This is a genomic window from Mesorhizobium sp. M0051, assembly GCF_040323235.1.
Classification (GTDB): Bacteria; Pseudomonadota; Alphaproteobacteria; order Rhizobiales; family Rhizobiaceae; genus Mesorhizobium.
The window spans coordinates 111,116-166,621 of record NZ_JAMYUT010000012.1 but is presented as its reverse complement, the minus strand read 5'-3'; the positions used below and the strand labels follow the sequence as shown (position 1 = coordinate 166,621).

General features: G+C 61.9%; 58 protein-coding genes and 1 pseudogene (1 of these 59 running past the window's edge). 33 read left to right on the top strand and 26 right to left on the bottom strand.

All coding sequences use genetic code 11. From position 1 onward, the window contains the following. Nucleotides 1-150: 150 nt before the first annotated feature. Genes NKJ90_RS15265 through NKJ90_RS15245 form a run of 5 tightly spaced genes read left to right on the top strand, consistent with a single transcriptional unit; the run spans nt 151 to nt 4,859 of the window. Nucleotides 151-489, top strand: coding sequence for a hypothetical protein (locus NKJ90_RS15265; protein WP_352486288.1), 339 nt, complete (start codon nt 151-153; stop codon nt 487-489). A 21-nt stretch (nt 490-510) separates the two neighbouring features. Next, entirely contained in the window at nt 511-2,559 is a 2,049-nt protein-coding gene (locus tag NKJ90_RS15260; protein WP_352486287.1) for a type IV secretory system conjugative DNA transfer family protein, read from the top strand. A 7-nt stretch (nt 2,560-2,566) separates the two neighbouring features. After that, on the top strand, nt 2,567-3,649 hold the full coding sequence (locus NKJ90_RS15255; protein ID WP_352486286.1) for an AAA family ATPase: 1,083 nt from the start codon (nt 2,567-2,569) through the stop codon (nt 3,647-3,649). Beyond that, nucleotides 3,646-4,065: a hypothetical protein gene (locus tag NKJ90_RS15250; RefSeq protein ID WP_352486285.1), complete on the top strand. Its 420-nt coding sequence runs from the start codon at nt 3,646-3,648 to the stop codon at nt 4,063-4,065. The genes NKJ90_RS15255 and NKJ90_RS15250 overlap by 4 nt, the downstream gene beginning before the upstream one ends. Next, nucleotides 4,062-4,859 carry a hypothetical protein gene (locus tag NKJ90_RS15245; RefSeq protein ID WP_352486284.1) on the top strand — a complete coding sequence of 266 codons (798 nt, stop codon included), beginning with the start codon at nt 4,062-4,064 and terminating at the stop codon, nt 4,857-4,859. Before NKJ90_RS15250 ends, NKJ90_RS15245 begins: the two co-directional genes overlap by 4 nt. A gap of 399 nt (nt 4,860-5,258) precedes the next feature. On the opposite strand, the gene NKJ90_RS15240 is transcribed toward NKJ90_RS15245, so the two are convergent. From NKJ90_RS15240 to NKJ90_RS15230, 3 genes are all read right to left on the bottom strand, one after another. Further along, nucleotides 5,259-5,555, bottom strand: a complete 297-nt coding sequence (locus tag NKJ90_RS15240; protein ID WP_352486283.1) for a hypothetical protein — start codon at nt 5,553-5,555, stop codon at nt 5,259-5,261. Between the two features lie 57 nt (nt 5,556-5,612). Beyond that, nucleotides 5,613-5,936, bottom strand: a complete 324-nt coding sequence (locus tag NKJ90_RS15235) for a DUF736 domain-containing protein (RefSeq protein WP_023803002.1) — start codon at nt 5,934-5,936, stop codon at nt 5,613-5,615. Between the two features lie 713 nt (nt 5,937-6,649). Then, nucleotides 6,650-7,015: a hypothetical protein gene (locus NKJ90_RS15230; protein WP_352486282.1), complete on the bottom strand. Its 366-nt coding sequence runs from the start codon at nt 7,013-7,015 to the stop codon at nt 6,650-6,652. On the opposite strand from NKJ90_RS15230, the gene NKJ90_RS15225 reads away from it, so the two are divergent. Beyond that, entirely contained in the window at nt 7,014-7,157 is a 144-nt protein-coding gene (locus tag NKJ90_RS15225; protein ID WP_352486280.1) for a hypothetical protein, read from the top strand. The genes NKJ90_RS15230 and NKJ90_RS15225 overlap by 2 nt on opposite strands. A 219-nt stretch (nt 7,158-7,376) precedes the next feature. Here the strand turns inward: NKJ90_RS15225 and NKJ90_RS15220 are convergent, their stop codons facing one another. The 7 genes and pseudogenes from NKJ90_RS15220 to NKJ90_RS15190 form a co-directional block, all read right to left on the bottom strand. Further along, the gene (locus NKJ90_RS15220) at nt 7,377-7,886 is read right to left on the bottom strand and encodes a GNAT family N-acetyltransferase (RefSeq protein WP_352486279.1); all 510 of its coding nucleotides are present in this window, start codon (nt 7,884-7,886) and stop codon (nt 7,377-7,379) included. Then, nucleotides 7,887-8,132, bottom strand: a complete 246-nt coding sequence (locus NKJ90_RS15215) for a type II toxin-antitoxin system TacA family antitoxin (RefSeq protein WP_352486277.1) — start codon at nt 8,130-8,132, stop codon at nt 7,887-7,889. A gap of 193 nt (nt 8,133-8,325) precedes the next feature. Further along, nucleotides 8,326-8,717: pseudogene (locus NKJ90_RS15210) on the bottom strand (hypothetical protein). Beyond that, a complete protein-coding gene (locus NKJ90_RS15205; protein ID WP_352486276.1) occupies nt 8,707-8,967 on the bottom strand; it encodes a type II toxin-antitoxin system prevent-host-death family antitoxin in 261 nt (86 codons plus the stop codon). The pseudogene NKJ90_RS15210 and the gene NKJ90_RS15205 overlap by 11 nt, the downstream one beginning before the upstream one ends. A 62-nt stretch (nt 8,968-9,029) precedes the next feature. Then, the gene (locus tag NKJ90_RS15200; protein WP_031259995.1) at nt 9,030-9,971 is read right to left on the bottom strand and encodes a DUF2493 domain-containing protein; all 942 of its coding nucleotides are present in this window, start codon (nt 9,969-9,971) and stop codon (nt 9,030-9,032) included. A 248-nt stretch (nt 9,972-10,219) separates the two neighbouring features. Beyond that, nucleotides 10,220-11,263 carry a DUF7146 domain-containing protein gene (locus NKJ90_RS15195; RefSeq protein WP_023761798.1) on the bottom strand — a complete coding sequence of 348 codons (1,044 nt, stop codon included), beginning with the start codon at nt 11,261-11,263 and terminating at the stop codon, nt 10,220-10,222. A 12-nt stretch (nt 11,264-11,275) separates the two neighbouring features. Next, nucleotides 11,276-11,698, bottom strand: coding sequence for a hypothetical protein (locus tag NKJ90_RS15190; RefSeq protein WP_352486275.1), 423 nt, complete (start codon nt 11,696-11,698; stop codon nt 11,276-11,278). A 185-nt stretch (nt 11,699-11,883) separates the two neighbouring features. Here NKJ90_RS15190 and NKJ90_RS15185 point away from each other — a divergent pair, with 185 nt between their 5' ends. The 3 genes from NKJ90_RS15185 (at nt 11,884) to NKJ90_RS15175 (ending at nt 13,996) form a co-directional block, all read left to right on the top strand. Continuing rightward, nucleotides 11,884-13,077, top strand: coding sequence for a DUF1173 domain-containing protein (locus tag NKJ90_RS15185; protein ID WP_352486274.1), 1,194 nt, complete (start codon nt 11,884-11,886; stop codon nt 13,075-13,077). Nucleotides 13,078-13,413: 336 nt separating this feature from the next. Further along, nucleotides 13,414-13,536: a hypothetical protein gene (locus tag NKJ90_RS15180; protein ID WP_280948961.1), complete on the top strand. Its 123-nt coding sequence runs from the start codon at nt 13,414-13,416 to the stop codon at nt 13,534-13,536. 244 nt (nt 13,537-13,780) lie between these two features. Continuing rightward, nucleotides 13,781-13,996 carry a KTSC domain-containing protein gene (locus NKJ90_RS15175; protein WP_023761794.1) on the top strand — a complete coding sequence of 72 codons (216 nt, stop codon included), beginning with the start codon at nt 13,781-13,783 and terminating at the stop codon, nt 13,994-13,996. 3 nt (nt 13,997-13,999) lie between these two features. Here the strand turns inward: NKJ90_RS15175 and NKJ90_RS15170 are convergent, their stop codons facing one another. The 5 genes from NKJ90_RS15170 to NKJ90_RS15150 form a co-directional block, all read right to left on the bottom strand. Beyond that, nucleotides 14,000-14,182, bottom strand: coding sequence for a hypothetical protein (locus NKJ90_RS15170; RefSeq protein ID WP_023761793.1), 183 nt, complete (start codon nt 14,180-14,182; stop codon nt 14,000-14,002). Further along, the gene (locus tag NKJ90_RS15165; protein WP_023761792.1) at nt 14,179-14,364 is read right to left on the bottom strand and encodes a DUF3606 domain-containing protein; all 186 of its coding nucleotides are present in this window, start codon (nt 14,362-14,364) and stop codon (nt 14,179-14,181) included. Before NKJ90_RS15165 ends, NKJ90_RS15170 begins: the two co-directional genes overlap by 4 nt. A gap of 324 nt (nt 14,365-14,688) precedes the next feature. Further along, entirely contained in the window at nt 14,689-15,198 is a 510-nt protein-coding gene (locus NKJ90_RS15160) for a helix-turn-helix domain-containing protein (RefSeq protein WP_352486299.1), read from the bottom strand. Between the two features lie 72 nt (nt 15,199-15,270). Further along, nucleotides 15,271-15,642, bottom strand: a complete 372-nt coding sequence (locus tag NKJ90_RS15155; protein ID WP_156938610.1) for a hypothetical protein — start codon at nt 15,640-15,642, stop codon at nt 15,271-15,273. A gap of 46 nt (nt 15,643-15,688) precedes the next feature. Continuing rightward, on the bottom strand, nt 15,689-15,901 hold the full coding sequence (locus NKJ90_RS15150) for a hypothetical protein (RefSeq protein WP_352486273.1): 213 nt from the start codon (nt 15,899-15,901) through the stop codon (nt 15,689-15,691). 125 nt (nt 15,902-16,026) lie between these two features. Between NKJ90_RS15150 and NKJ90_RS15145 the strand changes: the two genes are divergently transcribed. Continuing rightward, entirely contained in the window at nt 16,027-16,317 is a 291-nt protein-coding gene (locus NKJ90_RS15145; RefSeq protein ID WP_352486272.1) for a DUF1173 family protein, read from the top strand. 460 nt (nt 16,318-16,777) lie between these two features. Here NKJ90_RS15145 and NKJ90_RS15140 read toward each other — a convergent pair whose 3' ends face one another. After that, the gene (locus NKJ90_RS15140; RefSeq protein WP_352486271.1) at nt 16,778-18,928 is read right to left on the bottom strand and encodes a ParB/RepB/Spo0J family partition protein; all 2,151 of its coding nucleotides are present in this window, start codon (nt 18,926-18,928) and stop codon (nt 16,778-16,780) included. A 664-nt stretch (nt 18,929-19,592) separates the two neighbouring features. On the opposite strand from NKJ90_RS15140, the gene NKJ90_RS15135 reads away from it, so the two are divergent. The 8 genes from NKJ90_RS15135 to NKJ90_RS15100 all read left to right on the top strand — a co-directional run bounded on the left by NKJ90_RS15135 (nt 19,593) and on the right by NKJ90_RS15100 (nt 28,136). After that, nucleotides 19,593-20,675 (top strand): ABC transporter ATP-binding protein, encoded by a 1,083-nt coding sequence (locus NKJ90_RS15135; RefSeq protein WP_352486270.1) that lies wholly within the window; start codon nt 19,593-19,595, stop codon nt 20,673-20,675. A 36-nt stretch (nt 20,676-20,711) separates the two neighbouring features. Beyond that, nucleotides 20,712-22,037: an ABC transporter substrate-binding protein gene (locus tag NKJ90_RS15130; RefSeq protein WP_352486269.1), complete on the top strand. Its 1,326-nt coding sequence runs from the start codon at nt 20,712-20,714 to the stop codon at nt 22,035-22,037. A gap of 93 nt (nt 22,038-22,130) precedes the next feature. After that, complete coding sequence (locus NKJ90_RS15125; RefSeq protein ID WP_023761783.1) at nt 22,131-23,069, top strand: carbohydrate ABC transporter permease; 939 nt, start codon at nt 22,131-22,133, stop codon at nt 23,067-23,069. Nucleotide 23,070: 1 nt separating this feature from the next. Beyond that, entirely contained in the window at nt 23,071-23,964 is an 894-nt protein-coding gene (locus NKJ90_RS15120; protein WP_352486268.1) for a carbohydrate ABC transporter permease, read from the top strand. Between the two features lie 377 nt (nt 23,965-24,341). Continuing rightward, on the top strand, nt 24,342-25,514 hold the full coding sequence (locus NKJ90_RS15115) for an MFS transporter (protein ID WP_352486267.1): 1,173 nt from the start codon (nt 24,342-24,344) through the stop codon (nt 25,512-25,514). A 1,071-nt stretch (nt 25,515-26,585) separates the two neighbouring features. Beyond that, complete coding sequence (locus tag NKJ90_RS15110) at nt 26,586-26,945, top strand: hypothetical protein (protein WP_352486266.1); 360 nt, start codon at nt 26,586-26,588, stop codon at nt 26,943-26,945. Nucleotides 26,946-27,447: 502 nt separating this feature from the next. Then, the gene (locus tag NKJ90_RS15105) at nt 27,448-27,690 is read left to right on the top strand and encodes a DUF982 domain-containing protein (RefSeq protein WP_352486265.1); all 243 of its coding nucleotides are present in this window, start codon (nt 27,448-27,450) and stop codon (nt 27,688-27,690) included. Nucleotides 27,691-27,917: 227 nt separating this feature from the next. After that, nucleotides 27,918-28,136, top strand: a complete 219-nt coding sequence (locus NKJ90_RS15100; protein ID WP_352486264.1) for a hypothetical protein — start codon at nt 27,918-27,920, stop codon at nt 28,134-28,136. A gap of 931 nt (nt 28,137-29,067) precedes the next feature. On the opposite strand, the gene NKJ90_RS15095 is transcribed toward NKJ90_RS15100, so the two are convergent. Next, nucleotides 29,068-29,367 (bottom strand): DUF1236 domain-containing protein, encoded by a 300-nt coding sequence (locus NKJ90_RS15095; RefSeq protein ID WP_352486263.1) that lies wholly within the window; start codon nt 29,365-29,367, stop codon nt 29,068-29,070. A gap of 602 nt (nt 29,368-29,969) precedes the next feature. Here NKJ90_RS15095 and NKJ90_RS15090 point away from each other — a divergent pair. Together NKJ90_RS15090 and NKJ90_RS15085 are read left to right on the top strand one after the other, a co-directional pair. Next, entirely contained in the window at nt 29,970-30,173 is a 204-nt protein-coding gene (locus NKJ90_RS15090; protein ID WP_352486262.1) for a hypothetical protein, read from the top strand. A 174-nt stretch (nt 30,174-30,347) separates the two neighbouring features. Beyond that, nucleotides 30,348-30,548 (top strand): hypothetical protein, encoded by a 201-nt coding sequence (locus NKJ90_RS15085; protein WP_023761775.1) that lies wholly within the window; start codon nt 30,348-30,350, stop codon nt 30,546-30,548. A 578-nt stretch (nt 30,549-31,126) separates the two neighbouring features. On the opposite strand, the gene NKJ90_RS15080 is transcribed toward NKJ90_RS15085, so the two are convergent. Beyond that, complete coding sequence (locus NKJ90_RS15080; RefSeq protein ID WP_352486298.1) at nt 31,127-31,387, bottom strand: helix-turn-helix domain-containing protein; 261 nt, start codon at nt 31,385-31,387, stop codon at nt 31,127-31,129. On the opposite strand from NKJ90_RS15080, the gene NKJ90_RS15075 reads away from it, so the two are divergent. Together NKJ90_RS15075 and NKJ90_RS15070 are read left to right on the top strand one after the other, a co-directional pair. Next, nucleotides 31,347-31,814 (top strand): hypothetical protein, encoded by a 468-nt coding sequence (locus tag NKJ90_RS15075; protein WP_352486301.1) that lies wholly within the window; start codon nt 31,347-31,349, stop codon nt 31,812-31,814. The two genes, NKJ90_RS15080 and NKJ90_RS15075, sit on opposite strands and share 41 nt — an antisense overlap. Nucleotides 31,815-32,285: 471 nt before the next feature. Beyond that, nucleotides 32,286-33,047 carry a DUF899 domain-containing protein gene (locus NKJ90_RS15070; RefSeq protein ID WP_352486261.1) on the top strand — a complete coding sequence of 254 codons (762 nt, stop codon included), beginning with the start codon at nt 32,286-32,288 and terminating at the stop codon, nt 33,045-33,047. 532 nt (nt 33,048-33,579) lie between these two features. On the opposite strand, the gene NKJ90_RS15065 is transcribed toward NKJ90_RS15070, so the two are convergent. From NKJ90_RS15065 to NKJ90_RS15045, 5 genes are all read right to left on the bottom strand, one after another. Continuing rightward, entirely contained in the window at nt 33,580-33,768 is a 189-nt protein-coding gene (locus tag NKJ90_RS15065) for a hypothetical protein (RefSeq protein WP_023761770.1), read from the bottom strand. A 403-nt stretch (nt 33,769-34,171) separates the two neighbouring features. After that, nucleotides 34,172-35,155 carry a substrate-binding domain-containing protein gene (locus NKJ90_RS15060; protein ID WP_352486260.1) on the bottom strand — a complete coding sequence of 328 codons (984 nt, stop codon included), beginning with the start codon at nt 35,153-35,155 and terminating at the stop codon, nt 34,172-34,174. A gap of 72 nt (nt 35,156-35,227) precedes the next feature. After that, nucleotides 35,228-36,283 carry an ABC transporter permease gene (locus tag NKJ90_RS15055; protein WP_352486259.1) on the bottom strand — a complete coding sequence of 352 codons (1,056 nt, stop codon included), beginning with the start codon at nt 36,281-36,283 and terminating at the stop codon, nt 35,228-35,230. After that, nucleotides 36,283-37,800, bottom strand: coding sequence for a sugar ABC transporter ATP-binding protein (locus tag NKJ90_RS15050; RefSeq protein ID WP_023761766.1), 1,518 nt, complete (start codon nt 37,798-37,800; stop codon nt 36,283-36,285). The genes NKJ90_RS15055 and NKJ90_RS15050 overlap by 1 nt, the downstream gene beginning before the upstream one ends. Then, on the bottom strand, nt 37,797-38,795 hold the full coding sequence (locus tag NKJ90_RS15045) for a LacI family DNA-binding transcriptional regulator (protein ID WP_352486258.1): 999 nt from the start codon (nt 38,793-38,795) through the stop codon (nt 37,797-37,799). The genes NKJ90_RS15050 and NKJ90_RS15045 overlap by 4 nt, the downstream gene beginning before the upstream one ends. 585 nt (nt 38,796-39,380) lie before the next feature. On the opposite strand from NKJ90_RS15045, the gene NKJ90_RS15040 reads away from it, so the two are divergent. Continuing rightward, entirely contained in the window at nt 39,381-40,358 is a 978-nt protein-coding gene (locus NKJ90_RS15040) for a DUF1236 domain-containing protein (protein WP_352486257.1), read from the top strand. 553 nt (nt 40,359-40,911) lie between these two features. Here the strand turns inward: NKJ90_RS15040 and NKJ90_RS15035 are convergent. Beyond that, entirely contained in the window at nt 40,912-41,505 is a 594-nt protein-coding gene (locus NKJ90_RS15035; RefSeq protein ID WP_352486256.1) for a TetR/AcrR family transcriptional regulator, read from the bottom strand. Between the two features lie 187 nt (nt 41,506-41,692). Between NKJ90_RS15035 and NKJ90_RS15030 the strand changes: the two genes are divergently transcribed. The 10 genes from NKJ90_RS15030 (at nt 41,693) to NKJ90_RS14985 (ending at nt 54,422) form a co-directional block, all read left to right on the top strand. Further along, on the top strand, nt 41,693-42,187 hold the full coding sequence (locus tag NKJ90_RS15030) for a (2Fe-2S)-binding protein (protein ID WP_352486255.1): 495 nt from the start codon (nt 41,693-41,695) through the stop codon (nt 42,185-42,187). Beyond that, entirely contained in the window at nt 42,184-43,242 is a 1,059-nt protein-coding gene (locus NKJ90_RS15025; protein ID WP_352486253.1) for an FAD binding domain-containing protein, read from the top strand. Before NKJ90_RS15030 ends, NKJ90_RS15025 begins: the two co-directional genes overlap by 4 nt. Continuing rightward, complete coding sequence (locus NKJ90_RS15020) at nt 43,235-45,487, top strand: xanthine dehydrogenase family protein molybdopterin-binding subunit (RefSeq protein ID WP_352486252.1); 2,253 nt, start codon at nt 43,235-43,237, stop codon at nt 45,485-45,487. The genes NKJ90_RS15025 and NKJ90_RS15020 overlap by 8 nt, the downstream gene beginning before the upstream one ends. Before the next feature lie 746 nt (nt 45,488-46,233). Next, the gene (locus NKJ90_RS15015; RefSeq protein ID WP_352486250.1) at nt 46,234-46,521 is read left to right on the top strand and encodes a hypothetical protein; all 288 of its coding nucleotides are present in this window, start codon (nt 46,234-46,236) and stop codon (nt 46,519-46,521) included. A 117-nt stretch (nt 46,522-46,638) separates the two neighbouring features. Next, a complete protein-coding gene (locus NKJ90_RS15010; protein ID WP_352486248.1) occupies nt 46,639-48,108 on the top strand; it encodes an efflux RND transporter periplasmic adaptor subunit in 1,470 nt (489 codons plus the stop codon). A gap of 10 nt (nt 48,109-48,118) precedes the next feature. Further along, the gene (locus NKJ90_RS15005) at nt 48,119-48,862 is read left to right on the top strand and encodes an ABC transporter ATP-binding protein (RefSeq protein ID WP_352486247.1); all 744 of its coding nucleotides are present in this window, start codon (nt 48,119-48,121) and stop codon (nt 48,860-48,862) included. 55 nt (nt 48,863-48,917) lie between these two features. After that, entirely contained in the window at nt 48,918-50,078 is a 1,161-nt protein-coding gene (locus tag NKJ90_RS15000) for an ABC transporter permease (RefSeq protein WP_352486246.1), read from the top strand. A gap of 1,303 nt (nt 50,079-51,381) precedes the next feature. Next, complete coding sequence (locus NKJ90_RS14995; protein ID WP_352486245.1) at nt 51,382-51,957, top strand: dienelactone hydrolase family protein; 576 nt, start codon at nt 51,382-51,384, stop codon at nt 51,955-51,957. 32 nt (nt 51,958-51,989) lie between these two features. Continuing rightward, a complete protein-coding gene (locus tag NKJ90_RS14990; protein WP_352486244.1) occupies nt 51,990-52,901 on the top strand; it encodes an FAD-binding oxidoreductase in 912 nt (303 codons plus the stop codon). 1,170 nt (nt 52,902-54,071) lie between these two features. Continuing rightward, entirely contained in the window at nt 54,072-54,422 is a 351-nt protein-coding gene (locus NKJ90_RS14985) for a hypothetical protein (RefSeq protein WP_352486243.1), read from the top strand. A gap of 30 nt (nt 54,423-54,452) precedes the next feature. On the opposite strand, the gene NKJ90_RS14980 is transcribed toward NKJ90_RS14985, so the two are convergent. Both NKJ90_RS14980 and NKJ90_RS14975 read right to left on the bottom strand, forming a co-directional pair. After that, on the bottom strand, nt 54,453-54,722 hold the full coding sequence (locus tag NKJ90_RS14980; RefSeq protein ID WP_352486242.1) for a hypothetical protein: 270 nt from the start codon (nt 54,720-54,722) through the stop codon (nt 54,453-54,455). A gap of 244 nt (nt 54,723-54,966) precedes the next feature. Continuing rightward, nucleotides 54,967-55,506 carry the 3' portion of a plasmid partitioning protein RepB C-terminal domain-containing protein gene (locus NKJ90_RS14975; protein ID WP_352486241.1) on the bottom strand. It continues 363 nt past the right edge of the window, so only the last 540 of its 903 coding nucleotides appear in the window; its start codon lies off the right edge, out of view — the gene reads right to left on this strand; it ends in the stop codon at nt 54,967-54,969.

Genomic DNA, 55,506 nt, shown 5'->3' with positions numbered 1-55,506 from the left:
CATGAGCCGCCTGGAGCAGCAGCGGGCCAAGCTCGCCGAGCAGGAAGCCAGGCTCAAGGCGGACGAGCGCAAGCAGCGCACTCGCCGCCTCGTCGAGGCCGGAACCCTCATCGAACGGGCAGGGTTGATCGATCTCGAGGAAGCCGCCCTTTGCTGCTGTCGCTGGCCGAGAGCGTGCGCGACAGGACCAAACTCGCCGAGTGGACGAAGGCCGGCAAAACGGCGCTCGATCAGGAGACGGTTGGCAAAGACGCAACAAACGAACCGTTGACCGTCACCTTCCCCGCTCCGCTGCCGACCCCGTTCGTCACCCGCCTGCGCGGCGCCGGCCTGCGCTGGAACAAGGTCCTGCGGCACTGGGAAGGGCTGGCCGATCACGACGTCATCGCAGCACTGGCCGCCGAGCAGAACGGTACCGTGCGTCGCGTTCATCCCACGGCAGAGTTCGATGGGGAGCGGGATCGCGGCCGAATATCTGAACGCTCATAGCGCTGACGCCGGGGGACAAAAATGTTCGGTCGGCTATCCTACGATCTCGCCAAGACGCTGTTCAAGGCAGCCGTCGCCATCCTGCCGCTCGTCATCTGGTACCCAGCTTGGCGCTATGCCCATACCCTGTGGGGCGATTTGCTGATCGGTTGGTATCTGGACGGCTTGTCAGCCTCCTCGCTCCTCTACCGCTTCGCCTATTCCGCATGGCCGTCGATCGCGCTCATCGGTCCGGCCGCCACCATGAGCGCAGCGCTTCTTCTACGCCAATCCGGATTGGCGCTACCGACGACGTCGGCCGCTGGTATCCTCGGCATGGTGGCCGCAACCATTCTCACCGTCTGGCCCGAAGCGACACGGCTGCTCGAACTGCGGCCGGCCTATCCTTGGTCCGCCATTTTGAACGCGGCGGACATGAGCGTCTTCTATGCCGGTGCCGTCGGGTTTCTCGCCAGCGTTGCCGGAACAAAAATCCTGATGGGCGGGTCGTTGCGCCCACACTCCGTTGCGCCGATCGAACGCGCCGCTTCCGACATTTTTGGCCACGCCGACTGGATGGACATTCGCGAAGCGCAAAATCTGTTTGGTGGTGCCAACAGGTCGCCGGGCACAAAAGATCTAGGCGGCATCGTCATCGGCGAAGCCTACCGCGTTGACCAGGACGCGCCAGCGCGGCGCAGACAAAACTTCGATCCGCGCGATCAAAAAACCTGGGGCAAGGGTGGCAAGTCACCTCTGCTCACCTTCGACCTCTCCTGGGGCGGCACGCATGGCCTCGTCTTCGCCGGATCGGGCGCCTACAAAACTGTGTCCGTCTGCGTGCCGACGCTGCTCACCTGGCGCGGCTCGATCGTCACCCTCGATCCCTCCTCCGAGCTTGCCCCGATGCTGACCGGCGCGCGCACGGCCATGGCCCGGCGCGTCATATCGATTGACCCGATGAAGGGCACCGGAGCCTTCAATGCGCTCGACTGGCTGACAAAAAATTCGCCGCTCATCGACGGCGACATCCGCTCGGTCGTCGACTGGATATGCGGCGAGAAACACACCGCCACCCGTGATGCGCCGCACGGCGCCTCCGGCAAGGTCTTTTTCGAGGGCCGTGGCAAGGCCATCGTCGAGACCCTGCTTTCCGACATCGTTTTCGATAAAAATCTGCCCGACGACAAACGCAATCTCATCACGCTGGCGCAACGGCTCGCCTTGCCGGAGCAAAAAATGCGGGACGAGCTGGCGCGCATTTTTGAACACTCCTCCTCGCATCGCGCCCGCCATCTCGCCGGCCAGTTGATGGGACTGGTCGCCGAGACGTTCTCCGGCGTCTACGGCAACATGAGCGAGCAGACCGAATGGCTCGCCAATCCCGCCTATGCAAAACTGCTGTCGGGCAACAGCTTTCGCACTGCTGATCTGGTTGCCGGCAATCTCGACCTCTTTATCAACATCCCGATGAAGGTGCTAGAATCGACGCCGGCGCTCGCCCGTGTCGTTGTCGGATCGTTGCTGAATGCCGTCTATGAGGCCGACGCTGTGTTGCCCGGCGGACGCGTCGTCTTCCTGCTCGATGAGGTCGCACGTCTTGGCTACATGACATCCCTGGCCCGCGCCCGCGATGCCGGCCGCAAATACGGCATCACCCTGGTCATGCTCTATCAGTCCGAAGGGCAGCTCAGGGAGCAGTGGAGCGACGGCGGCAAGAGCGCCTGGTTCGAAAGCGCATCCTGGCGATCCTACGCCGCGATCGGTTCGCTCGAACAGGCTCGCGCTGTGTCCGAAGCGCTCGGCGAACATGGCGTCGTGCTGAACTCCGAGACAAGGAATCGCGGCAAAAGCGCAAAGCCGCTCGAGATCGGCACCGCCTCGACCGGCGCCTCGGAGCAAAGATCCGAACGCGGCCGGCGGCTGGCGACCGTCTCAGAAATTCTCGCCGACGCCCGGGCAGACGAGCAGTTCGTTTTCGTCCAGGGCCGACAACCGCTGCGCTGCGGCCGCGCGATTTATTTTCGCCGGCCCGAAATGGTCGCACGCGTCGAGAGCAACCGTTTCGCGCCCCAAAGCCAGTCAGGTTGAGCAAAAGATGCAGCGCGTTCTGGTCCCGATCATCCTTGGCCTTGCCGTTCTGATCGTCGTGCTTGCGCTGCTGGAAGCCTATTCCGGCGTCATCCTCCTCGTCGCGATGACCGTCATGGGCTGGCGGCTGGCGCATGCCGACAAATATGGCCTGCCGGCATCGCGGAAATTTTTGCAGGGGAACGATCGGCGAGACGTTGAAACCAAATCCGCTCTTCCCATCCGGACGTCAAAACATCGGCCGCTCGATGAGGTGCTGGCCGAACTCGACGCCATGACCGGATGGCGCTCCGTCAAGGCGGAGGTCAGGAAACTGGTCGCCGTGCTGCAGGCCGAGCAGGAACGTCGGCGCCACGGCATCAACACCGCACCTCCAAGCTTGCATCTGGTCTTCCTTGGCAATCCAGGGACCGGCAAAACTACGGCGGCACGTCTCATGGGCGAAATACTTGCAGCCCTCGGCCTCCTCAGATCCGGCCATGTCGTCGAGGCCGATCGGAGCCAGCTTGTCGCCGGCTATGTCGGCCAGACCGCGATCCTGACACGGCAAGCCGTCGAGGCAGCGCTCGATGGCGTGCTGTTCATCGATGAGGCCTACGCCCTGGTGCCGGAGGGACAAAAAAACGATTTTGGCCGCGAGGCGATCGACACGCTGCTGAAGCTGATGGAGGACCATCGGGATCGATTGTGTGTCATCGCCGCCGGCTACACTGGCGAAATGCGCCGCTTCCTGGATTCAAATCCCGGCCTGCGCTCCCGATTCACCAGGACAATCATGTTCGAGGACTATTCGGCTGAAGAGCTGGCGGGGATTTTTCGCAATCTCGCCGACCACGAAGGTTTTGTGCTCGACGCCGCGGCCAAGGCCCAGGCCAACCTTGCCTGCGTCCGCATGGAGGCGGAAGGTGGAGACCATTTTGGCAATGCCCGCGCAATCCGCACGCTTTGGGAAGGCACGCGCGAGGCGCAGGCCATGCGCCTCGCGACAAAGGGTGTCGGAAATGCCGGCCGCGACGCCATCATGACCATAGGGCCCGAAGACATTGAGACGGCGATGGCGACATACGAGCGGCAGGGGTCAACCACATGACGGATGAAACGCTCTTCTCATCTGTGCGAGCCACGCTTCTACGCTGGCTCAGACTTGTTCCCGCCCTGTTCCGGCGCGATCCGCTGTTCCGCTATGCCGCGATCGCCGCTGTCCTGGCTTCGATCTTTCTGGCTGTCAGTATCGGTCATGATGTCGCCGGCCAGCGCGACGATCGCCCCACCGACGCTGGAAAGAACGCCAGCACCCCGCCGACGGGTCGTGATAATTTCGAACAGGGCAATGCGTCTTCGGCCGCGAGATCGCAGACGGAACCGCCTGCACCTGGATCAACCTTGGAGCCGGCGCACGAGAAAACGCCTGCTGTCGCTCCAGGCCGGCCGCTACAGGGGATAGAAGTGGCGCCAGCGCCGCACGACAATTTTGGAACCGTGCCGATGGAAGGATCATCACCATGATGCAAAGAAAAAGTGTGGGCGGGCTGGCGCTCGGCATTGCGATCGCAGCATTGATTTTCGTTGAGGGCCCCGGCTTCGCCCTGGCGCAAGACCGGCAGCCAGAAACCCAGATGCAGTTGGACCGCATCGAGCGGAAACTCGATTCGCTGATCGAGCAGCTCGGCATCACCGGACAGGGGGGCGCATCGGCAAAGAGCAACGACAGCCTGCCCGCCACTGGCAACGATGCCGCGAAGCAGGCTTCCACCGAAGGTGGTGCGAGCCAAAGTTACCAGCGGGGCGCGCTCGCCATCGCCCGCGTCGCGCCAGCCAAAAAAGACAATCTTCCAGAGATCCCCGCCGACAGCGTCGGCAGCTTTATCTATATCGGCGGCGCCATTCCCCTCAGTGAGCAGTCACGCAACGGTGTGCTCTACACCGGCCTCACCTCAGTCGAACTCCAAGGCTGGCTGAAGATTGCTGAGCCCGGCCGCACGCAGCTCGCCGTGGAGTACCGCGCCACCACCGGATACAACGTCTTTGCCAAACCCGGCTGCATTGCCTCGCTCTGGCTTGAAGATCGCTCGATCGGCTCCCAGCACGGCGAAATCCCAATGCCTGCACGGGAGCAAAAAAGCGTCTCCTTCATCTTCGGCGCCGACCTTCAGCCCGGTCTCTACAAGCTTCGCGCCTGGCTGGCCTGCACCGAGCCGCGTGACCTGCGAGCCCTTTACGCCCAACTGCTCATCAAGACGCCTAGCGATATGAACCTGCGCATGATCGACAGCGGCGAATTGCTGCACCAGGGGTCGTAAAGGCCATGACGCGAACCAGAAAGGAGCACAGCCAATACGCCGTGGACAAGGTTTCGTCGAGGAGCAGGAGCCGAGTCCAGTCGCTCTCCTGGAGGCATTGAAACCGGTCCTGCGCGCTGCGCTGCCGCGCCATAGGCCAGAATGACGACGCTCCCAGCTGACAGTGGATCGGCGCCAGTCTGGCGGAAATCAGTTCCGCCGCCTATCGATTATAGCGGGCTTGGCGGTTCTCAATTCCGCAATCCTGAAAATCTCGGCCAGGCACTCCCTTCCGTTTCGCCGTCGACCGGCCGCACTGGCTGATAGACATTAGTCTCCAGCCACTCTGCATAAGAAAAGCCCGGCGACGGAGCGATCCGTCGCCGGGCTTTTTGGGACGCGTTCGACCAGTCGGAATCATTAAGGCGGCGCCCGATCAGCCATAGCCGCCTTGTCTTCGATGAGTTTCGCCGCGACATCGGCCGACAGCGGCATGAAGCCATAGCCGTGAGCGACGGCTGCGTCGTGAAGATCCTCAAGCCTCTCGAACGCGTGACCGTGAGTGCCGAGCCAGAGTGCAGGGTCGTCGGTCACGTCGTGCGGGAACGCTTGCAGGAAGTAGGTTCGAAGTGGCGGGTCGTAACCGATGACAGTGTCTGGATCCGAGCGGCCCCGTCCGCTGACGGTGCCAGTAACGGTGATGGTGTAGCGGCTCATTGCAACCTCCTTTTGCCGGTGGGGATCCGGCCCCGGAAGGGGCCGGCCACCGATGCCTCACTGGGGGTTGTTCCAGAGGATGACCTTCTTGTTTTCCTCGCCGCCCGGGGCGGGAGCGAGATTGCCGAAGATCACGCCGATCTCGGGGGCTTCCAGCTTGACCGAGAGGTACTCCTCGCCCGAACGCTGGGAGGTGCGGTGCCAGCCGGCTCCGATCTCGAAGCCCGTGCGCTTGTTGACGATCCGGTAGTCGGGCGCGTCCTCGCGCGACTTGTTGGTGTTCGGGATGAGGGTGATCGGGGCGTTGACCCGGAGCGTGGCAAAGACGCCTTCCATCGAGCCGTCGGCTTTGGTGGTGAGGTTTGCGATCGTGGTGGCCATGGTGGTTCTCCTTCGGTTGCATCGGGACCATTCCCGATGGCGCCAAAGGAGAGGACCCTCCTGCTGCGGTCATCTCGGTGAAAATTCTGGAAAATTCTATTTGCCGAAAAATAGCGGGCAGGCCCTTCGCCTGCCCGCAGACAAAAAACAGAAATCGAATTTTCCTGAATATTCGTCGAGTGTACCCCCAACGGGGGTTGACCGCACAAAGCAGGCGGTCGTCTACAAAGGCGACATGAAACGGGAATGGCCCCGGATGCGGCAGATGGACAAGAACTCAGGCCGCCATCGCTTGACGGCCGACGCAACGCTGCCGGATCGCAGGAACAGGCTGCAGCCTCTCCGGTCATGTCGTCGGCACCGCCAACACATCGAATAGCAGCCTGGCGCGTAACCGCCTTGCATGTTCGGTATGGCGGCATAGCGGTTTCGAGATCGGAGCCGGCTGGCAGCGAACTTCACGCCCCTCGCGGACGATGCCGCGAAGTCAGGTTGGATGACCCGGCAAGCCAGGATATTGTCCGGCACGCTTGCACCCGCTTGAGAGGCGAGAAGCGTCAAGATGATCATCCGCACAATGCCCCGCGGCTCTGCGCGTGGAGCGGTTTCGAGAGGGCCGGCCCTGGCTTTCGTACAAGTGGAGTAGGCGGCGCGGGGTCGGATCAAGCATATCGGATCGGACCCGCCGGGCTGTCGGCGGGACCGCGCGTACATCATCCTGGCAACGCCAGACGCTCGTCCGGCATCATGCGGGCTTCGGCTTGGCGGCGAATGTCTGGACCGGCATGGCGGAGCATGGCGCACCAGTCTCCCACATTGTACGTCGTCGCCATGCTGCCCCTGGCCAGATCGTAGATGACGCACGGCTTGTTCGCGATGGCGAGCCGAAGCACGTTGACGGCCGTGCCGGGCGATGCGCCGTCCCAGACCATCATGCCAAAGTCGGCGCGCCGCGCCATCTCCCGGTCCTTGGTGGCGTGGACCCAGTATCCTTCGGCACCCTCAGGAGAAGGAATATGGTAGGCTGCCCAGTCGCCGAGATTGTTGCGGGGTTCCTTGCCCGCATGGAAGACCCACATGGTCGTAGCCGTAGCCGGCGAGCAGGCCCTGCGCCTCGGCATCGGCTCCGGGCGCGTCGCCAATCAGCACGCCGTGCTCGGCAGCAACGATTGCGCCGATGCGAGCGATGGCAGGTTCCGGCAGCTCGAATATCTCGCGTGATCCACCTATGAATATCATCGAGATCGTGACTTTCCCTTCTCTCCAGCGTCTCCCGCCCGGCTCCGGCCGCCCTCTGCCTCTGGCCCTGCGCGAGGGATCGTCACCCGAAGGCCGAGACGGCGAAGCCGGCTCGGGGAGCGAAAGAACGCCGCGACGAGAGCCCGGCCGGCGGCAGGCCGGCGCGCCCGGACCCTGCCCGAGGCGCTACGCGCGTGGAGCTCAGTGGCCTTTGTCGGCCAGCCAGAGGCTCACGTCCTGGATCGAGCGCATGAGCCCCGCCGGATTGTCCCGCGCGGGAATGAAGCCCCAGCTCTGCAAGTAGCGCTCGGCCTCGGCGTCGATCGCCCGCACCACCACCGCGCGGCCGCCGACGATGTCGGCGCCGGCGACGCAGCGATGCTGCGCGTCCTTGACCAGGCCGCTGCCGATGCCTTGTCCGGCATAGCGGTGGTCGACGGCGAGTTGTCCGATCAGCAGGCAAGGGATCGGATCGGGCGGCCGTCCGGTGCGGATCGCGCGCGGCGCGCTGTTTGGCTGGATCACGTCCGGCGCGAGGCCGTAGTAGCCGACGACTGTTCCCTCGTCGTGAATGACCAGGACGCGGATAATCCCGCGGGCCTGGTTCCTTCGCGCGAAGTCGGCCAGCCAAGCGTTGAGCGCCGGCTTGCCGCAATCGAAGCTGTCGACGCGGCGCGCGTCGTCGAGGAGTTCGATGCTTGAAAGCGCCACCTAGCGGTCCCAGGGCGGGGACCGACGCAGCCGCTCGGCCGCCTTCGGCGGGGACGGAGCGGCCGGGGCTGTGATCGCCTGCATGAAGGCGTCATAGGCTTGCGGGGACACGCGGATGACGGTTTCGTTGAGGATGGCGGCCCGCGCCTCGTGGAGTGCTGCGCGCTGCATGAACTCCGCGCGCGACAGGCCGAGCAGCTCAGCACCGCGGTCGATGATGGTGAGATCATCGCTACGAAACCGCATCGACACGGATATCTTCCTATTTGCGGCGGCGGCCATGCTGCGTTCCTGTGCTGGAATTGAATACGTCGGCGCAAAGCAGCATGACACCGGATTTGCGCGACGAACATTCCTGTTCCTGCGACCGGCGTACAGGCATGCGGAAACGGCGGACTGATCCGATCCGACGCAAGCCCCCTGCCGCAAAAAGAGAACGTCAATCCAGACGGCTGACGCGGCGGCCCTCGCTGCGCGCTTCGATAAAGGCGGCTGCGATCTTCATCAGACCGAGGGGCTTACCGTCGGATTCGATGTACCAGTTCGGCAATATCGTACTTGTATTCGTCAACCACGATCCAACAGCGCTTGAGATCGGTCAGACCGGCGCGGCGGCACTCGATAGCAGAGACTTCCAAGCCGACTCGATCGGCGGGCGGTGGCTAGGTGGTTATCGCCAGGAGCGCGAGATGGGTCAGGCCGTCTCTTGCGCTGCGGACAGCAATGACCACGCAGGTCGGCCGGCTTTTGCGGCCTTCCGTTTCGCCGCGCTCGTGTTGCCATGCCCAAAGATACGGGTATCACCTGACCGGGCAGAAATCTACCGCTCATCATCGTATCCTTCCCCGCGCGCCAATCGGTCGATCTCGGCGTCGAAGAGTTCCGTGTGTTCCTCCGGCATCTCGGAGACACGGTATGCGCGGCGGGGATCGCCGCCGATGCGCATCCGTTCGTAGTGCTCGTAACTCATCAGCACGAACCGGGGTTTCCGGTGCTTGGTAAGAATAACGGGTTCGCGGCTGGCAACGTCGGTGACGTCGCCAACCTGCTTGTTGAGATCCCCCGTCGTGAACTGACGCATGGCTGGACTCCTTTTCGATCTCTATATTATCCAGATTTTCTGGATTTGGAAGAAAAGGGCGCTCACGCGCCGCCCTCCGCGAACCGCCAGACGGGAATGCCGAGCCGACGGGCCTTGTCGGCGAGGTTGTCGGTGATGCCGGAGCCGGGAAAGACGATCAGGCCATAGGGCACCACCGAGAGAAGCTGGTCGTTGCGGCGGAACGGAGCCGCCTTGGCGTGCCGGTTCCAGTCCGGCTTGAAGGCGATCTGGGTGACCTTACGGTTCTCGGCCCAGCAGGCGGCGATACGTTCGGCGCCGCGCGGGCTGCCGCCGTGGAGCAGGACCATGTCGGGATGCTTCTCGCGGGCCTTGTCGAGCGCCTCCCAGATCCGGTCGTGATCGTTGCAGTCGAGGCCGCCGGCGAAGGCGATCTTGGTGCCGGCAGGCACCAGCACCTCGGTTTCGGCATGGCGGCGGGCGGCGAGGAAGTCTCTCGAGTCGATCACCGACGCGGTCATCGCCTGGTGGGAGACCTTGGAGCCGGTGCGCGGCCGCCATGCCGATCCTGTTTGTGCCTCGTAGAGGTCGGCGGCCTCATCGCGCATGATTTCCAGCACGTTGCGGCGCTCGATATAGGTGATGCCTTCCGCGGTCAGCCGTTCCAGCTCGACGGACTTCACCTCCGAGCCGTCCTGCTCCTGCTGGCTCAAGCGCTGGGCCTCCTCATTGCGGTCGAGGCTGCGGGCGACGCGCTCGGCGGCGCGGTGGAAGACGTTTGCGAAGGACCAGAGCAGGTCGTCAAGATCGGGTTCGAGCCTGGTATCGCCGAGCATGCCCGCAAAGGTCTCGACGATCCCGGCGAGGCCGGCCCGGATCACCTCGTCGTCGGGAAGGGGCCGAGGGTCGGGATCGTCCTGATGCGGGCGATAGCCGTACATCTGCAGTTCGAGGATGACGCGGTCGGTCGGCGAGGACACGTGGAAGGGCTCGTAGGCGTCGTCGAAAGGAAGCTCGTAGGTCATGGCGTGTCTCCGTCGGTTGTGGCCGCGCCTATCGCGGCCTGACAGCGCATCCCGGCCGCGCCGCGGGCGCGGGCCGCACCGAAGGCCGAAGCGCGAGCGGAGGACGGCGCAGCCGTTGCGGCCGTGACCGGAGGGTGGCAGGGGTCGCCTCTCGGGCAGGCCGCGGGCGCAGCCTCTCCGGCGGACCGTCGCCATGCCTGCAAGGCTTCCGGTGACGCCGACCGTGCCCGCCTGCCGGCCCCGCCCGTTCATCCTGGTGGCAGGAAGAGACGGGCATCATTCGGGACGAGCTGATCGCTTAGCCATGCGGCGAGATGAGCTGGGCCGAGATGGCGCAGATCGTCGTTGAAGTCGCCGAGCTGCGGCCGCAACACCAGGGCGAGGATTCCTGACTCGCCTGCGCGCTGGCTGAGACGTTCGATGCCGTGCCGGCCGGCGGCGTCAGCGTCGGCCGCGATGTAGAGGCGGCGGCAGCCGGGGGGAAGCCTCAGGCCGGCAAGGTGATTGGCCGAGGTGGCCGCGGCCACCGGCAGCACCGGCATCACAGTCCGTAGCGAGGCGATCGTCTCGAGCCCCTCGCCCGCGGCCATGACCGGGACGGGCGCTCCGGGCAAGTGGCCTAGCCAGATGCCGTTGCCAAGGAGATCCCCCAGCGAGCGGCGTGGATCCGCGAGTTGCGCCTTGCCCTGACCCGAAGGATCAAGCCAGGTGCGTTGTAGGCCGGTGATCTGCCCGTCGAGGCTGGTGACAGCGGCAATGAGCGCAGGAAGAGTCTGCGTCTCGCCCGTTACGAGATCCCTGTAGTAGCAGCCGGGATGGAAGCGCAGCGCGGGCTCATGCGCGGAAAGCAGGATGCCGCGGCCGGCGAGGTATCGTTCGGCCAACGTGCCGGCGATCGGCTGCGACATGGCGAACAGGCGACGCGCGGCGTCAGGCGAGGCGGGTGCCGCGGCAGGCTGGCGTTGCGCGCCAGGAGCTTGGGGCGGTGGCGGCGGCATAGAGAGAAAGCGACGCGCTTCATCCGCGATGTCACGGAAGTCGACGAGGCCGCAACTTTCACGGATGACATCGAGCAGATCGCCAAATTCAGATGTCGCCTCGTCGACCCACCTACCCGCCGGGCCATTGGCGTTTGCCCTCAGCCGCACATGCATTGAGCGACCGCGCGTGTTGCGGACATCGCCGACGATCCAGTGATTGCCGGAGCGATGGCCGTTGGAGAGATATTCGCGGCACACTGCCTCGGCGTGTTCGCCAAGGCGGCGCGCCAGCTCGGAGGCCGAGCCGGTCATGATCGCCTTCCCTCAAAGCGCGAGATGATCGTCGATATGGGCGGCGTCGTAGCGCGAGACGGGGATTTCGGAGCGTCGCGTATGGGTGGGAAGAAGTTCGGCGATGCGCTTCATCATCGCCAGCGTTGCCCGCGGCGTGGTCGACCGGGACAGGATCGGAGGGCCGAACCGGCGCAGAAACAGCACCTGGGCGGTTTCGAGCGCCTCATAGGCGTCTTTCCAGACCCAGGACCCTTGCGCATCGCTGCCGCCAAAACTTGTCGTCATGGCGGTGCGCAGTGCGGCGGTGGTGACAGGCTTGCCGTGTTCGAGGAAAGGCAAAACCAGCGTTCCCGCCTGATGGATTGCCTGGGCATTGGTGATGGAGGCAGGCGTCGGCGCGTCGAGGGGAGCAGCAGTCCGGGCAACGGCCGGTGTGGTCGAAACAATGTTCATGGAGATGTCCTTCGCGAGAGGGGAGTGGCGCCCGCGCCGGCACTCTCTGCGCGCCAGCCGGGCCGCACTGCTCCCGGCTCCCCTCTGCCTCTCGCGCCGATGCACCAAACGGGTTGCACTCTGCGCAAAGCCATGACTTGAATGCGCGCACAGGGATGCGGCGGCGACCTGGAGCTGCGGAGGTGATGCGACGGTTCAGAATTGGCAGTGAGGTCTACGAGGAGGGAGCGCCTGACCTGCAGGCGGCGCTGGCGAACGCCCATGCCCGCACCGAGCGCCCGCTATGCCTGTGCCGCGAGCCGGGCTGCCCGATGTACATCGCCCGCATCGGCGGCCTTCACCTGATCAAGCGCATGCCGCTCAGCGGCGGCGGGCATGATCCCTCCTGCGATTCCTACGAATCGCCTTACGAACTGTCCGGCCTGGGCGCCTTGATGGGCAGCGCGATCCAGCTCGATCCGCAAAGTGGCTTGGCGGCCCTCAAACTGGACTTCAGCCTGTCGAAGACAGGGAGCCGAGTAGCATCCGAGCCTGCTGGCAAGAGCTCCGCCAGTGCAACCGGAGACCCCAGGAAGATGTCGCTGCGTGGCCTCCTTCATTATCTCTGGCACGAGGCCGAATTGACCGTCTGGACATCCCGATGGGCCGGCAAGCGACATTGGTGGAATGTCCGCTGGCATCTGATCGAGGCTGCCGGGCAAATGACGGTGAGGGGCGGACGCCTCGCGGATATCCTGTTCGTGCCCGAGCCGTTTCGCGCCGAGAACAGGCAAGCGATCGAACATCGTCGCAATGCGGCTCTCGGCATGGCGCTCCCGCCGAAATCCGGCCCACGAAAGTTACTCGTTCTGGTCGGCGAGGTGAAAGAGATTGTTTCTGCCCGCTCCGGTCAGAAACTTGTCATCAGACATTTGCCCGGCTTTCCCTTTTACATCGACAATGCATTGGATCGGCGTTTGCAGATGCGTTTCGAGAAAGAATTGTCACTGTGGGGAGCGGATTCCAGTTCACATTTGATGGCGATCGCGACGTTTGGACTGAACGCGGCCGGCCTCGCCATTGTCGAGGAGGTCGCGTTGATGGTGGTGTCCGAGAACTGGATTCCTTACGAGACGATCCCGGAGAAAAGGCTCGTCGACGCGCTCGCCCGCCTTCGCGAGAAAAGCGTGAAGGGATTGCGCTACGACCTGCAAACCGACCAGCCGATCGCCAACGCACTGCTCCAGAACAGGGACGAGCCGATAGCGCTCTTTGTCGTTCCGGCCGGAGCGCACGAGACCTTCGAAGCGTCGCTTGAGGAAATGATGGCCGCGCGTCCCGAGATCGGCTCCTGGGTGTGGCGGGTCGGCGAAGGCGATATGCCGCCGCTACCGCCTTGAGCGTCGGACGGAATGTCCCAATCCGAATGCCGAGCTTTGCCGCTTGGGCTTCGCCTGCTGTTCCGCGTAGGCGCCGTGGCTATAGCGTGCCAATCGAGTGACTGGCCATGCTGGACCATCCATGCCGCCCGCTGGCCCCGTCTGCGCGCCGGGACTCTCCGACTAAACGGCAATAGTGAGGCCGGGTTACGAACGTGCACTGCATGGGTATCGAGGCGGAACGCGTCGACCGCTCCTACCGATCGCCGGCCGCACGGCTATTCTCAATTCCTTGGCGCCATGGCAGTATTACCTGCTCTCCGGCGCATCGATGCCGTTGAAGCGGATGCGCTGCCCATGGACGTCGATCGTGCCGCCGTCGACGACGGAGGCGATGCCAATGATCGGTTCCGGCTTCGCCCGATCAAGTTCGACACGTTGAACTCGGGCAGGCTGTCGCCGTTCTGCATGGCCGCTTGAAGGGCCAGCGCGCCGGCTGCGGCGATGGTCCCGGCACGCTCACCAATCGTTGGGTGCACGAAGCGCTTGGCACTTGTGCGGTTGCGCCACTTGTCGAACGGGTGTCGTGCCGTGATCTGTGCAAGCCCTTCTGCCGGGGGAGAATGCGCCCAAATGCTGTAGTCCAAACAACGCGCCGAGGAACGTTAATGCAATCGCGAAGTTGATGCACAGGCGCGTGGTTTCGTAAAAAGAGCAAGGGTCTATGCCCTCCACCTCGATAAGCAAAACAGACTATGATCCGGAGAGCCGTGTCTTGTCCGTGTGGTTTGTCGCCAGTGGCAAGCGCTACGAGTTTGAAGGTGTGCCGCCGGAGACTTTTGCGGCGTTCCGGGCAGCCTTCGCCAAGGGCCGCTTTTTCAACGACCACATTCGAAATCACTTCCGGTATCGTCGAATTTCAGGCGACGACGAGCGCTGACCGCTAGGCGTCTGGATCGAGCGGCTTGTGCCACGGCTGCTCGTGCCAGAGCACTTGTCGGAGGTCGCGCCGGTCGACCGCCTGGCCACACACCGGGCACGTGTGGAAATGGTCGCGCTCGTCGGCTGGCTCTTTCCCATGCCGACTGCCGATGATCGGCGGCCCCAAATCGGAAAGCTTCGTCACCCTCGCAGCTTCCTGGCCTCATGCGCCAAGGTTTTGCGGTCGTTGCCATGCTCGCCGATCAGTTCCCGAACCTGCTCGGGCGTAATTCGGTGCTGCTTGGCGAAGTAGCGGACCTCATAATCCTCGTCCGCGGACACGCGATCGCGGTCCCGGAAATCTCGCTTGTATTTGTGGTCGCCCATCGCTGTTCCTCCTGGTGAGGAAAACAGCGACGCGGCAGGAATGTTCCGCATTGCTTTTTCAGCAAGTGCTAACGGAACGCTTATGGCTGTGCGATATCAGCAAATTGTTGGCTGGAGTGCTTGTACGTGCCTAACTCCGCTGGCGGCGTCCGGTTGTCCTTCATTCGTCCGATTGAGCCGGAGCTGGTCGAGCAGCCAAGGGCGATGGCCGGGGCCACGAAGTTCGACGGCCACCGGACCCAGGCCATCAAAGATGTTGACGGCAAGACCCGGCATTGACTGAACCTCGAAATATCGGCCGCGCGACGATAAGCCTTGTACTTTTCAACGTCGTGGCAAAGGATCAAGCAAATCGGTAGGGCTCGTCCCTTCATTCCGCCCTTGTGATTGTTGCGCTCGACCGGCTTCTGCCGAATGCGGCCCAACGTCCTTGAACCGATTACGTCGGACAGCATCTTCCGAGAGATTGGCCAGCGATAGCCCTTCAGCGGTGAAGATCACACCTGCAGCTTCCAAAGCTCGTCGAATGCGAGCGAGGTTGCCGGCACGTGGAACCCTGTTGCCATTCTCAAACTCGCGGATCGTGTCTTCGCTGACATCGGACCTGCCGGCTAGTCGCGCACGAGACCAGTTCAAGAGGGCCCGTGCTGCTCGCGACTGCTCTGATGTAAGGATTTGCACAACGACCCTTCCCGCCACTGACCTCCCGCAGAACAGCGTAACGGGCCGAAGGTTCCGACAAATTTCATCAACTGCTAATGGAACGGAAAACTGTCCTCGCCGATGAAGCAAATGAGCAAATCCGAGAGCTCTATCGCGTTTGGAGGTAGCCATGCCGTCGGTGAGATTGCGACTTAAGTCCTGTGCTGAACGGCAAAAGTCCCAAGCGCGAAACATCAGGGTCGGTCACTCATTGAATGCCTGCCGGCGAACATGAGTCCCTTCATCGTCGGTTGTTGAGCGCCCGTCATTGTATGTCCCCGAGTGGCGGGTGCTCTCATTGGAGGTCGGATGCTGCCTGGTGAGATCATCGCGAACACGTTTGCAACGCTTCTCCTGATCTGCGTTGTTACCGTTGTGCTCTTCCTTTTCGGAAAACCACTGTGGCCTGAACAACAGGTCCGGATGGTGATAATCGTACCGGTTGACAGGACGACCACGACGGCGATTGCGAACACCCAGGTTCAGCTGCCTCGCAATTTCGATCTGAGCAAAGCGATGCCGAAACCAGAGCCGCCTCTTGGTTTCGCAGATCGTTAGACTCGTCGCAATGCGCATGCCGCGGACGCATTGCCAATCACAGTGGCGGGGGCGCTTCTGGCCATTAGGTCCGGTTGGGATAGGCGCGTTTCGCCTGTGCGCTCTTGCAGAGCTGATCCAATTTGTCGCGGATCCGATCGTTATCAAGCAATAGCTTGGCGCGTGGGAATCCTCTTTTGCGAAGCTCCCATTCGATGACCTGCCACCCTTCGTAGTCGCCAGATTCCGCAAGCTTGCCGGCCTCGCGCCACATACGCACGTCACGCTCTCGGGACATGACTTTTCTCCCGTGCTCTTGCGCCGAGCATACTGCTGATCGGAGCCAATATGCGAAATGCCTATCGCGTTCCGTCAAGGCAGCCGGATCCCGAGGGCCGACCGCTGCCTGCGCGGATTGCTTGGTTGGCCCGTCAGCCGCGTGAGACGGTGCCGGAAAAGAGGCTCGTTGACGCGCTCGCCCGCCTTCGCGGGAAGACCGTGAAGGGATTGCGATATGACCTGCAGACGGACCAGCCGATCGCCAACGCTCTGCCCCAGAACAGCGACGAGCCGATAGCGCTCTTTGTCGTCCCGGCCGGTGCGGACGAAGCATTGGAGGCTTCGTTGCAGGATAAGATCGCGAACCGACCGGAGATGGGTGAGTGGACCTGGCGGATCGGTGAGGAGGAGATCCCAGCCCTTCCATGGCTGTGAACGGCATCTCAAATTTCCATCAATGTCGTGAATCGATTGGCGGCAATCGATTCAGACAATGCATTGGACAAGGAACCCTGCTGTCTTGGACCATGACGCTATGGTGAGGGGTGACCAGCGATCGTCCTTTTCGGTGAGCATGCTGCGGGTTTGCGAAGATCCGGGGCGTAAGCGCAGTCGGCGGCTGATCGTTGTAAACATTGAACTCGCTATGCCATTCGACCTGTCCGAATCCAGCGTTGCATCGGCGAGCGAAACTCTGGAGAGTTGGCTTTCTCATCGGCGTCCGCCGGGACGTCACCCCGGTCGATGGTTCATTTGACCAACTTCTGTTCCAGTCGAACATGTCGATCCCCGTGAAAGGAGGGCCCGGGCACGCTATGGCGGTCCCGGGCTTGAGAGTGAGTTACAGCCGGAAAGGCCCGGCGGAATGCCGGGCCCGGTGCGAGCGTGAGGCCGATTATTCGGCGGTCTGGAGGTGGTCGGCCTTGTCGCCGTCGATGGTCACCGGCTCATCGCGGGACGGATCCGCATCGTCGGCGAGGAAGGCCGGCAGCTCGGTGGCATCGCCGTCGAGAGCTGACTCGTGCGACATGTCGTCGGCGACCGCATCGCCAGAATCGGTAGCAATTTCATCGACCTCAACGCGCAGCGGCTCTGGAAGCCAGTTGGACCCTTCGAGAAAACGGGCGGCCTCACGCGCCATGCTGTCCTTCTTCATGTGGTCGATCAGCTGCGCAGATTCTATGCCACGAGCTTCACTGACAGCCTGTAGAATCCGCGCTTTGGTGAGCCTCCCGAGGAACTCGACCGAAGGCGTCCAGCCGGCGTTGACCATGTCGAACTGGAGCGAGCGGCCAAGCATGTCTGCATGCTGGAGCGCCTTCGCTCGCCTGTTCCAGGGTTCGACCACCGCATTGAGGGTTAGCGAGACGCAGTGCGCCAACAGCGCCTTGCGGCTTGCGTCGTCGAGGCCGAGAAGGAAGTCCCACAGGCCTTCTGCCTCATCGGGCAAATCGCGATCCCACGCTTCGTGCCGCTCGGCGATCTCCTTGGCCCAGGGCGTCTCAGCAAGACCCTCGACCTGACTGAAGCTGCCGCTCTTCAGGCTGATCTCAATGCAGGTGTCCGGCGCGAAGCGATAGAAGACCTGCAGGACGAAGGCGTGGAGTGCGGCGACGAAGGCCATGTCGACGTCACCGGCGAGTGCGTTGCGCAGTGCCAGCGTCCGCTGCGCGGTCAGCTCGAAGACGAGTCGATCAGGCAGCGGCTTGATGCCATCGTCCTCGCTGTCGTCACTAGCGCTGTCGTTCACTGGATTGCCGTTGACGACAACACCATCGCCACAGTCGTCGCCACTGGATCGGGTTCCGCGGTCGGCGCGTCCTTCCTCGCCCTCATCGACGTCGCCGGTTTCGGTCCGCGGCTCGTCCTCCGATCGCACGAAACCGGCATCGACTTGAAGCTGACCATTCGCAGCGAGGGTCACGAACACACCGGCAATGGCCTTGTGGGCGGGATCGTAGCTTTGGGGACGATCATCGATCGCATCGAGCTCGGCACCCAGCTGGTCGAGCTTCGCCTCGATCGCTTCGTCGGCATCGTCGGCCTTGGCATAGTCCGCATCCAGCTTGTCGTATTCGGCCTTCAGCGCATCGTAGCGTTCGATCTCCCCGGCGCTGAGTTCCTCCGCCTTGGCATAGATGCGCCGCATGCCGGAGGTATGGCCGTAGGGAAAGCTAATTGCCGCCTCGACCCATTTCCACCCTTCGGCGCGAATCGCCTCGGCATCCATCTTCAGCTTGTCGAAGACGAGCTGCTCGAGGAGCGCCGCATCCTGGAACCAGCCGCCGGAATCCTGCTCGAAGAGATCGCGCAGGATGACGCCGCCGGCCGCCTCATAGGCCCCGGCACCGACATAGACGGCCCGGCGATCATCGGCCCGGACCGTCGTCTCCGTCAGCAGGCGTCTGATGTAGTACGGCTCCTGCATGTGCGAGCTGGCAATTCGCTCCCAGACCTGCTCCTGGCGCGCGTGATCGTCCGAGATCGAGAAGGCCATGATCTGTTCGAGCCGGATTTCGTCCTTCTCGTAGAGGTCGAGCAGCTTGGGTGAGACCGATGCCAGCCGCAAGCGCTGCGTCACCGTGGCTGGCGACACGAAGAAGCGCGCGGCGATCTCTTCCGGATCGAGGCCCTGATCGCTGAGTGTCTTGAACGCGCGAAACTGGTCGAGCGGATGAAGGTCTGCACGACGCAGGTTCTCTGCAAGCGAGTCTTCTTCGGCCGACGTCTCGTGCCTGCGGTTGACGATGCACGGGATCAGCTCATTCTTGGCCAGGCGCTTCTGCTTGATGAGGATACCGAGCGCGAGATAGCGCCGGCCGCCGGCGGGCACTTCGAACGTGCCGGTCTCCTCGCCCTCGCCGTCGAGCACGGGCCGAACGTTCAGGCTCTGGATCAGCTTCCGCCGTCCAATGTCTTCGGCCAGTTGCTCGATCGACACGCCGTCCTTGATGCGCCGAACATTCTTCTGCGACAGCATTAGCTTGTCATAGGGAATATTCTCGGCGGCGTTCATCGCGATCTTCTGAATGGCGTTCTTTGCCATGGTCTGGTTCTCCGTGACGGGCGGCCCGGGGCCTCTCCCTGAACCTCCAAACCCGTCTAGAAACTCCCTCCCTCCTCTGTCTCCAGGCCTCACGCCGCCGCCTGCCGCCTGCCGCCTGCCGCAGATTTTGATGGGTCGAAATGATGATGCCCGCCATGGTTTTGGCTTGCTGATCTCTTCGCGACGACGACGCCGAGGGCCCCAGGGTGTTGGCGTGGTCCATCTCCCGGCACATGACCGTCCGGAAAGAAAAGGCGCCGTCTTCGTGCTTTTGAGGACGGAGCTGGGATTAATGGAGATGACAGATGTGCGGCCGGCGCGCGGAGGTCCTCCACGCCAGGCGTCGGAAGGATCACGCAGCGAAATCGAGCGACGCGAGCCTTCAAAGACCTCGCTCAAGCGTAAGCGCCTCAAAGCCCTCATGAACCCGACCTACCGCCAAGCCGTCCTTGCAGGTTAACGATCATGATTTCGCCCTGTGCATGGCCGCTTTACAGGTGGAATTGGTAGCGCTACGGTTTCAAAGTCGCGTGACCCAGGGGGATCTGGGGCAGACGTCGCCGACGCCAGTGGTGGATTGCCGCACTGCCGGCATCCGTTTCAAACCACACCTGGTAGAAACGGCTCCCCGCGACATTCGCAGGGGACCATCGGGAGGAGTTCGATGGCGTCTGTCGCGATTGGCGATGTCTACAAATCGTTCGGGGCCACCGAGGTCCTGCATGGTGTCAGCGTCGATATAGAAGACGGCGAGTTCGTCACGCTGGTCGGACCGTCCGGCTGCGGGAAATCGACACTTCTGCGGATGATTGCCGGCCTGGAAAAGATTTCGCGCGGCCATATCTCGATCGGCAGCCGGATCGTCAATGACGTTGCTCCGAAGGAACGCGACGTGGCCATGGTCTTCCAGAATTACGCGCTCTATCCGCATATGACGGTTGCGGAGAACATGGCGTTCTCGCTCATGCTCAAGGGTGTTCCGAAGGCGCATAGCGATGCAGGTGTCAAGCGGGCAGCCGAAATCCTCGGGTTGGTTGCTCTGCTGTCGCGCTATCCGCGGCAGCTTTCAGGCGGCCAACGTCAACGCGTCGCCATGGGCCGCGCGATCGTGCGCAATCCGCAGGTGTTTCTGTTTGATGAGCCGCTCAGCAATCTTGATGCCAAGCTCAGGGTGCAGATGCGCGCCGAGATCAAGGAGTTGCACCAACGGCTGAAGACCACGACCGTGTATGTCACGCACGACCAGATCGAGGCCATGACCATGGCCGACAAGATCGTGGTCATGCATGACGGTATCGTCGAGCAGATCGGGCCGCCGCTGGAGCTCTACGACCGGCCGAACAACCTGTTCGTCGCAAGCTTCATCGGTTCTCCCGCCATGAACATGCTCAAGGGAACTATCCTGACCGAAGGCACGCAGCGCTTCGAGGGCGAAGGAGGGATTTCGGTGCCTTTGTCCGGGCTGTCCTCCATCGGCAATGGCGAGCCCGTCGTGCTGGGGATACGGCCCGAGCATTTGCGGCTGGACGACAATGGCATTCCGATCACCGTGGTGGTGATCGAGCCGACCGGCTCGGAAGTACAGATCATCGGCCGGACGGCGGGAGGCGAGGACGTCGTGGCCAATTTCCGGGAACGCCATTCCTTCGCGCCGGGAGAAACCATCCGGTTGTCGGTCGAGCCTGGTCTCGTTCATCTCTTTCACGGCGAAACCGGCAAGCGCATCGATCAGCCCCCGCAGCGGTAAGCGACACGCAACGAGGAAAGACAGGAGGAAACGAGCATGAAATTCACCAGACGCGACGTGATCCGCACGACCGCCGGCGCCGCCGCTGGCGCCTTGGGGAGTCGGTTCGTCGGCTCCCCGGCCTTTGCTCAGGAGGGCTTGAAGTACAAACCAGAGGACGGCGCGAAGCTCAGGCTGCTGCGCTGGTCGCCTTTCGTGCAGGGCGACGAGGACCAGTGGCTGAAAAACACCAAACGGTTTACCGAAGTGACGGGGGTGGAGGTCCGCGTCGACAAGGAGAGCTGGGAAGACATTCGCCCCAAGGCTGCGGTCGCCGCCAATGTCGGCTCCGGTCCGGACGTGATGTTTGTCTGGTTCGACGATCCGCACCAGTACCCCGACAAGCTGCTCGACGTGACGGAACTGGGCGATTATCTCGGCAAGAAATATGGCGGCTGGTACGATGGGCCGAAACAGTATGCAGCGCACGAGGGCAAGTTCATCGGCCTGCCTCTGGCCACCATCGGCAACGCCATCGTCTACCGGGAAAGCTGGGTGAAGGAGGCCGGTTTCGCGGAGTTTCCGAAGGACACGGCCGGCTTCCTCGAGCTGTGCAAGGCACTCAAGGCCAAAGGCCATCCGGCCGGCTTCACCCACGGCCATGGCGTCGGCGACGGCAACAACTACGCGCACTGGCTGCTGTGGAGCCATGGCGGCCAGATGGTTGACGAGAAAGGCAAGGTCACGATCAACAGCCCCGAGACGCTCAAGGCGATCCAATATGCGCAGGAGCTTTACAAGACCTTCATTCCCGGGACCGAGAGCTGGCTCGACGTCAACAACAACCGCGCCTTCCTGGCCGGCGAAGTGAGCGTCATCGCCAACGGGATTTCCGTCTACAACACCGCCAAGGTCAACAAAGACAAGGATCCGAAGCTGACCGAGATCGCCAAGGACATGCGCACGACCAACATGCCGATCGGTCCGGTCGGGAAATCCGTCGAGCTGTTCCAGGTGACCACGGCCGTCATTTTCAACTACACGCCCTACCCCAACGCGGCGAAGGCCTATCTGCAGTTCATGTTCGAGGATCCGCAAATGTCGGACTGGATCACCTCCTCGGCGTGCTACTGTTGCCAGACGCTCAAAGCCTTCGCCAACAATCCCGTCTGGAAGGCCGATCCGAACAATGCGGCTTACGCGAAGGCCTCGGAGACGCTGCGTCCCAACGGCTATGCCGGGCCGCTCGGCTACGCCTCGGCCGCCACCATGGCCGACTATGTTCTGGTCGACATGTTCGCCAAGGCCGTGACTGGCCAGGCCACACCGCAGGAAGCGATGGAAGAGGCGGAAAAGCGCGCCAACCGCTACTATCGCGTTTGACCACAGCTGAGCCGGGCGGCCGACCGCGCTGCCCGGCTCGGTTTCGGCGGCGGCTTGCACCGCCATGCAACCAGACTTCACAAGGAGCCACCCATGGCCGTGAATTCCGCTGCGGTTCGGCCGCGCCCGTCGATCCTGTCGCGTCTGGCCGAAAGCCGCAATGTCCTCGGATTCGGCTTCATGCTGCCGGCGGCGGCGTTGCTGCTGGTTTTCCTGACCTACCCGCTCGGGCTCGGCGTCTGGCTCGGTTTCACCGATGCGCGCATCGGCCGCCCCGGCATCTTCATAGGCATCGAGAATTATGAATATCTGTGGAGCGACAGCGTCTTTTGGCTCTCGGTCTTCAACACGCTGCTCTACACGGTCAGCGCCTCGATCCTGAAGTTCGTGCTCGGGCTCTGGCTGGCGCTCATCCTCAACCAGAACCTTCCCTTCAAGTCGTTCTTTCGCGCGGTGGTGCTGCTGCCCTGGGTGGTGCCGACGGTGCTTTCGGCGATCGCCTTCTGGTGGATCTACGATTCGCAGTTCTCGATCCTGTCCTGGGCGCTGCAGCAGATGGGACTGATCGACCATCGCATCAACTTCCTCGGCGACCCGACCAATGCCCGCGCCTCGGTCATAGCCGCCAATGTCTGGCGCGGCATTCCATTCGTCGCAATCACTCTGCTCGCCGGCCTGCAGACCATCCCGCAATCGCTCTATGAGGCCGCCACCCTCGACGGCGCCAGCCGCTGGCAATTGTTCCGCCACGTGACCCTGCCGCTGCTAACACCGATCATCGCCATCACCATGACTTTCTCAGTATTGTTCACGTTCACCGATTTCCAACTGATCTATGTGCTCACTCGTGGCGGCCCGGTAAATGCTACCCATCTGATGGCGACATTATCCTTCCAGCGCGGCATTGCCGGAGGCCAGCTCGGCGAAGGCGCGGCAATCGCCGTCGCCATGATCCCCTTCCTGCTGGCGGCGATCCTGTTCAGCTATTTCGGCTTGCAACGGCGCAGATGGCAGCAAGGCGGCGGAGACTGACATGACCGCGATCAAGCAAGCCGAGCGCATTGACACCGACGAAGGCGGCATGGGCTACCTGCAAAGCCTGCCGCGCCGGGTGGTGACGGTCTATCTGCCGCTACTAGTGTTCATGATCGTGCTCCTGTTCCCCTTCTACTGGATGACGATCACGGCGATTAAGCCGAATGCCGAGATGACCGACTACGCGAACCACAATCCGTTCTGGGTGGTTCATCCGACATTGCAGCACATACGCTATCTGCTGTTCGAGACCTCCTATCCTGGCTGGCTGCTCAACACGATCATCATCTCGACCGCCGCCACTTTCCTGTCGCTGTTGGCAGCGGTGCTGGCGGCTTATGCGATCGAACGCCTGAGATTTTCGGGCGCGCGCCAGGTCGGCCTCGCGGTGTTCCTGGCCTATCTTGTGCCGCCTTCGATCCTATTCATCCCGCTGTCGCTGATGGTGTTCAACCTCGGCCTCTATGACACACCGTTCGCGTTGATCCTCACCTACCCCACCTTCCTCGTCCCGTTTTGCACCTGGCTGCTGATGGGCTATTTCCGCTCGATCCCGTTCGAACTGGAAGAATGCGCTCTGATCGACGGCGCGAGCCGCTGGCAGATCCTCACCAAGATCGTGCTGCCGCTGTCAGTACCTGGCCTGATTTCGGCCGGCATCTTCGCCTTCACGCTATCCTGGAACGAGTTTATTTACGCGCTGACCTTCATTCAATCGTCGGAAAAGAAGACGGTACCGGTCGGCGTGCTCACCGAGCTGGTTCGTTCCGACGTCTATGAGTGGGGCGCGCTGATGGCAGGCGCGCTGATCGGCTCGCTGCCGGTGGTGGTGCTCTATTCATTCTTTGTCGAGTACTACGTTTCCTCAATGACGGGCGCGGTAAAGGAATAACGTCGTGCGACCGAACCTCAGCGCTCGCGAAGACGATGATCCCATCGTCGCCCGGGCAACAACGCCGATGCCCCTGCCAAATTGCAATCGTCATTTCCTACCTCTACCCAATCAGGAATGCGTCGGGCGATGGTGCTGGAGACCGCCCTCCTCATTTCCGGCTGCCATTTGGGCGATGTCGGCGCACGGCGTGGAGGCGAGCTAAAAGAGAGCCTCGTGGGCGGCGGCAAGCAGCGTGGGCGCGGCAATACGCTTGTCGCGGGTGATGGTCGCGGATCGGATCATCAACGCCGAGGTCCCCATTCGCACAGGAAGCATCATTCTCCAGATCCCAATTGCCCCTGTAACGCGATGCGCGTTCGTGGCAGAACTTTGGCATGGCACGCCTTCGCCCGCTGCTGGCCTTTTTAGCGCTCTATGCTGCAATGTATGCTGCATTCGGGACAGCGTCCCCGTTCTGGCCACGGTATTTTGAGGCGCGCGGTCTAACACCTGAAGAGCTGGGCGTTCTGTTCGGGCTAGGCAACGCAGCCCGGCTGATTGCCGGACCGCTCGCCAATCGAATAGCAGACCTTCTCGGCGCCCTGCGCATCACCCTGGCGGTCTGCATCGGGATCGCGGTGGCGGCGACGCTTGGGCTGGCCGCCGTGCAAGGCCTCTTCCTTCTGTTGGTCGTCTATCTGGCCCAGTCAGCCGGGCTGGCACCGATCACGACCCTCGCCGACGCCCTTGCGGCGCGCGCATCGGTGCGCGAGCCGGTTTTTGAATATGGTTGGGTGCGGGGTGCGGCATCAGCAGCCTTTGTTGCTGGCACTCTCGTGGCAGGCCAGGTGCTCGGAGTTTTGGAACTGGGTGCGATCATATGGATGTACGCTGCGCTGCTCGCCGGCGCGTTGGCTGCCGCCGCGCTGGTGCCGGAATCAGACACCGGCGCCGAGCGGGCAGCGGACCCTGTCGGGCAAAGCGTAATCGGCGGGCTGCGCGAGCTGCTCGGTCTTGCGATTTTCCGGCGCATCGTCGTGATTGCGGCGCTGATCTATGGCAGCCATGCCATGCATGACACCTTCTCGGTCATCCGCTGGACAGCGGCCGGGGTCGGTACGGCGGCGAGCAGCATACTTTGGTCGGAAGCCGTCGCAGCGGAGGTGGTGGTGTTCGTTGTGGTCGGGCCGATCCTGCTGCGCCGGCTTGGGGTGGCCGGGGCCGCTGCTCTGGCCGTGGTGGCCGGAATTCTTCGCTGGGTCGTGGAAGCAGAAACGGCGACGATTTGGATGCTTGCGCTCGTGCAACCGCTTCACGGCATTACGTTCGCCCTGCTGCATCTTGCCTGTATGCGTATTATCGCCAGCAGCGTGCCCGCACATCTTGCCGCCACTGCGCAGGCCGTTTACGCGATCGGCCCGGGGCTGGCCACCGCGGGTCTCGTCTGGGTCTCAGGTCAGCTTTACGGAGCCTATGGCCCGCCCGGGTTCCTCATGATGGCGGCACTCTGTGTGCTGTCCCTTCCGCTGGTGACTCGACTTCGTGAAACGCCCCCATCATCGGATTGACATGTATGAGACGATGGTCGCGACGCCGGGCCTGTTCCATGCCTTCGGCTTCAGCGACACCGGCTCTTGCCCGGTTCAACCTTAAGCCCGTGCGCCAGTCGGCTTGGACGGTCACTTGGAAAGACAATCGAGCATGTGAGCGTAGATCGTCTGCGCATTGTCTCCGCGCTGATCGCCGTTACATCAAAATGTCAGGCTAATCTCACGCCTGCCGTGCGGGGGGGATCGTGAACCTCCGCCGGTCGAAGGCCCTATCATATTGTTCAACACCGTCGAGAACCTCAGGGCCTCTCTCAGTGTGAGGCCAAGAAGAATGCAGTCGCCGAACTCGGCCACGTTCTCTCGTACGGCATCCCAAACCAGCCATTCTCCGCTGGGGTCGCACAGCGGCTCGTAAGGGCCCCTGCCCATTAGGGTCACTTTACCGATCCTGACCTCCTCGACGCACCTGCAACGCCTCCTCGATCCATAGAGTAGAGCGTGCAGCCATGCAGCGGGTACGGCGTTGGCACCCCTGGTTTGGGGTGTGAGGACACGCTAGGCCGCCAGCAATAACGGGGCTTCGCCGTTTTTTCCCTCTGGCATCGCTCGCGCCCATTAATATTATAAGTATCTAATATACTAATCTTGCGCTGCCAGTCAAACCTCGAGGCCACCTCGAGTTTTGTCGTAGGGTGCGACTGCGTTTTGTTGTCTGGCTGCTTGAGCCGCCTTTCGCGACCGCTGGTCCACGGACTGGCGTTGCGCGATTATTCACAGCGCGGCAGCGTGCTGAGTTTTGTAAAAGCAGCCGCAACGACAGCGAGACCAGTTCGGTCTCTTCACGAAGCAGCTTCGGTTCGTTCAGTGCGGCTTCGCAAGGGGTTCCGCATCTCCCATGGTTTCAAGCGATTCGACGGCCGCCGATCGTCCACCTGCCCGCGCAATCGCCGTGCTCGAAGACGCCGTTCGTCGCGGCATAAACATCAGGACTTCAGTCTTAGTTGAGCTATTGCTAATATGCCGATAGCTTAGCAGCGAGGGGGCGAATCCTAGCGCTCGTAGCTCAAACAGAACAGAGTGGAGGCTCGAATGGGCGATGACAAGCTCTGGCATGGTGCCATTCACGACCATCAGGTCGGATATTTCGCTTCAAAGAACGGTTTGACTACGGACCTGGCTTGGGAGTTGATCCTAAAATACGGCAACAACCGAAAGGCCGTGATTAAAGCTGCGCAGGATTTGCTCTGGCAACATGGCCGACCACCCGCATGCTCCCCTGTAGAGCCCCCACCGCCCTTGGCGAAGAGCGGGCCGACGAAAGCGGTAGCTTGCAACGCTAGCTGCGAGACTTTGGCGTTTGAAGACGGCCAAGGACTTCATAGGCAGAATGCGCTGTTCATCCGGTGGAACGGGACAAGTTGTGGCCGTTTGGAGGCTGAAACGCTCTAAAGCAGCCTGCCGAGCGCAATGATGGCCTGGAAAAGCCAGTCTGAAAGCTTCCGACTACGCGGTAGCGTCCGACGTCGACCTTGTAACCGGCCCGCTCGTTAGCTTGGGCGTGTGAATTTCCATCGGGGTCATGGCTGTCACTCCTCGACGGGCGCCGGGAGACTCTCTCCCGAACCTCCACCCACTCTTCCTCTCTCGGATCGCGTGCCCCAGAAGCTCCGGCATTGCGGCAGCGGCCACGTCAGGGCTGACAGCCAGGGGAAGGCTTGGGCTTCAGGAAGTGCGCCCACGGGACCAGCGCCGCTTCACCTTCCGGAATCCGCTGTCCACAAGAAAACCGGAACCCACCGAGATATGGCGGCTTGCTGAAATTGCACAGGCTATTTGTGTTGAGATTGAGCAACTGCAAGTTCTCTTCGAGTTTAGCCATACATGTATGAATTGACGCAACGTCATGATACGCGAAGACCGGGATCGAAGTCGGAACTGAGAGAGTAATTGCATGTCGAGCAGGTTCGTCCGGCCCGTGGTGGTGCAAATTGGCCGGCATGACGGTGAGCGCGTCGTATTCGATGTGAACGACGCAGCCACGATCCTGCTGCGGAGTTTCCCTCATCAGACGAAGAAGCGAAAACTGGCTATGGATGCATGCCTTCAGGTTCTGCGTGGTGAAGCCCGGACGCCGGTAGCGAGACGGGCCTTTGTTTCAGCGGCGTTAGAAGCGAAAATCCTACGCAGCGACTGAGGTCCAGATGATATTAGCCTCAATGGCTCCCAGAGTGACTGGGGAAGCAGAGCCTCACGCCGTCGCACAGTGAGATCGGGATTTGTGCAGACGAAGCTGAGACCGGGATTTGTGCAGACGAAGCAGAGCGCCGAGTCCTGCCGCCATGGGAAACAACCCGATGTTCATCTGCCTGACTCGACAACCGCCAGGAAGACGGCAATATTTGCGTTGATCGGAGATAACATATGCGAGATTTGCCGGGCGACATCGATGCGGACGTTGTGATCGAAGTCAGTCGGTTCCTCGATGATGCCGAGGATCTCGCGCCTTTGCCGGTGCATGAACTGGTCAAGCGGATTCGTACGACACTCCAGACCCGCCTTTCCGATCAAGCAATCGAAGAACTGGTGGTCGAGATGGCGTCGAAACGTGGTTTGCCTATGGTCTTCGACAAGCCAGCATAGTCAATTCTTCCAGAACACTTGGAAATATCGGCAAAGGCGGGCGGCGAATTGTCGTTGCCTTCGAATGAGCGGGAAGAATGGCAGGTCGAGAAAACGGCCATGGATCAGTCTTCCGCATGCCGGGCTGGCGAAGATAAGCCATGGGCTTGACAGCCTGTCATCATGGTTCTCATTTCACCGGTGAAGCGGCACAACGCGAGACTGCACAATCCTGGCAGCGAGATCGCCCACCAATCAGCGCTGGGCGTCGTCGTCAGTTTACCCGTTTCTCGCGCGCAAGAAAAAGGCCGGACCAAAGGTCCGGCCAAGTATGAAGGTCAAAAACCTCCAGAGGGGAACGCGCCGGACGATGGGAGGAAACATCCGACGCACCGCGCATGTAGGTCAGTAAAGGTGAGACTTCAACGACATGCCGGTAGGCCACCAGACTTGGTCATCTTGGTGCACTGAAGCTTTGCGTGCCTGATGCGCTTGCCGAGATCACATGGGTGGTTCAGCCAGCCGGGCCCAACAGCGGTCCCGGCAGGACGATTAGCTTCGCTGATGTTCGAGCAAGTGAAAGCATCGCTCCAAGTCGCAAGCGACACCTGGCATCTGAAAGGCAAGAAGATCGGGTAGTCCGACTGACCCGGCTTGTCGGGCATCGCATCTCCTATGCGAGAGCAAAGCCCGCGCCGCTTGCAGGAAGCGCGGGCCGATCGGGAGCCCGGTGAAGATCCCGATCTTCAGCAACGATGGGGTTAGCATCGTCTGCCGCAGCACGAATAGTTAGAGATCACTAATGTTTCGTCAAGCCGACTTTGTAGGGTGTCGAAACACGCCTGCAGCGTGCCTCGTCCTGGCCGAGTGTCAAAGCCCGCAGCCCGCCACCTTAGAAGCGGTGACGGGCCAATAGGACGGGTAAGGAGTGCTACGTTGCGCTACGTGTTCGTCAATCGTAGACCTTAACAATTTTTCGGGTTCCCGGATCCACAAGGACGGTTCGGTTGTCGATCACCGCATAGCGATATTTGACATTGGGGATTTCGTGAACCTCGACGGTTTCGGGCAGAGCCGTACCCACATTGAGTTCGACACCGGGAACCTTCACAGAAGCGAGCGGCTGCTTCTTAACATATTCCCTTACGACCGTGTCCTGTTCAGGCGTGATCACAACGTCCTGAGCTGCAGCTGCGCCGACGCCGGCAAGCAGCAGAACCGCAGCAGCGGCGATCTTGAAATTGGTTCTCATGTTTCAATGCTCCTATGGAGTGCGTTGCCCCGCCCCGCCGAACTTGATTGAATTCAAAATGTTCCTCCCCTGGACCTTAGTCCACGTAATGACTGGACCTAGGTCTGAGTTGCCACGGCAACGGTTCTGACGTTCTGACCGCCTCGCCCAGTTCGAGGCGTCATTTGTCGCACTGTTGGGAGAAACGTTTGCGCGCTTGTGGAAACGCCAAACAGGCGACTTCATACCTGATGAAATTAGCTAGCTGTGAGCGCCTTTGCCGCTGGAAGCACTAAGAAGGGTCGAAAGCCTCTTAAATATCTCCGCGTTTCAGTCGACCGCAGCCGCCTCCAATTTTCCAGCGCGGAGCAGGTATTGCTAAGCGACGGAGAGAGCGCCCGCCAATGCGGTGGCCAGGGACATCCTCTAATGCCCTGTGTTTCAATCAAAACAAACGGTTATGAAGTTTCAACTGTCCAGCGATGTCGATTGAGGTTCAACCAAATCCGTCTACGTTTTGGGGCGAGTTCGCGATCTTCGATAAAGCGTCAGGGCCAGCACACAGGAAAAGCAACTTAGCGCTCTCCAGCTCAAGCAGAAGCTATCTCCCGGCAGATACACCGATGGAAATGGACTTTATCTGGTTGTTGACCCATCGGGCGCCAAGCGCCTGGATACTCTGGGTCGTCGTCCAGGGACGGCGGCGGGACATAGGGCTGGGAGGTGTCTCGCTCGTCGGTTTGGCGGAGGCGCTCAAGGAGGCCAACCACATGCTCTATATGCTCAAGAACAAGAACCTCAGCGACGCGGAAGCCAGGATCACCTGATCCTCGCCACCTGAGATCGCATGGCGGGCAATCAGCGGCTGCAACCAAATCGACTGAAGCTCGTTGTACCTTGTCGAGTTCTGTACGTTTCCGACAAATCTCTTGCGATGTAGCGTACATTGGGTAAGATGGCCTGCGGACGGCCTCTCGACTGGTCCTGCGATGAGGCGAGCCATGGGCAATAACGATCTGTCCGTCGTCCTGCGCGATGCTAGGTTTCTCCTGCTTCAGATCCGAAGGTCCGTCTCATCGGGCGGTCACATTGAGGCTGTGCCGGAGTTCGACGCGCTGGTTGGCGTGGCAGTTGACGAGGCCACGCGCAAGCTGTCCGCTTTGGATAATGAAAAACCAAAGCGAGGCGATTTGCCCGACTAGCGAAAACATATCCGGCCGAGCTGTCCGCAGTTGAACTGGCAGCGTATTGTCCCCGCTGATGGCCGCGAGCGGGAGATAACTGTGGGCATTGCGAGGATTTTTGACATCAAGTTAACTCTCAAGGGGCTTCGCGCGGGTTCCAGAGATAGAAAAAGCGCGGCGTTGATCAAAACTGGCGATGCTCGAAACTTGCTGCGGGGGCCATTCTTCTGGATGAGGCCTACCACGAAATGTACGCCCTTAACCGTTCATTGACTCTCGCCGCTTGCGGTCTCTAAATCGTTTCTGAGGGAACGTTCTTGCACGTGCGTACTGGGAGGCGCTCGATGTTGAACCAGCTCGGCAATTCTTGCTTTTGTCCCGCTGATTTGCAGATCTGCCAACGGGTCTTCGACCGGCTTTGTGCCGAGCGAAATTTCGACCACACAAGCCAACAAGCAGAGCTCATAGCTTCGGCGGTGCTTGATCGCTTTCAAATCGGCCACTTAGATGAAGGCGAACTTTGGCTTGCCGTCCGGACGTGCAGCCCTGTACCGGCGGGCCGTGGCAATGCTTCGAAGCGCCGACCACCCAGCTTTCTATCGAGGCGCCACCCGTGGCCCGGATTTGCCGAGCAGCCGGGCATATTCTGCTTCAGGCTCGCCATAAAAGCCACCAGCGGCAGCGATCAGGCCCTCTCGGTCGCGAACGGTGACTTCATCGCGGCGGGACTTGATGAGCCCGTCTCCTTCCAGCAGTTGCAGGGCGATCGTTACGCCGGGACGCCTGACGCCAAGCATCACCGCCAGGAAATCGTGGGTGATCGCGATTTCGTCGCCGATGATCCGGTCGTCGCACATCAGCAGCCAACCGATCTTCCAGCCTCGCGCGGGCATTGATCAACGCCGTGGATCTGGTCTGGATGTGCAGGTAGTGAACATAGCGAAGCAGCAAGAGCCGGAGAGTTGGACTGCTTTCCAGCGCAGCCTTGAACGGCTCCGCGTCGATGCCAACCGCCTCACTCGTCACCTGAATATAGCAATCGTGGGTTGCCCAGTCGACGCCCATGACCAAGGCGCAGGCGGTCATACCTTCGCGGCCGATAATACCTACCTCCGCATTCGCTTCCGGTCGAATTTTCGCCACGACAGATGCGATGCCGCTTTCGAGAAAGTAGACGCACTCAATGGGCTCGGCAGCCGATTCCAGCGGAGTCTTCAATTTAAGATGTCGGTTGTGCATGTAGGGCTGAAGGAGTTCGAAATCGGCTTGGCTGAGGCGACCTAACAGTTCGCTTCTGCTCTGGGTAACTTCCTGGTCCATGGCGCCCTCCCATAAAGGCAAGAGCGCTTGTCATCTCCCAGCCGCCTGCGCCCGTGGCAAATGCAGACGATGGCAAACTGTACCATAATTCCGCGAACCGTACATTTTGCACTATTGCCGATTTGGGGAGTCGCTGGACGGCTCCGAAACCCCGCTGTCTGGTGCTCGGGTCACGCGGTGATTTGATGGTTTTGCGTGTGTAGTGGTCGCCTCAGGCGACGTCCTCTGACGACCCTTTGAGGGTCCGGTAGATTTGCAACCGCGAGCACTTCACCGTCTTCGCTATCTCCGAGACGCCCACCGGCGTTCGGTGTTGTCACCTGTGCTCTTTTCCGTGGAAATCTCGCCGCTGGTGTCGGATCGTGGCTTTCGACAACGTCTTTCAGACAAGCAACGAGACTGTCAACGCGCGTCGGCGCGAACAAGGAGGACGACATGACGGATCACATCATCGCGCCTTACCGGGACTGGTTTGAAGCGCATAAGGTGCACTTCAAGAAAGAAAAGGCGTTTACGCACCAGCGTCAACAACTCGCGGCGGACCGGCGAGCCCTGCCTTGGCTGCGGATCGAAAAGCCGTACGAGTTCGATACGACTACGACCCAAGGAAGAAAATCGCTCGCTGACCTCTTTGAGGGCCGTAGCCAGTTAATCGTCTATCACTTCATGTTTCCGCCTAATGCGGATTATCGCTGCACCGGCTGTTCATTCCTTTCGGATCACATCGACGCCGCCAATCAGCATTTGATGCATCACGATGTCTCCCTGGTCGTATGCTCGCGCGCTCCTCTGACTGAGTTGCTGGACTTCAAGGCGCGGATGAATTGGCAGTTCGATTGGGTGTCGTCATTCGGAAGCGATTTCAATTTCGACTTCCAAGTATCGTTCACGGAGGATCAGATCGCCTCGGGGAGGGTGTTGTTCAATTTTGAAGAGGTCGCGATGACAGGGAGAGACCGCGCTGGAGCGACCGTCTTCTACAAAGATGGCAATGGCGAGATTTATTGCACTTTCCAGGTGCGAGGACGTGGCGGCGAGAACCTGATCGGCACATACAGCTATCTCGACCTGACCCCGCTCGGTCGCAATGAAAATGGGCCGTCCCATACTCTGGGCGATTGGGTCCGTCTTCATGACGAGTATGATGCTCGAGTGATAATCCCGGCGGCGGCGGGGGTCACAATCGTCGCTCTATGAGGGTCTGCAACCACCCAGCAGAAAGAGCAGCACCCGGCAGGATCTCTCGACGCCACCTTGATTGGTTTGGGAAAGTAACGTGAGGAACGCTGTCGCGAACTATCTCCGCGAGGAAGGCTACAGAAATCCGGCAAGGTCCAGTAACGTCCATGAAAAATGTGGGGTGAAGCGTGGGGTGCGGCGCTTCATTTTCCCTCTTCGGCTGCAGCCCTGCGAAACGAGCCGCCATCAGAATCACCATCTGTTCTCGTCGTTCGTGCTACAATCGAAGACGAACGTAGAGACCGACAGCGGCGCTTGGCAGGGTAACACCCCTGCATTCCCCTACGGCTGGTAATCCTTTTGGCGCAATTGCGTGAGCGCTGAAGTAAAATTACACTTCGGCTTACGTGGGGAAAGGCGCCATGTGCGGCGCAGACAATGTGCCCCCCAAAGCCCCGCCGCCGCATGGGTGCATGTCCCCACGGCTTCGCCTGAACGGTAAAAACCCGCCGTCGCAACGGCGGGTTTTTATCGTTTCCGGGTTACGCAGCTACTTGCGTATGATCCATTCCAGCAACTCAGGATCGATGTCATCGCTATCCGTGAAGTCGCTTATCAACTGCTCAGCAAACGTACGCCATCGATCTTCAGGGATTTTCTCTTCGATGACGAGTTTTATGAAGGCGCTGCGCAGAACGTCGCAGACAAAAGGCGATACCTGATTACATGGCCGGTCCATGATGCCAACTCCCCATCAGAGGGCGGGAGCTTTGCGAAGTCTCAAGCACCGACGCCCTGTAACCCAGTTGGTGACGACTTCGATTCATAAGCACATCCGACGTAGGCACAATGGGATTCCACCGTACGTTTTTAACCAAACCGAAGTGCTTGGATTGCCCGGCTTCGGGCGAGCGCTAGGTTGGCGGGGCGGCTATGACTAGCCGCAGCGCCGACGCGGGTTTCACTGTTGTCTCGCCGGCAATACCGCGCCGGCCGTTTTGCCGGGTCTGTCAAAGATGGAATCGCCTTAGCCTGTTTGGCGTACTTTCAGCGCGATGCCCTCTTTTGAGTTGCCTTTGATAGTTGCGAACGCAAAGAGGGCGGGGTCGCGGCCGCCCTCTTCTCGTGAGTTGCAGCCGTGGCTACTTATCCGACAGCTGCTTGGCGTTCTCGGCCGTGATCGCCGTCGTGTCGACGGTGACCGTGGGTTCCACCGACGAGGCGCAATCGACCAGGATCTTCTTCGACATTTCGATCGCTTCCTTGGCGCCGGTCGGATAGGTGAAGGTCGCCGCCCAATCACCCTTGGCGACGGCTTCGATGCCGCCCGCAGGTCCCGGCAAGCCATCGGTGCCGATGATCTTGACGTCCTTGCCGGCGCCCTTGGCGGCAAGCAGCGCGCCCGCCGCCATCATATCATTCGAGGCGTAGAGCACCTTGATGTCGGGATGCGCCTGCAGCATGGCGGCGAAGGCGGTCTGGGCTTTGTCCGGCACCCAGTCGGCCGCCTGCTCAGCCACAACCTGGATCTTGGCATTCGCCTTCACCCCGTCCTTAAAGCCGTTCAGCCGTTCGACCGCCGGCGTGGAGCTTGGCAGTCCCTCGAGCACGGCTGCCTCGCCGCCGTCCGGCAGCAAGGTCTTGGCGGTGTATTTGCCCGCTTCCATGGCGATCTTGTAGTTGTCGCCGCCGATAAAGGCGGTGTAGTCCTTGCCAGGATCGCCAACCGTCTTGCGATCGAGTTCGATGACCGGGATGCCGGCATCCATGGCACGCTTGACGGCAGGCGTCAGCGGTGCCGCCTCGAAGGGCGAGATCAGCAGGAGGTCGACCTTCTGGGTGATGAAGTTGTCGACCTGCGAAGTCTGCGTGTTGACGTTGCCGGCGCCGTCGGCGATCTGCAGCGTGAAGCCTGGCACTTGCTTCGCTGCCGCGGTCAGCTCGTCATTGACATGCTGGCGATAGGGTTCTGCATTGTTCGCCTGCGAAAAGCCGATGATGAACTGACCGTCCTTGGCGCAGGCCTTGACCATCGGGCCGGCAGCCTGGGCGGCTCCCGCCATGCACAGGCCAGCGCCTGCCATAAGCGCGGCCTTGAGGGCACGCCTTTTTCTCGTGGTTTCCATATTCACTCTCCTCCTCGTCGGGCCGGGGGGCCAGACCTTGGTTGACTGACACTTACTTGCCGCCGCTTCGTCCTAACGGCCCAAACCCTCGCGGCGGCGAACGAGGGATTGAAGCACTGCCGCCAGCACGATGATCGCGGCGGTCGCGAGCAGCTGCATGGCGGGGGTGATGTTGTTGAGCTGAAGGATGTTGGCGAGCGCGCCGAGCATGATGGTGCCGGCAACGGTGCCGACCATCGAGCCGGCGCCGCCGAACAGGCTGGTGCCGCCAATGACCACGGCGGCGATTGCGGTGAGCTCGTAGCCCATGCCGTCATTGGCGCTGCCGAAATTGAACTGGCCGGCATGCACGATGCCGGCAAGTGCGGAGGCAAAGCCGGTGATGGCATAGACCGAGATCTTCACCATCGACACCGGCACGCCGGAAATGCGCGCCGCGCGCTCATTGCCGCCGACGGCAAAGACATAGCGGCCGAAACGTGTGGTGTTGAGCACCACCGTGGCGATCGCGGCAAAGGCGATGAACACGATGGTGGCCACCGGAACGGTGTTGCTGAACAGGCGTTCGCCAAGCACCGCGAACACCGGGGGCGCCAGGCCAGGCCCGTCGCCATAGGAAATGTTGATGTACTGATTGCCCGACACCACCAGCGCCAGCCCGCGCGCCGCCTGCAGGCCGGCCAGCGTGACGATGAACGGCTCGAGCCGGAAGCGGCTGGAGATGGTGCCCTGGATCGTGCCGAAGACGATGCCCATGACCAGCACGGCAAGGATGGTCGGGATGAGGCCAAAGCCACCCGAAATCATCATCGATGCGGTCACTACGCTGGAAAGGCCAAGCACGGCGCCGACCGAGAGGTCGATGCCGGCGGTGATGATGACGAAGGTCATGCCGATGGCGATGATGCCGGTTTCCGACACGGCGCGCACGATGTTGGCGATGTTGTCGGGGTTGAGGAACAGGATTTCGCCATGCCGGCGCGGCGAGAAGATGATGCCGCCGATCGCCACCAGGACCAGTCCAATCAAGCTCTGGAAACGCACGATGAGGGCCAGCGGGTCGCGATGTTTTGCTGCCGGCACGGGCACCACAGGCGCCCCTGCGATCGAAATCTTGTCCTGCGCCATCAGGCCTCCCTGCCGTTTGCCGCGGCAAGCACCGTGTGCTCGTCGACGCCGCCGATGAATTCCGCCACATTGCGCCCCTGGCGCAGCACCACGATGCGATCGCACAGGCCGATCAACTCAGGCATCTCGCTGGAGGCGACCAGGATGCCGAGCCCTTGCGCCGCGAGTTGCCGCAGCCGCGCATAGATCTCGCCCTTGGCGCCGACATCGACGCCGCGTGTCGGCTCGTCGAGCAGCAGCAGCCGGGGATTGCCGAGAATCTCCTTGGCCAGCACCACCTTCTGCTGGTTGCCGCCCGAAAGCGCGCCGACGGCGATGTCAGAGTTCTTCGGCCTGATGTCGAACTGGCCGAATGACTGCCTGACGGCATCAGCCTGGCGGCGCGGCGACATCAGGCCTGCCGGCGAGATGCGGCGGATCACCGACATGACGAGGTTGAGGCCTACCGCCATTCTGAGCATCAGGCCGCTGCCTCGGCGATCGTCGGTGACGAAGGCGATCCCCGCGTCGCGCGCGGCCTTGATCGAATTCAATTTCACCGGCCGGCCGTCAATGGCGACCTCGCCTTCCCAACGGCCGGACAGACCGGCGCCATAGAGCGCGCTCAGCAGTTCCGTGCGCCCTGCCCCCATGATCCCGGCCAGGCCGACGATCTCACCGGCATTGACGTCGAGCGAGATGCCGGTCGGCGGCTGCCATCCGGCACTTTCATGGGCAAGCCGGAAGCTCGCGTCGCGCAGGCTGAGCAGCGTCTTGCCGGCCGTCCTGGCGCGTTCGGGATAAAGCTCCTCCAGCGGCCGCCCGACCAGCAGCCGAACCAGCTCCGCCTGCGGCGCGCGCGGCTCAGTGACCCCGGCAACGCGGCCGTCGCGCATCACCGTCACCCGGTCGGCGATCAGCGGCACCTCTTCCAGGCGATGCGATATATAGACGATGCCGACACCGCTGCCGGCGAGCTTGCGCATGATGTCGAACAGTCTTTCGACCTCGCCGACCGTCAGTGCCGCCGTAGGTTCATCCATGATCAAAACGCGCGAGGCGTAGGACAGCGCCTTGACGATCGCCACGACCTGGCGCTGACCGATCGACAGATCGGCGACCATGCTGGCCGGATCTATGGCAAGCTCGATGGCTTCCAAGCGTTTGCGGGCCTCGCCGCGCATCGCCGGCACGTCGAGGAAACCGCCCGGCCGCATCAGTTCGCGGCCAAGGAACAGGTTGGCCGCGACGTCGAGCGTCGGCACCAGGTCGAGTTCCTGGAAGATGGTGGCGATGCCGGCCGCCTGCGCCTCGCGAGGATTGTTGAAGGCTACCTGCTTGCCGTCGATGAGGATGCTGCCCTCGTCCGGGATGTAGACGCCCGATAAGAGATTCATGAGCGTCGACTTGCCGGCGCCGTTCTCGCCGAGCAGCGCGTGGATTTCCCCGGCCTTAAGATCGAAGTCGACGCCGCGCAGCGCCTGGACACCGCCGAAGCGCTTGACCGCACCGGTGACGGAAAGCAGCGGCGCGCTCATGCCGGCCTCGCACAGGATTGCCGGGCCTGCAGCGTCGCCTGCAGCCGGACCGCCTGCGGCTCCAGGCCGCTCGACGCAATGCGGGCGCAGAGCAAGGCCGCGGCCTGCCGGCCGATCTCGGTGCAGGGCTGGGCGACGAGTGTCAATCGCGGCTCGAAGCAATCGGCCCATTCGAAATCGTCGAAACCGGCAAGCGAGATATCCCCTGGTATCGAGAGACCCCTTTCGCGGATTGCCCGTACCGCTCCGATGGTCGTCATATTGTTGCCGGTGATCAATGCCGTGGGCGATGACGGCAGGGACAGAATGGCGTGGGTCGACGCCGTAGCGCTCACCGTGTCGACGTTCTCGCACGAGACATACTGCGGCAGGCATTCAAGTCCATTGGCGGCAAGCGAGGCGCGAAAGGCCTCGATGCGCTCACGCGTCGTCGCCAAGCCCGGCTGGCCAGCGAGATAGCCGATGCGCTTGTGACCGAAGGAGGCGACGTGGTCGATGAGCGTCCGCATCGCCGTTTCGTTCTCGACACCGATCTGGTCAAAGCGCTGATCTGCGAAGCGGTCTATAAGCACGCAGGGCAGCTTCTTCTCGGCCAAATAGTCGATGGCGCGCTGCGGCGCGCCCGACGGTGCCAGGATAACGCCGTCGACCCGCCGCTGGTGGAAGGCGCGCACCACCGACAGCTCGCGATCGGGATCCTCCTGCGTGTCGGAGAGGAACACCATGAGGCCAAGACGCGCGCATTCGGCTTCCACCGCGCAGATGATGTCGGTGAAATAGGGGTTGGAAATCGCCGAGATCGCCAGGCCGACGCTGTTGGTCGAGGCCATCTTCAGCGATCGCGCCAGCTCGTTGGGCTGATAGCCCATCGCGGCAATCGCGTCATTGATCAGCCGCGCCTTCTCCGGCGAGACAAAGCGGGTCCGGTTGATGACATGCGAGACGGTCGAAAGCGACACGCCGGCGCGGCGCGCGACCTCAGCCATTGTCGGCATGGCGGCTCAATTGGAGTGCTGGCAAGCGCTCCTCCCTGATGATGCATTTCCGGTCCGCTCTTATTGGTTCTGGCGGATTTGGGACTAAGGTAGCGCTGTCGAAACGTTTGCGCAATCGCTTCGATAACCATTTTCGGCCAAATTTGCGCCCGGCGCAATTTCGGTGGAGGGGCCGCTACTGCCAGGAGAATAACCGGCCGCATCAAGGTACCGTGATCATCGATTCCCCCCTGACGAGTTATAAGAAACAGGGAAAAGCAGTCAGTGACGCCCACGCCGCATGTGATCCAATGACTTCGCGCGGCAGATCGCCGACCGGATAGGGCAGGCGCTTTGCCGTCACCTCTTGCCACTCGGGCGCTCGCCAACGCCGCCGAGCGTGTAGTACTCGCCGAAGCCGGCGTTCGTGGCCAGGCTTCATCGAGCACGGCCGAGCCTTGTTCCTGACAAGATTGCTGTCTGCGTTTTTCACATCACCCGGTTTTGTGGGCAAATTTCGGAACTATGCCTTTCGCCTGCGGTTTATGGGAGGAAGGGACCGAGTTCCGAAGGAGAAATCAGATGAAACATCTTCTGATCACGAGCATGATCGCGCTCGGCGTCGGGTGCGGCGCCGCGATGGCGCAGACCGAATCCGCGCAGCCGAGCGGAGGCGACAATTGCGCCGCCGGCCAGGCCGACTGCCAGAAGGGCGGCAAGGCGGGCGAGCAGCCCCAAAGCAAGATGAAGTCGCAGACCGAGCAGAATGCCCAGGGCAAGGCCGGCGCCAACACCGAGGAGCAGGCCCAGGGTAAGGCCAAGGTGAAGACCGATGAGCAGGCCCAGGGCAAGGCCGGCGCCAACACCGAGGAGCAGGCTCAGGGTAAAGCCAAGGTGAAGACCGATGAGCAGGCCCAAGGCAAAGCCGGCATCAACACCGAGGAGCAGGCTCAGGATACGGCCAAGTGCCAGACCGGCATGACCAACTGCCCGAAGGGTTCGAAGACGAATGAGCAGGCCCAAGGCAAGACCAAGATGAAGACCACTGAGCAGAATGCTCAGGGCAAGACCGGCACCACTACTGAGCAGAACGCCCAGGGTACGACCAAGATGCAAACCCAGCAGAACGCCCAGGGTAAGACCGGTACAACCACTGAGCAGAACGCCCAGGGCAAGACCGGCACCACTACTGAGCAGAACGCCCAGGGTACGACCAAGATGCCGACCCAGCAGAATGCCCAGGGTAAGACCGGTACAACCACCGAGCAGAACGCCCAGGGCAACGCCAACGTCCAGACCGACCAGAACAAGACGGCCTCGATCAACAACGTGACGGTCGAGCAGAAGACGCAGATCACGCAGATCATCCACGAGACCCACGTCCAGCCGGTTCGCGATGTCGGCTTCGACATCTCAGTCGGCGTCCAGGTGCCCCGGCATAAGATCCGCCTGCATCGGCTGCCACCGCGTATCGTCAAGATCGTCCCGGCTTATGAACAGTACGAATATTTCGTGCTGGCCGACGGACGCATCGTCATCGTCGATCCGGATACCTACGAGATCGTGGCTATCCTGGAGGCCTGATCGGGGACAACATCGCGAAAAGCAAAAGACGCTGCCGTGCCGCAAGGCTCGGCGGCATCTTTTTGCTCTGGCACCGAAAGTTCCACTCGCGTTGGAAAGGATGCAAGATGTCATAAAATTGGACCACACAACCAACAGCAAGGCCGCAACGACGACTGTAATCAGATCCGTACCGACAAAGCTGGCGCGGAGCGGGGCTGCGACAACAACGCTGTTAAGGAGGCCTGCATTAGCCGACCGCGTGAGCTGAGATACTCAAGGATCAATAGCGGAACAGCTGCTTTACCCCATGTGGCTCCCAATCGCAGACGGTCAGCTTGCGGCCCCAAGTCCGGCCGTTCAGGGCATTGGCTTCGATGAGGGCTTCTGCCGCAGATCGGCCTCCGGCTTGAAAGCTTCCCGCCCCGACCCACCGCCTTTTCCACCCCCCTTGTCCACACCGGTCTCGCCTAGGCACCCCCTCATCCGGCCACTTCGCTGGCGCTCCTCCCACAAGAAGGAGGGGGTCGTCTACGCAGCGCTCCCCCTCGTATGCGATGCCGTCCCTGGCCCCTCACCCGGCTTCGTCGCGGCGCACGCGCAGGCCGTCGACGAAGACGTCGACGAGGCGGATGACGGTGGCCTGCCAGCCGGGCTGGTCGCGCGTGTAACACATGCCGATCAGGGCGCGCATGACGTCCTCCGGCGCGATGTCGTCGCGGATTTCGCCGGCGGCGACGGCCGCCGCCATCAGATTGCCGACGGAGCGGGCCGACTGCGCGGCGGAATGGGCGTAGAGCTCGGTCGAACTGCCGGCGGCCGGGGCAAGGGCGGCGAGCATGCCCTTCTTGGTGGCGACCATGCCGACATTGGCATGCAGCCAGCGGCGCAGCGCCTCGAGCGGCGGCGCCTCGGCGGCGAGCGTCACGGCCAGATCGACGAGTTGGTCGATCTCGCGCCGGTAAACCGCCTGGAACAGCGCCTCGCGCGTCGGAAAATGGCGATAGAGCGTGCCGATGCCGACACCGGCGGTTCGGGCCACAGCCTCCAGGCTGGCGTCCGGGCCGCCGGCGCTGAACACGTCATGCGCCGCGACGAGCAGGCGGTCCCGGTTGCGGACAGAATCGGCGCGCAGTTTCCGGCTTGCCTTTTCGGTTTTCTCGCCCATCTACCTTTCATTCCCAATTTTTTGCTTGCAAAACGGAGGCACCCTCCGTATACCACATTCCGGGCAGCCGGTGTGGATTATGTTGATTGTAGCCTCGCGCCCTGCCTCCCGAAAGGCTTGCTGTCTGCGTCGCACAGCCGACCCACCACGTCGATAAAATTCCGACACATAACCCATCGGAGCGAACATGACTCTGTCCGTCACGTTAACTGTCAACGGCGTCCGCAAGGACGTTGCGCTGGAAGACCCGCGAGTGACACTGCTCGACCTTCTGCGCGAGCGGCTTCATCTTACCGGAACGAAGAAAGGTTGCGACCGCGGCCAATGCGGCGCCTGCACGGTGCTCGTCGACGGGCGGCGGATCAACGCCTGTCTTGCGCTGGCGGTCAGCCTCGACGGCGCCGATGTGCAGACCATCGAGGGCCTCGCCCATGGCGACCGGCTCGACCCGGTGCAGGCCGCTTTCATCGAACATGACGGCTTCCAGTGCGGCTTCTGCACGCCGGGCCAGATCATGAGCGCGGTCGGCCTCATCGGCGAGGGCGATGCCGGCAACGACCCGGAGCGCATCCGCGAGGGCATGAGCGGCAATCTGTGCCGCTGCGGCGCCCATGCCGGCATCATCGAGGCCGTGCTCGACGCACAGCAGCACCTGTCCACCGAAGAACGGAGTGTCGCATGAACCTGTTTGATTACGTCCGCCCGGCCTCGGTGGCCGAAGCCGTCGCAGCCGCCGCCGAACCCGGTGCCGCCTATCTCGCCGCCGGCACGAATCTGCTCGACCTGATGAAGGGCGGCGCGTTGCGCCCCGGAAAGCTCGTCGATGTCACAAGGCTGCCCAGCCTCGACCGCATCGAGCAGCTTGCCGACGGATCGCTGCGCATCGGTGCCATGGTGCGCAATGCAGATCTCGCCCGCGACCCGGCCTTCGCCGCCGCCTATCCGGCCGTTGCCGAGGCGCTGCTCTCCGGCGCCTCGCCGCAATTGCGCAATGCCGCCACCGTCGGCGGCAATCTGATGCAGCGCACGCGCTGCGCCTATTTCCATGACGCGGCCAGCGCCTGCAACCGGCGCGACCCCGGCGCCGGCTGCGACGCGCTGGGCGGCGAAAACCGCAGCCATGCCGTGCTCGGCTGGTCCGACGCCTGCATCGCCACCCACCCGTCGGATTTCTGCGTGCCGCTGGTCGCCCTCGACGCCGTGGTCGAGATCGAGGGACGGGACGGCCGCCGCGAGGCGCTTTTGGAGGATTTCCATTTGCTTCCGGGCGCGACGCCCGAGCGCGAAACCAACCTTGCGGCGGGCGAACTGGTCACCGCGCTGCGCCTGCCAGCCAGGGCAGCCGGTTTCCGTGCCTACTCACGCTATCTGAAACTGCGCGAGCGCACTTCGTTTGCCTTCGCGCTGGTCTCGGCCGCCGCAGCCTTGCGGATCGAGAATGGCAGGATCAGCGAGGCGCGCCTGGCGCTTGGCGGCGTTGCCGCGAAACCGTGGCGCGCCCGCGCGGCAGAGGCGCTGCTGGTGGGGGCCGCGCCGGACGGTGACGCCTTTGCAAAGGCGGCTGCGGCCGCGCTGGCCGACGCAAAACCTTCAGGTGACAACGCCTACAAGATCGAACTGGCGAAGGGTGTGGTCAAACGCGCACTGCTCCTTGCGGCGGCCGGAACGCCGGACCGCATGCCGGCGCTGCCCGGATCCGTCTTTGCTTCCGACACCGGAGTTGCCTCCCATGCCTGAGACCATTCCCTTTTCCGCCCCCCATGTCCGCATGGGGTCTTCGAGCGGCCAGCCGCTGAGCCGCCGCGACGGCGTGCTCAAGGTCACCGGCGCCGCGACCTTCGCCGCCGACAACCATCCGGAAAACATGCTGCATGCCGTGGTCGCGGTCAGCACCATCGCGCGCGGCCGCGTCGCCTCGCTCGACGTGGCGGCGGCGAAAGCCCATCCCGGCGTCGTCGAGGTGATCACGCCGGCCAATTGCCCGCCGCTGGCGCTCGACCCGGAAGACAAACACTCGCTGTTCGACTTCCGCTTCGACGCCTTGCAGAACGACCGCGTGCGCTATGCCAAGCAGCCGATCGCGCTGGTCGTCGCCGGGACGTTGGAGGCCGCGGCCGAAGGCGCGCGGCTGCTCGCGCCGACCTATGAGGCTGAGACCGCGCATGTCGGCTTCGACGACGGCGAGCCCTACGATCCGCCGGCGGTGGGAATCGGCAGCCCGCCGAGCTTCGACAAGGGCGATATCGCCGCCGGTCATGCCGCGGCGGCCCACAGGATCAACACTGATTTTGAGACGCCGCCGCAATATCACAACGCCATGGAACCGCACGCCATCGTCGCCGAATGGAATGGCGACCGGCTGACCATTGACACGCCGAATCAGGCCATCGTCATGTCGCGCGCGGCTTTTGCCGGCTATTTCGGCATCCCGGCCGAGAACGTGTTGCTGCGCAGCCCCTTCCTCGGCGGCGGCTTCGGCTCCAAGGCGATCATGAACGGCCACTACATTCTGGCCATCCTGGCCGCGCGCATGCTCGGGCGCCCGGTCAAGCTGGCGCTGCCACGCGACCAGATGTTCGGGCCGGTCGGGCATCGCGGCGCGACGCGTCAACAGCTCCGCCTTGGCATGGATGCGCAAGGGCGTCTGGCCGCGCTGGAACACCGCACGGTGGCAATGACCAGCAGCTTCGACGATTTTATCGAACCCGCGTCCAACGCCTCGCTGAACCTTTATGCCAGCCCGGCAATCTCGACCCGGCATTCGGCGGTGCGCGTCGATATCGGCACGCCGGGGCCGATGCGGGCGCCGGGCGAGGCCACCGGCTCGGCGGCCCTGGAATGCGCCATCGACGAGGCAGCACTTGCCTGCGGGCTCGACCCGCTGGAATTCCGCCTGCGCAACTATGCCGAGACCGATCCGGCCTCCGGCAAGCCGTTCTCGGCCAAGTCGCTGCGCGAATGCTATGCGCGGGGCGCGGAGAAATTCGGCTGGGCCGGGCGTCCGATTGAGCCCAGGCGGATGCGCGACAAGGGCGGAAACCTTGTCGGCTGGGGCATGGGCACGGCGCTGTTCCACGCACCGATGTTCCAGGCCGAGGCGCGTGCCACGCTGCGCGCCGACGGCACAGCGCTGGTCGAGACCGCCGGGGCCGACATGGGCCAGGGCGCGTGGACGGCGCTGGCCCAGATCGCCGCCGACGGGCTCGGCCTGAGTATCGATCAAATCGAATTCCGCTCAGGCAATTCGGAGCTTCCCGACGGCGGCGTCGCCGGCGGCTCGGGTCATACCGCCACGGCGGGCACCGCGCTCCACAACGCCGGCACCGACGTCATCGCCAAGCTGGCGGAACTTGCCGTCAACGCCCCGGACTCGCCTTTGTTTGGTGCCGGCAATGCCGGCGTCGAGGCGCGTGGCGGGCGGCTCTATCATCGCGCCGACGAAACCCGCAGCGAAAGCTTTGCCGACATTCTGGCGCGGGCCGGCCTGAAGACCCTGGAAGGCATGGGCGCCGGCGGGCGTGATCCAGCGGACGCAGAGGCGCGGGCGATGTTCTCGCACGGCGCGGTCTTCGCCGAGGTCAAGGTCGACGCCAATCTCGGCCAGGTGAAGGTGACGCGGCTTGTCGGTGCCTTTGCCGCCGGGCGCATCATCAACCCGAAGCTGGCGAAAAGCCAGCTCTATGGCGGCATGATCTGGGGCCTTTCCTTCGCACTGCATGAAGAGGCGGTCCACGACCGACGCAGCGGCCGGCCGATGAACGCCGACCTTGCCAGCTATCACATCCCGGTCCATGCCGACATTCCTGATATGCAAGCGCTGCTGATCGACGAGGACGACCCATATGTCAACGCGCTCGGCATCAAGGGCGTCGGCGAGATCGGCATCACCGGCACGGTCGGCGCCATCGCCAACGCCATCTGGCACGCGACGGGTGTAAGGGCGCGCCGCTTTCCGATCCGCATTGAGGACATTGTCTGCTGAGGAGATTCGCTGCTAAGGCCCGGCCCTGTATCCGAGCAGATCGCCGGCCTCGACAGCGCGGAGAGCCCTTCGCTTAACCTTCCCTGCGGCGAGGGACCGGCGACGCTTCTTGTGGATGTTGGTGAGATGGACAAGCTCATCTCACTTCAAATCGCTTGCGCTCCCGGACGATATAGCAAGCCAAGTTAGGGGCAGCGCGCATCGACTGTGACGGCCCAGATACATGGCACTCGCGTGCCAAGGAGATGACGGCTTGCGTCCTGCGCAGGGAGTAAAAAGGGGGCGTAACTAGTTCTTTTAGCCTACAAGTCTACGCATAAGGCGTAGACTCAACATCTATACATAATAACAAAATACAGTTCGGTCTAACGTGAAAAATATCGGTTGCAATGGCGCGATAAATAGTTAACGCTTATCTTCAGTGAGAGGCTTGGTTCCAATGACCGACTTGCCAGTTTGGTTGGCAATGGGGAATTAAGCAACGTCGACGGTTACGTCGGGTCGCATTGCTGTCGGTTGCAGCGCTGCCGACAAACAGACACATGCACAAGAGTCTTCGGAAGCGCGGTGACAGAGTACCGCTGCCGGCTGCCTCGCATTCGTTAATCTAAAAGATCCAGGCTTCCACTGACCGGCTGATCAAAGATCGGCGGGCAATCCTTACCTTGCGCTGCGGGCTGGTGCCAGAGAGGGCCTGTGCAGCGCGTTGTGCAACTTTGGCTCTGGCAAAACGAAGGGAGGATCAAATGTCCAGACATTGGTTGATTTTGGCGGCAGCGGCCGCATTCATGGGCAGTGCATTTGTGCTCGGGTCGGGTGCCGCTTTCGCCTCTGGGTCGTCAACGGAGTGCGAAGCCGCCGGCGGAACGTACACTAAAGACGGCCCGAACTCTATCTGCGTTTACCCTGAAACCACTAAGGATGTGAATGGCAACGCCTACGGAACGGCATCGCAGGACACGACGACCGGCCAAGGCAATCTCGGCAACGATCCCGTCACCACGTGCACGGGCAACCCGGGGCATTGCAAGTAGTAACGGGCCCTTTTTTGAGGTGCCGCCCCATGGCGGCACCTCAATGATCAGACATGGGATGAGACGGGAGCATCGACCCACGCTTCGCCTGTTGGCCGATCAACTCTGCGTCTCCAATTGGTTCTGAAGATGATGCGCATTGTGTTGCTAGCAACGGCGTTCCTGGGCGCGGCCGCGATACCGTCGAGCCAAGCGTCGCCGTCGTCGGTGCTCGGCCAGTTGCCGCCAGGGCTTGATCGGCTGGCAGCTTTTTTGTCTTCCTCCTCCGACGATTTGAACGCACACTCCTACCGCACAGCAGCCGTGGAGCGGGGCGACATTGTTACAACCGTGCAGGCTGCCGGCACGCTGAACGCGCTGGTTCTGGTCGAGGTGGGCTCGCAAGTATCCGGCCTGGTCAAGGAGCTTTATGCCGATTTCAACTCCAGCGTGAGGGAGGGCCAGGTCATCGCTCGGGTGGAGCCAGAAATATACGAGGCAAAGGTGGCGCAGGCCCAAGCCGAGCTTGAGATGGCCGAGTCGCTTGTACTGGTGCAGCGAGCGCAGGTTGAGCAGGCATTGGCTGAGGTGGAAACTGCCGAGGCAAGGCGCACCTCCGCGAAGGCTGAAAGCCTGCGCGCCCAAGTTGGGCTTGACGGTGCGACACAGGATATGGAACGCAAGCGCCCCCTCGCTCAACGCAAGGTCATCGCATCCGGCGAGTTGGAGCATGCTGAGAACGCCTACAGATCGGCCGAGGCGCAGGCAACTGCGGCCCGTGCGGATGAGCTGTCGCGGGAAGCGTCGGTCCGCGCGGCTCAGGCGGCGCTCCACATGGCAGAGGGGCAGCTTGCGAACACTTTGGCGCAGGTGAAGCAGAAGCAGGCTATCCTGCGTCAGGTGCAGATCGATCTTGAGCGTACCTATATCCGTTCGCCAGTCACCGGCACGGTGGTCAACCGAGCCGTCAGCGGTGGCCAGACTTTGGCGGCCAGCCTCCAAAGCCCGGTCCTGTTCACAATCGCACAGAACCTCGCGCAGATGCAGGTCGAAGCCTCAGTGGTGGAGGCTGATATCAGCCGCTTCTCGATAGGGCAGCCGGTCACCTTTACAGTCGATGCCTATCCCGAGCGCGTCTTCGCCGGCACCGTAAAGCAGATCCGCAAAGCACCGCAGATCGTGCAGAACGTCGTCACCTACGTAGTGGTGATCGCTGCCGAAAATCCCGACGAGCTGCTGCTGCCCGGTATGACTGCCAATTTGCAGGTGGTGGTGGCACAGCGGAAAGATACCTTGAAAGTGCCAAACGCCGCTCTGCGCTTCCGGCCACGGGGCGGCACCCTAGAGGAGGCCCGTCTGAATGAGACTCCCCTATTAAAATCGGTTGAGAACGGCGTGGAGTCGGGATCGATTGGGCAAGTCTTTGTACTGGGACGGGACGGCAGGCCGGCACCGGTTGCGCTTCGAATCGGGATCAGCGACGGCCGAATGAGCGAGATTCTGGCTGGAGAGCTGGCCGAGGGGCAGCCGGTCATTACCGGGCTCGCCGCGTCACCAGGACGGGATGCCGAGGCCTCTTCGGTCCTGGTTCGCTTCCGGCTGCAGTGAGGCACCGGGGATGGTCCTGATCGCGGTCGAGGCTCTGCGTCACAGCTACCGCATCGGCGGCGGACTGGTGTGGGCGCTCGACGGCATTAGCCTGAACATTGAACAGGGCGATTTCGTCGCCGTGATGGGAGCTTCAGGTTCCGGCAAGTCCACGTTCATGAACATTTTGGGGTGCCTCGACAGGCCAGCCGAAGGCAGTTATCGGCTTGACGGCATTGATGTCGGCCGCCTCCGCCAGGATGCGCTCGCGACAATCCGCAACCGCAGCATTGGTTTCGTATTTCAGTCTTTCAACCTACTGCCGCGCACCAGTGCGCTGGAAAATGTTGAACTGCCGCTCGTCTATCGTCGCATGCGCGCCGCCGAGCGCCGTCGCCGCGCTCTCTCGTTGCTCGAAAAGTTCGGCCTGGCCGACCGAGCGAGCCATACACCAGCGGAGTTGTCAGGCGGACAGCAGCAGCGCGTTGCCATTGCCCGCGCTCTGGTCACCGAGCCTTTGGTCCTGCTTGCCGACGAGCCAACCGGAGCGCTCGACAGTCAGACCGGGCAAGAGATCATGGCGATTTTCCGCCGTCTCAATGGTGAAGGGCTCACCATTGTGCTGGTGACACACGAGCCGGAGGTTGCCGCCAATGCCGGTCGCATCGTGACCTTCCGCGACGGGCGCATGGTGGCCGACCATCCTGCTACGCAGCACGCATGGCATTCGGGCTCCCAAGGCCGTCTGTCGCTGATCTACAACAATGCCCAGTAGCGCGAGAGCGGCTTTGCGATCGATGCGCGCCCACCGCCTGCGCAGCGCCCTTACCATGCTGGGCATCATCATCGGTGTCGCCGCTGTGGTGGTAATGATGTCCATCGGCAATGGCGCTCGCGAACGCATCGCGGCTCAGATTCGCAGCCTCGGCACCAACCTTATCAGCGTCACTCCAGGCAGCGCACGCATGGGCAGCGTTCAGCTTGGCAGTGGTGCCGCTCCGCGCCTGAGCGAAGGCGATGCGGTGGCGATCGAATCGGAGATCCCCGGCGTCATTGTTGCGGTGCCGCTCCTTTACAGCCGGGCTCAGTTTACGGTCGGGAACTCGAACTGGCAGGGTGCTCTTCGCGGTGTCACTCCAAGCTATTTCATCGCGCGCGAATGGGTCGTCATGGCCGGGCGTGAAATGATATGGGAAGATGACAGGCGCGCCGCCAATGTGGTGCTTCTTGGGACCACAATGCGGGAGAAGCTGTTCGGCCAGGCCGACCCCGTTGGTGCCCCGTTGCGCATACGCGATGTGCCGTTCACCGTCATCGGTGTGCTCGAGCGCAAGGGCCAGAGCGTGTGGGGCGACGACCAGGATGATGTTGCGCTGGTTCCAATAACGGCAGCTCGGCGTCAATTCGTTGGGACCAGCCGTGCCAATCCTTGGCAGGTCCACAATATCACGGTCAAGTTCGCAGAGGGCGTGTCGGCCGAGGACACTATGGCGGCCATTCATGACCTGTTGCGTCAGCGGCACCGGCTGCAGCCGGGCCAGGAAGAAACCATCATGGTGAGCAATCTGGCCGAGGCGGCGGAGGTTGAGGAAACGGCAACGAACGCCGTATCACTGCTTCTTTTCACGGTCGCGTCGGTGTCTCTGGTGGTCGGCGGCATCGGCATCATGAACATCATGCTTGTGACGGTTACGGAGCGCACCCGCGAGATCGGGCTGCGGCTCGCGGTGGGCGCGCGCCAAAGAGATATTCTTGCTCAGTTTCTCGTCGAGGCCATCACCCTTGCTTTGATGGGTGGCATCCTCGGTGTATCCATCGGGATCATCGCGGCGGCTGCCATTGGCACATTCGCTCAATGGCCGGTCGTCATCGATCTCAGCGCGGTGCTGCTTGCCGTCAGCTTCGCCGCCTGCGTGGGCGTCTTCTTCGGTTATTATCCCGCCCGCAAGGCTGCACGGCTTCAGCCTATCGAAGCCCTGCGCGCCGAGTGATCCGATACAGCTGATATGACTGCCACCTCGTGCATCAAACAGCTTAGTCTCGCTCTGCGGTTCCGTGATTGAGTACCATCACGCGCGCTCCGGTGGGAGAGATGCGGACCGGCAAAATTTCGTCGTTAGCGGTCAGGGGCACGATCGGTCGATTGGAAACGAGTTCATCCCCATCTGGACCGGGTTTATTGCTGCAACAGATTAGCACTGATGCGAACGAATGGGTGCTCAAGTGCTCAGCACCGCTCGTACTCCAAAGCGTGCCGGTGCACGGCACTGGCCGAAGTGATGCTGCCGAAGCCATCGCTAACTGAACTGTCTGAATGACGGCTTCCCGCAGTTCCGCGACGTCCATGTTGACCCGGGGAACGACCGGCTTCGGGTCAGATCGCGTCGATGCATGGGGGCGCGTGAACGTCCGCTTCTCACATTCCAAGCCGCAAGTCCGCTTCTGATGCGGTGGACGGCTCTCCTCCCTCCTACGGTATGATCGCGGGATTAGAGCTGGAGGAGCGCTATAATGAGCAACGTTACCGACGATCGGTCTGGATATTGCGAAGTCCGTGTTTCAAGTCTACGGCGTGGATGCGGCCTCGGCCGCGAGAGGGCGTTAGGGGAAAAGCCTCAAACACCGCTGCGAGATTAGAAGGCAGGAAGAATTGTCTAGCGACCGGACCGCGCGGCGGGGCCTTTGAGGCGTATCTTTGGGACGGATACGAACAGCATACTCCTGCGCAGCCAAGGTTAGGGTCCGGGCCTCCCATCCCGTGCCGAGCCTCGGGCCGGCGTCGCTCCTGGTTCGCTCGGGGAGCGCTGGGGCGTCGCGTTTTCTCGGCGTTTGCAGCTCGTCCGTTGGCCAATGCCCGCCCGACCAGAAACTTGAGCCCAGCGCCCGAGGATACGACCGATCCGCTGGGTCCGATCATTTTCTTATTCTAAACGCGAGGCAGAGTCGGTCGAGAGACAGGTAAGAGCAAGAATTGCCGCGGGCCCGGACCGGCCAGACCGGCAGCGCCCCGCCCCTGTCTCCATCGGCGTGATCAAACCAGGTTAGCTGCGAGAAGACGCCTATAGAAGTGGCAAGGGAGGCTGCCTCTGGGGTAGCGCCGCTTGACCTTCAGCTGTGCCGCGTGCACCAACGACCAGCAGGAGGGACACCCCCGGTCAAAAAACGGCACCCTTGAGTTCTCTGCGGGTCGCACGATCTAGGGTCGGTCAGAGGCGCTCCGTCGCAGGTTGTGCTATCCTCTCTCACCCCAAGCTTGGGAAAATAGGAACAAACGGCAAGCAATGGGAGTGCTCGATGACTTTAGCTAGCGCGACGAAGCATGCTGCCTTGATTACGGCCGCTGTGGTTTTTGGTGCGGCCGGTGTGATGCTTGTTCGGCCGTCATGGTCGGCGGCGGCACCGCCGATGGGTGGTGGCTACACCAATGTCATTCCGATCCCGGTCAATGATCCGGCGGTCAAGGAAATTGCGGGCGCGCTTTTCAAGCCCCAGGGCACGGGACCGTTCCCGGTAGTAGTCTACATGCCCCCCTGTGGCGGGCCGAACTTTCCCCCTGAGTTTCAGCAGGAGAAGTTCGTGACCGAAAGACTGCTGTCGAAGGGCGTTGCGATCTTTATAGTCGATACGCATACGCCGCGCGGGGAAAACGATAACTGTGCGAAGTTCGTTACTGTGCTAGCGGATGTCCAGAATAGAAACCAAGCTGTTCTTCAGTTGATCACGCAAGGCGGCGAAGACGCCGTAGCGGCGGTGAAGGTCGTCAAGGCAATGCCCGACATCGACCCCAAGAAGGTCTTTCTGATGGGATTTTCGGCTGGCGCGACGGCCGCATCGGCGGCCTTACCCTGTCAGGAGGGATCGGATGGCTAAGGGGCAGGCATGGACTATGTGTCGACAATCTGATGGCGGCGGAAATCGTGACTGCAGACGGCCGGCTGGTTCGCGCGAGCGAAACCGAGAACCCGGATCTGTTGTGGGCGCTTCGCGGTGGCGGCGGCAATTTCGGGGTCGTCACTGAGTTCGAGTTCGCGCTGCACGCGATCGAGCCGGAGCTGATGTTCTGCGCGCCCGCCTATCCGGAGGAGCGTGCCGCGGAAGTCCTGCCGCTTTGGCGCCAGTTCATGGAAGACGCTCCCGACGCAGTGAGCGGCCTCGCCGAATTTTCGACCTTGCCCGACGATCCATCGCTGCCCGTCGAGGCGAGGGGCCGGCGGGTCATCGCGCTGGCGACCGTCTTTGACGGTCCGGCCGATGTGGGTGAGCGCGTGCTCGCGCCGTTGCGCGGCTATGGCGAATGTCTGGCCGATTTCAGCGGCCGGATGACCTACGTGGCGATCCAGAGCCTCTATGACGCGCTGTTTCCGAAGGGCCGCGATCGCTGCTACTGGAAGTCACTCTATCTAAGGTCCTTCGATGACGCGGTGATGCACACCGTCCTCAGCGAGGTGGCAGCTCGCCCTTCCGAAATGACGTTCGTGTCCGTCTGGCGCTTCGGCGGCGCTATGACGCGTGTCGCTCCGGAGGCGACCGCCTTCGGCAACCGCGGCATGCCATGGATGCTGAGCATCGATGGCATCTGGTCGAACAGGAGTGATGATGAACGCAACATCGGCTGGGTGCGCCGGTTCTGGTCGACGATGCAGAAGCACGGGACAGGCCGCGTCTACTTGAACTTTCCCGGGCTTGGCGAGGATGCCGGCAACCTGGTTGCCGCAGCTTTCGGCAAGAACCTCACTCGGCTCCAAGATGTGAAGCGCCGTTATGACCCCACGAATCTATTTCGTATGAACCAAAACATCATTCCAGCCGAATGAGCGCGCGTTGAAAAAGGTCGTAAAGGCTCCCAAGCTGGCGCCAAATCGCGATCAGATCACAAAGAGCCCCGGCATGATCCGGGGTTTTTGTTGCCGCTATAGTCATTCCCCTACGGCTGGGTAATCCTTTTGGGGAAATTGCGCGGGCGCTGACGTGCCCTTAGATTGCGGTTGTCCCCGTGAAAGAGTGACCAGTGCGGCAGCCCTCTCCACAAGCCGCGCCGCACTGGTCATGCTCCCTACGGCTGAGTAGCTAGGCCGGCTATCCCTTCGTCAATAACCTTTCGCATCTGCGGCGCGTTCGCCTCGTGCACCGCCTGCCTATGAGCCAGTTCAAGGCCATGCGACCTTTGAAGCGTATGGGTCTCTTGGTCCATTCGCCCCAACGTTGGCGATTGTGCGCGGTTCCTCGATTTGGTGATCTGCCGGCCTATGATTTGGCTGGGTTGGTCAAAGGGACAATCGCCGCTGAAAACATGAACAAAAAGTGAACAGCTAGTTAAAATGAAGCCTTGACCAGAGAGGAATATGTTCCTTATTCATGGCAGTATCTGAGCAGAAAAGGCTATGCCGGAAGCGCCGAGGCACGCCGACTGGTGAGGTTGCCTGAATTGGTAACACGGATCGGTGGACGATTGATAAGGCTCGCGGCGACGTCGTTGTCGCGTTGCTGCCCCTCATTGCCTAAAATGAGGCGCTTCGCCGACAACTCGCTTTGTATCGTATAGCCCTGTCGAACGGCTAATTCGCGCGGCTGACACAAGGGTCGTTGCTAAATGTGGACCCGCCGAGGACATTCTCAGAACGGAGGTTAGGGCCGGGAGGGAACGCGCATCGAACCGGGGCCGTTCTCCGGATGCGATGGTCTGCAGCCGCTTGCACGCTGTCGTCCGACGCCGACCCAGGGTGATGTTGGTTTACTACAACAGCCGACATGGCGTGGAAAAGATCCCGACACCAGGCGAGCCCACGGTGGGCCGCTGCAAACGGTTATGCAGGCCCCGTACCAAAATGCTCACAGGATGCTGAGGTGAGAGGCCGGCCGGACTCATCAAGCGCTATGGAAAAGGGCTCTGTTCAGCTTGCGCTTTTCTGCACCAGTGGCGACCGGGGGCCGGTCCTGCGAGGTTAGAAGTCCACAGGTTACCGAGAAATTGAGAGGACTTGGACATGCATGACTTGATCGATTTCTTTCAGGCGAATGCGACGTTCGTAATCGCCAATCCCGCACCCTTTGCAATCTTCGCCATGCTCTTTGGCAGCGGAGGGTTCGCCGTGGGCCGCTACTTTTTGACAGAACGCATCGCCAATCTTGAAAGCCGTATTGCGCGGCGTGATGACGAGATAGAGCAGCTGAAATCTCCCAGCACCACCAACAAGGCGGAAGGATCGCTGATCCCGATCATAGGCACCTCGGCAAGCGGAAACGAAACGGCTCCGCTGTTGGGAAAATGGCCAGATCGGCGCCAGTCGGGCAAACTGTCAGCGCCCCCGCGTCACAAGGCAATCGAACGGCTATAGACGAGCCGGCACCCTGAGGGGGACGTGCGGTCAGCGGCCGATTTTCTGACACTCTTCGAGCATGCCGCCGAGTTCCTGGCAAAGAAAGACTTGGCCCAACTCATTCGACTTGTCATCCAGGCCCATCCGCCTGTTATAGGCCGACACTTGGTCCCTCAATTGAGACACTCGGCCAGCCCTATGACCGCTGGAGTAAGCCCAGCCGCCTACAGCACATGTGATCACTGCATAAACCAAGACACCAAATGCCACCCTGCTGCCGCGCACCTTTTCAGGCAACAATTTAACGACGCGTTGCATGAGTTATCATCTGCTGTTGCTGCTTTAACTGCCAACTTTGGCGTAATAAGATGAACATTTTCTTGAGCACTCGCTCATCGAAAGTCCAGGTCTGGTAAACGCTTTTCTGTGGGCCATGCTGCCGATACGCGCCCGAGGTGAGGCGCTGCTAGGACCGCTCCGGAACACCAGAGACAAGCACGCATCATGCTCATATGAGGCGGATGGCTGAAACGTCGGTGGTATGCCGACGAGCTTAGCAAGACTAGACAGGCGTTCGAACGGCCTCGGTCATTTTCTGAAACTCAGCAAGAATCTCGGGGAAGCTCTGCGCGAGATATCGAACAACGCGGGCGTTTTCCAGGAGCCGGGCAAGATACCCTGTGGCCACCACCAGATCCAGATGGTCAGATCCGTAGCTCGCCTCGATGAGCCGATACTCTCTATCGAGGTTGGCCGACTCGTTCTCCATCAACGCGATTTGGGCATCGCTGAGGCCAGCCAGTTTCTTCGGCTGCGACGTGTCGGCAAGCTGCGACTGCGGCGTCGCGCCGACCAAGGATTTCGCGTAGTTGATCGAGAACTTGTTCATGGCGACCATCAGCTGCACTGCCTCGATCTGACGCACGGCGCCCAACTTTCGTAGCTCAATGAACGTGTTCGTTGGGACGAAACGGTCCTTGAGTATTTCGACCACTTCCGGACAAATCCCTTTCAGCAGGTGCTTTTTGAGCCTGATCTGGGCGACATTGACATTGAGCGTTGTTGCTATCGTCGCCTCGGGCACACCGCTGTCGATAGCCTT

Coding starts and splice junctions, on each gene's coding strand:
- NKJ90_RS15260 (WP_352486287.1), top strand. CDS start 511: ATGTTCGGTCGGCTATCCTACGATCTCGCCAAGACGCTGTTCAAGGCA.
- NKJ90_RS15255 (WP_352486286.1), top strand. CDS start 2,567: ATGCAGCGCGTTCTGGTCCCGATCATCCTTGGCCTTGCCGTTCTGATC.
- NKJ90_RS15250 (WP_352486285.1), top strand. CDS start 3,646: ATGACGGATGAAACGCTCTTCTCATCTGTGCGAGCCACGCTTCTACGC.
- NKJ90_RS15245 (WP_352486284.1), top strand. CDS start 4,062: ATGATGCAAAGAAAAAGTGTGGGCGGGCTGGCGCTCGGCATTGCGATC.
- NKJ90_RS15240 (WP_352486283.1), bottom strand. CDS start 5,555: ATGAGCCGCTACACCATCACCGTTACTGGCACCGTCAGCGGACGGGGC.
- NKJ90_RS15235 (WP_023803002.1), bottom strand. CDS start 5,936: ATGGCCACCACGATCGCAAACCTCACCACCAAAGCCGACGGCTCGATG.
- NKJ90_RS15225 (WP_352486280.1), top strand. CDS start 7,014: ATGGTCGTAGCCGTAGCCGGCGAGCAGGCCCTGCGCCTCGGCATCGGC.
- NKJ90_RS15230 (WP_352486282.1), bottom strand. CDS start 7,015: ATGTGGGTCTTCCATGCGGGCAAGGAACCCCGCAACAATCTCGGCGAC.
- NKJ90_RS15215 (WP_352486277.1), bottom strand. CDS start 8,132: ATGCGGTTTCGTAGCGATGATCTCACCATCATCGACCGCGGTGCTGAG.
- NKJ90_RS15205 (WP_352486276.1), bottom strand. CDS start 8,967: ATGCGTCAGTTCACGACGGGGGATCTCAACAAGCAGGTTGGCGACGTC.
- NKJ90_RS15200 (WP_031259995.1), bottom strand. CDS start 9,971: ATGACCTACGAGCTTCCTTTCGACGACGCCTACGAGCCCTTCCACGTG.
- NKJ90_RS15195 (WP_023761798.1), bottom strand. CDS start 11,263: ATGACCGGCTCGGCCTCCGAGCTGGCGCGCCGCCTTGGCGAACACGCC.
- NKJ90_RS15190 (WP_352486275.1), bottom strand. CDS start 11,698: ATGAACATTGTTTCGACCACACCGGCCGTTGCCCGGACTGCTGCTCCC.
- NKJ90_RS15185 (WP_352486274.1), top strand. CDS start 11,884: ATGCGACGGTTCAGAATTGGCAGTGAGGTCTACGAGGAGGGAGCGCCT.
- NKJ90_RS15180 (WP_280948961.1), top strand. CDS start 13,414: ATGGACGTCGATCGTGCCGCCGTCGACGACGGAGGCGATGCCAATGAT.
- NKJ90_RS15175 (WP_023761794.1), top strand. CDS start 13,781: ATGCCCTCCACCTCGATAAGCAAAACAGACTATGATCCGGAGAGCCGT.
- NKJ90_RS15165 (WP_023761792.1), bottom strand. CDS start 14,364: ATGGGCGACCACAAATACAAGCGAGATTTCCGGGACCGCGATCGCGTG.
- NKJ90_RS15160 (WP_352486299.1), bottom strand. CDS start 15,198: ATGGCTACCTCCAAACGCGATAGAGCTCTCGGATTTGCTCATTTGCTT.
- NKJ90_RS15155 (WP_156938610.1), bottom strand. CDS start 15,642: ATGCGCATTGCGACGAGTCTAACGATCTGCGAAACCAAGAGGCGGCTC.
- NKJ90_RS15150 (WP_352486273.1), bottom strand. CDS start 15,901: ATGTCCCGAGAGCGTGACGTGCGTATGTGGCGCGAGGCCGGCAAGCTT.
- NKJ90_RS15140 (WP_352486271.1), bottom strand. CDS start 18,928: ATGGCAAAGAACGCCATTCAGAAGATCGCGATGAACGCCGCCGAGAAT.
- NKJ90_RS15135 (WP_352486270.1), top strand. CDS start 19,593: ATGGCGTCTGTCGCGATTGGCGATGTCTACAAATCGTTCGGGGCCACC.
- NKJ90_RS15130 (WP_352486269.1), top strand. CDS start 20,712: ATGAAATTCACCAGACGCGACGTGATCCGCACGACCGCCGGCGCCGCC.
- NKJ90_RS15125 (WP_023761783.1), top strand. CDS start 22,131: ATGGCCGTGAATTCCGCTGCGGTTCGGCCGCGCCCGTCGATCCTGTCG.
- NKJ90_RS15120 (WP_352486268.1), top strand. CDS start 23,071: ATGACCGCGATCAAGCAAGCCGAGCGCATTGACACCGACGAAGGCGGC.
- NKJ90_RS15115 (WP_352486267.1), top strand. CDS start 24,342: ATGGCACGCCTTCGCCCGCTGCTGGCCTTTTTAGCGCTCTATGCTGCA.
- NKJ90_RS15110 (WP_352486266.1), top strand. CDS start 26,586: ATGGGCGATGACAAGCTCTGGCATGGTGCCATTCACGACCATCAGGTC.
- NKJ90_RS15105 (WP_352486265.1), top strand. CDS start 27,448: ATGTCGAGCAGGTTCGTCCGGCCCGTGGTGGTGCAAATTGGCCGGCAT.
- NKJ90_RS15100 (WP_352486264.1), top strand. CDS start 27,918: ATGCGAGATTTGCCGGGCGACATCGATGCGGACGTTGTGATCGAAGTC.
- NKJ90_RS15095 (WP_352486263.1), bottom strand. CDS start 29,367: ATGAGAACCAATTTCAAGATCGCCGCTGCTGCGGTTCTGCTGCTTGCC.
- NKJ90_RS15090 (WP_352486262.1), top strand. CDS start 29,970: ATGGAAATGGACTTTATCTGGTTGTTGACCCATCGGGCGCCAAGCGCC.
- NKJ90_RS15085 (WP_023761775.1), top strand. CDS start 30,348: ATGGGCAATAACGATCTGTCCGTCGTCCTGCGCGATGCTAGGTTTCTC.
- NKJ90_RS15080 (WP_352486298.1), bottom strand. CDS start 31,387: ATGTGCGACGACCGGATCATCGGCGACGAAATCGCGATCACCCACGAT.
- NKJ90_RS15070 (WP_352486261.1), top strand. CDS start 32,286: ATGACGGATCACATCATCGCGCCTTACCGGGACTGGTTTGAAGCGCAT.
- NKJ90_RS15065 (WP_023761770.1), bottom strand. CDS start 33,768: ATGGACCGGCCATGTAATCAGGTATCGCCTTTTGTCTGCGACGTTCTG.
- NKJ90_RS15060 (WP_352486260.1), bottom strand. CDS start 35,155: ATGGAAACCACGAGAAAAAGGCGTGCCCTCAAGGCCGCGCTTATGGCA.
- NKJ90_RS15055 (WP_352486259.1), bottom strand. CDS start 36,283: ATGGCGCAGGACAAGATTTCGATCGCAGGGGCGCCTGTGGTGCCCGTG.
- NKJ90_RS15050 (WP_023761766.1), bottom strand. CDS start 37,800: ATGAGCGCGCCGCTGCTTTCCGTCACCGGTGCGGTCAAGCGCTTCGGC.
- NKJ90_RS15045 (WP_352486258.1), bottom strand. CDS start 38,795: ATGCCGACAATGGCTGAGGTCGCGCGCCGCGCCGGCGTGTCGCTTTCG.
- NKJ90_RS15040 (WP_352486257.1), top strand. CDS start 39,381: ATGATCGCGCTCGGCGTCGGGTGCGGCGCCGCGATGGCGCAGACCGAA.
- NKJ90_RS15035 (WP_352486256.1), bottom strand. CDS start 41,505: ATGGGCGAGAAAACCGAAAAGGCAAGCCGGAAACTGCGCGCCGATTCT.
- NKJ90_RS15030 (WP_352486255.1), top strand. CDS start 41,693: ATGACTCTGTCCGTCACGTTAACTGTCAACGGCGTCCGCAAGGACGTT.
- NKJ90_RS15025 (WP_352486253.1), top strand. CDS start 42,184: ATGAACCTGTTTGATTACGTCCGCCCGGCCTCGGTGGCCGAAGCCGTC.
- NKJ90_RS15020 (WP_352486252.1), top strand. CDS start 43,235: ATGCCTGAGACCATTCCCTTTTCCGCCCCCCATGTCCGCATGGGGTCT.
- NKJ90_RS15015 (WP_352486250.1), top strand. CDS start 46,234: ATGTCCAGACATTGGTTGATTTTGGCGGCAGCGGCCGCATTCATGGGC.
- NKJ90_RS15005 (WP_352486247.1), top strand. CDS start 48,119: ATGGTCCTGATCGCGGTCGAGGCTCTGCGTCACAGCTACCGCATCGGC.
- NKJ90_RS15000 (WP_352486246.1), top strand. CDS start 48,918: ATGCTGGGCATCATCATCGGTGTCGCCGCTGTGGTGGTAATGATGTCC.
- NKJ90_RS14995 (WP_352486245.1), top strand. CDS start 51,382: ATGACTTTAGCTAGCGCGACGAAGCATGCTGCCTTGATTACGGCCGCT.
- NKJ90_RS14990 (WP_352486244.1), top strand. CDS start 51,990: ATGGCGGCGGAAATCGTGACTGCAGACGGCCGGCTGGTTCGCGCGAGC.
- NKJ90_RS14985 (WP_352486243.1), top strand. CDS start 54,072: ATGCATGACTTGATCGATTTCTTTCAGGCGAATGCGACGTTCGTAATC.
- NKJ90_RS14980 (WP_352486242.1), bottom strand. CDS start 54,722: ATGCAACGCGTCGTTAAATTGTTGCCTGAAAAGGTGCGCGGCAGCAGG.